We start from the raw sequence: 55,240 nt of genomic DNA, 5'->3' as shown, positions 1-55,240 counted from the left end.
CGAGCGTCATCGCTTCGATCTGGTCATGGGTGACATAGATCGAGGTCGTCTTCACCTTCTGGTGCAGCGTCTTGATCTCCGAGCGCATTTGCACGCGCAGCTTCGCATCGAGGTTGGAGAGCGGCTCATCGAACAGGAAAACGGCCGGGTTGCGGACGACGGCGCGGCCCATGGCGACGCGCTGGCGCTGGCCGCCGGAAAGCTGGGCCGGCTTGCGGTCGAGCAGCGCGGCAAGATCGAGCATGCGGGCGGCCTCGGCAACGCGGGCCTCGATCTGGGGTTTGGCGACGCCGGCGAGCTTCAGGTTGAAGCCCATGTTTTCAGCGACCGTCATATGCGGATAGAGCGCGTAGGACTGGAAGACCATCGCGATGTTGCGCTCGCGCGGTGTCATGGCGTTGACGATATTGCCGCCGATGGCGATCTCGCCATCGGTGATCTCCTCGAGGCCGGCGATCATCCGCAGCAGCGTCGATTTTCCACAGCCGGACGGGCCGACCAGGGCGACGAATTCGCCATCCTCGATATGAAGCGAAATGCCGTGGATGACGTCGACGGCGCCATAGGCCTTGGTTACATCGTGCAGTGAAACGGATGCCATGATTGCAGCTCCAATAGTTCGGCTCAAGACTTGACGGCGCCGGCGGTCAGGCCGGCGATGATGTGCCGCTGGGCGACGAAGAAGACGATGATTGTCGGCAGGATGGTCAGGGTGATGAAGGCCAGCACCAATTGCCATTCCGTGCCGTATTCGCCGCGATAGACCATGATGCCGAGCGGCCAGGGATATTTCGATTCCGAGTTCAGCATGATCAGCGGCAGGATGTAGCTGTTCCAGCTGCCGACGAAGGAGATGATGCTGACGGTGGCGACGATCGGCCGGGAGAGCGGCAGCGAGATATGCCAGAAGAACCGGAGATAGCCGCAGCCATCGACGAAGGCCGCCTGAAACAATTCTTCCGGAAGGTTGCGGAAATAGTTCCGGAACAACAGGATGCTCATGCCGAGGCCGAAAGCCACCTGCGGCAGCACCACGCCCCAATAGGTGTTCAACAAGCCGAGATCGCGGATGCGGATGAACAGCGGCAGGATCGCGGTCGCTGCCGGAAACATCAGCCCGAGCAGGAAATAATTGAGCAGGAAGGACGAACCGAAGAAGCGCACATGGGCGAAGGCGAAGGCCGCCATCGACGAGACGATCAGCGTCAGCAGCACGGTGAGCGCTGCAATGATCAGCGAATTGCCGATCTGCAGCCAGTAACGCTCGCCGAACAGGATGTCGGTATAATTCGCCCACTGCCATTCCGTCGGCAGGCCGAAGGGATTGGTGCGCAGGTCGCCCAGCGTCTTGAAGCCGCCGAGCGCCGTCGTCAGCAGCGGGATCAGCACGATGGCGGCAATCAGGGTCAGCGACACGTAGAGGTAGATGCGGGTCGAGGCGCGCATGCGGATGGAAGAGCTCATATCAGTCATGGCGCATGAAGATCCTTTTGTAACCGAAGGCGAGCGTTACGCAGATGATGAAGAGCACGACGCCGACGGCGCTGCCGAGACCCACCTGCATGCGCATGACGCCATAGGTGTAGAGAAAGGTGACCATTGTCTGGGTGGAGTTGGACGGGCCGCCGCCGGTGAGCGGCATGATCATGTCGAAGAGCTGCAGCGAACCGACGACGGCGAAGAAGATGGACAGACGCAAGGTCGAACCGAGCAGCGGCAGCGTGACGTAACGGAATTTCTGCCAGCCAGTGGCGCCGTCGATTTCGGCCGCCTCAAGCACGCTCTTGTCGACCGATTGCAGGCCGGCGATGAACAGCATCATGTGAAAGCCGAAATATTTCCAGACGATGACGCCGAGCACGGCATAGATCGCCACGTCCTTGTCGGCGAGCACATAAGGATTGGCGAAGCCGAAGAAGTTGGAAACGGCGGCAAACAGGCCGTAATCGCCGTCATAGACGAAACGCCAGATCAGGCCGGCGGCAACATCGGCCAGCACATAGGGCAGGAAGAAGATCAGCCGGTAGCCGACGACGCCCGGGATGCGGTGGGCGAGCATGGTGGCAAGCCAGATCGCAAGCGGCACCTGGATGCAGATCGAGATGACGATAATCAGGCCATTATTGACCAGTGCCTGGGTGAAGGCGGCGTTGCGGAACAGCACCTGGAAATTGCGGAGCGCGATGAACTCGGTCGGCGTACCGTAACCGTTCCACTTGTAGAGGCTGTACCAGGCCGCCTCGCCCATCGGCATGATGACGAAAAGCGTGAACAGCAGCAGCGCCGGCGGCAGAAAGAGCAAGAGCACTGCCAGCCGGTCGTGGGCGACCGAACTCCTGCTGTTTGCGGCTCTGCGTGCCGGCCTTGCGGCAGTCGTTATCGAGGGGACTGAAATATTGGCCATGATCCTGCTTTCGTTCGTCGGCAGCAATGCCGGCGCTCCGCTTGATCAGAGCGCCGGGAAGGCTCTGCGGGCGCTGGTTATTGTTCCAGTTCGAAAGCGTCCTGGATCATCTGGGCGCCATCCTTGGAGTTCATCTGGCCCGAGACGATTTCCACCGAAACGTCGTTGACGACACGGCCGACGGCCGCACCGAGATCCTGGTCGAAGAAGTTCTGATGCCAGGTCGAACCGGCAAGCTGTTTGGCCGATTCGGCCAGCAGCGGATTGACGACGCCATCATCGGCGCCGACGGCCACGGGCAGAAGCATGCCTGATTTGGCCATCGCCCGCTCGTTCTCGGCATTGGTGAGGAAGGCTAGGAAATCCAGCGCCTCCTTGGAGGCCTTCTTGGTGACCGCCCAGCCGTTCAGGCCGCCGAGCGTATCGGTCGGCTTGCCGGCGCCGCCCTCGACCGTCGGGAAGACGAAACGGCCGATATTGTCTGAGGAAAGCCCCTTGCCGTCGCCGGCATTCTTGCGCTGGTTGGCCTCAGTGGCTTCAAAGCCGAGGATCATCGCCGCCTTGCCGTCACCGAAGACGCCGAGCGTCTGCGGCCAGGTGGCGCCGAGATAGCCGGGCTGGAAAGGCTCGAGCTTGCCGAGTTCGGCGAGATCGTCGCCGGCCTTGATGATGGCGGGATCGAGGAAGCCTTCGCCCTCGCCGTTCTTGGCGGCGTCGAAGACCTTCTGGCCGCCTTCACGCATGACGAGATAGCTCCAGTAGAAATGGATCGGCCATTTCTCGCCGCCGCCGCCGGCAATCGGCACGATGCCGGCCGCCTTGATCTTCTTCACCGCAGCGAGGAAATCAGTCCAGGTCTTGATGTCTTCGGCCTTGACGCCAGCCTTGGCAAACAGCGCCTTGTTGTAGAAAAAGCTGACCAGACCGACCTTGTAGGGGATAGCCCAGGTCTTGCCCTCGAAGGTCAGGCCGTCGACCGAGGCCGGGGTGTAGGCCTTGCGCAGCTTGCCGCCATCGGCATCAAGCGCTGCCGTCACATCCTGCAGCGCGCCGGTCTCGGACTGCTGCTTCAACACGCCGCCGCCCCAGCTGAAAAAGAAATCCGGCACATCGTCGGATTGCAGCAGAGTGGGAAGCTTGGCCTTGAAGGCCTCGTTTTCGAGGAACTGCATCTGAATGTCGACGTCGGGATGCTGGGCTTCGTATTTCTTGACGATGTCTTCCCAGGCCGCGACGTTTTTCGGGTCGAGCTCGAGATGCAGCCATTTGACCACCGTCGTCGCGGAGGCGGCACCCGCTCCCGCCAGCAACATGCCGGCTGCCGCGGCCATGGATACGATGCGCCTGCCGCCGAAAGCGGCGTTCTTCAGCATAAAATTCATGATTTTCCTCCCGGGGACCTATCCTCACAATTTTTCCCCAATGCGGATTAATTCAACGGAGCTTTTGCCGGATGTCAACCCAATTACCGCTATTTTTACCAAATGCGCTTGACAGCCTCACGGGACTGCCTGCTATTTATTTCGTAACCCGTTAAAAATATTGAGTTCCGCCCAACGAACGATGCCGGCTAGTTTTTCATGAAGACCGCAGATCCAGAATTGATGCGCGCGATCAATCGCTTGAACGTGCTCGATACCATCCGGCGCCATGGTCCGATCTCGCGCATCGAGATCAGCGAACGCACCGAACTCTCCACCACCACGGTTTCCGCCATCACCGCCTCGCTGCTCGACGACGGGCTGATCCTGCCGCGCCACGAAGGCGATATCCGCAACGAGGCGGTGCGCGGCAGGCCGCGCGTGGCGCTGGAGCTCAATCCTGACGCCGCCCGCGTCGTCGGGGGCAAGGTCGCCGCCAACCGGATGGTCTTCGTCGTCACCAATTTCCGCGGCGACGTGCTGTCGAAACTCGCTTTGCCGATCCGCCTCGACCGGCAGCCGATCGGCGTCATCGCCGATCTGGTCGAGGATGGCGTGCGGCGCTGCGTCGTCGATGCCGGGCTGTCGCTCGAGGATGTCGACAGCGTCTGCCTCGGCTTTCCCGGCGTTATCGAGCACCGCACCGGCTACATCAGAAGCAGCCCGATCTTCCGCGACACCAATGTCAATTTCGCCGCCGAGATGTCGACGCGGCTGTCGACGCCGACCATCGTCGAAAGCGATGCGCATGCCATCACCCTTGGTCATCACTGGTTCGGCAAAGCCCGAGATTTCGAGGATATGGTGTTGATTTCATTGGAACAGACGCTGGGGCTCGGGGTGCTGCACGGCAACCGCCTGTTTCGCGGCGCCGGCGGTCTCAGCCACAATCTCGGCGACCTCGTGCTCGGCATGGGGCCGAACGGCGTGGTGCGGCTGTTCAGCCAGGCCGGCGAAAGCGCCATTCTCGGCGAACAGCAGACCGATGGGCGTTTTGCCGAAGCGATCCGGCTCGGGCGCGGCATGACGCACGCCCAGGCCCTGATCAAGGCCGATGACGACCGGCTGATCGGTGCCGCCATCCGCGCCGGCGAAGCGGTGGGATTGACCATCGCCAATATCGTTACGCTGTTTGCGCCGCCGCGCGTCATTCTTGTCGGGTCGAGCCTGGCGCTCGGCGAGCCATTCCTGAACAGCCTGCGCGACGCCTATGCGCTCGCCATTCCGCCCTCACTGAAGGGGGTGAGCGAACTCGTCTTCGACGATTCGAGCGATGATTTCTGGGCGCAGGGTGCCGCCGCGGTGGCGCTCTACGAACTCTACGAATCGCCCTGGAGCACCACCGGGCCGGCACTCTGACGGGTGTCACAATCACGATCAGATGGAGGAATTCATGGAAAGAGTCGGTATCGGCATCATCGGATGCGGCAACATTTCGGGCGCCTATCTCAAAGCGATGGCCTCCTTTCCCATTCTCGACATCCGCGGCGTCGCCGATCTCAACCGGGAACTGGCGGAAGCCAAGGCGCGTGAATTCAACGTTCCCGCCAGAACGGTCGAGGAGCTTTTCGCCGACCCCAAGGTCGAAATCATCGTCAATCTCACGATCCCGAAAGCCCATGTCACGGTCGCGCTGCAGGCGCTCGAAGCCGGCAAGCACACCTATTCGGAAAAGCCGCTCGGGATTAATTTCGCGGAAGGGAAAAAATTGGCGGAAGCCGCCAGGGCCAGGAATTTGCGCATCGGCGCAGCCCCCGACACCTTCCTCGGCGGCGGCCATCAGACGGCCCGTGCCTTGATCGACCAGGGCGTCATCGGCCAGCCGGTCGGCGGCTCGGCGAGCTTCATGTGCCCAGGCCATGAGCGCTGGCATCCGAATCCCGCCTTCTATTACGAAGTCGGCGGCGGGCCGATGCTCGACATGGGTCCCTATTACATCACCGATCTCGTCAATCTTCTTGGGCCGGTCGCTCAAGTGGCCGGCTTTGCGACGACGCCGCGGGCCGAACGGCTGATATCAAGCGAACCACGCAACGGCGAGCGTATTCCCGTGCATGTGCCGACCCACGTCGCCGGCCTGATGGCTTTTGCGGGCGGCGCCGTCGTCCAGATCGCCATGAGCTTCGACGTCGCCGGCCACAAGCATGTGCCGCTCGAGGTCTACGGCACCGAGGGCACCCTGATCGTGCCCGATCCCAACAAATTCGAAGGCCCTGTCGAATATCTCAGGAAGGGCGGCCAATTCGAGGATCAGCCCCTCACATCTCCCTATGCCGATGGCAATTATCGCTCGCTCGGCGTCGCCGACATGGCGCATGCGATCCGCTCCAACCGGCCGCATCGCGCCAACGGCGATCTGGCGCTGCATGTGCTGGAGGTCATGGAAGCCTTCCACACCGCATCTGCGACCGGACGGACGGTGGCGATCTCAACGGCGGTGGAGCGCCCTGCCCCCTTATCGCAATCCATCGTCGACGGACGGCTGGCGAAATAATTTCAGGAGGAATGACTATGCGTGAAGCACTGATCGTCTGGGGCGGCTGGAGCGGCCATGAGCCGCAGGAATGCGCCGAAATCATCAAGACCATGCTCGAGGAGGACGGCTTCAAAGTCTATCTCGAACATGGCACCGAGGCGCTTGCCGATCCTTCCGTTCATGATCTCAGCCTCGTCGTGCCGATCATGACGATGTCGAAGATCGAGAAGGAAGAGGTCAAGAACCTCGCCGCCGCCATCGAGAGCGGCGTCGGCATCGCCGGCTATCACGGCGGCGCGGGCGATGCCTTCCGCGACTCCGTCGACTATCAGTTCATCATCGGCGGCCAGTGGGTGGCCCACCCCGGCAACATCATCGAATATACCGTCAACATCACCCGGCCGGACGATCCGCTGGTGGAGGGGATTGCCGATTTCCCCTATACGTCGGAGCAATATTACATGCATGTCGACCCCTCGAACGAGGTGCTGGCAACAACCAGATTCACCGGCGACCACGCCTACTGGATCGACGGCGTCGTCATGCCCGTCGTCTGGAAGCGCAAATACGGCAAGGGCCGCGTCTTCTATTCCTCGCTCGGCCATCAGGCCAAGGAGTTCGACGTGCCTGAGATGAAGACGATCTTCCGCCGCGGCGCCAATTGGGCGGCGCGATGAGATAGGGCTTCGGGGAACCAAAAAGCCCCCTCCCCAACCCCTCCCCACAAGGGGGAGGGACTAAGATGCGGCACCGCTTCACATAAACTCTATCGTATCAATCCGTCGAACGGCAACCAGCCAATACGACTCTGCTTTCGGTCGCCGCCGGACACCACAGCTTAGTCCCTCCCCCTTGTGGGGAGGGGTTGGGGAGGGGTTTTTGGCAATCTCAGCGCAGAATCAACGCCGTCCCATAAAGCCCTAATGCAAACACCGTATGCGCCAGCAGATTGAAGCACCGCACCTTGTTCGGGGTCGGATGTTTCGAAGCGGCCCAGCCGATGCCGAGGCCCGGCTGCAGCAGGAACCATCCTGCCCCGACGGTGAGAATGCCGAAGATCCAGGCGGGGAGGAATGTCGGGGCGGCAAGCCAGCCCTGCCCCATGATGAGCGCAAAGATCACGCCATAGACAATGCCGACGGCATAGTGACTGATCCAGCCGAGCGCCAGTTCATTGGCATAGGGCTCGGCATCGGCGATGCTGTCGTGAAAGACCTTGCCGCGGCGGAGATGCCAGAACCAGCGGCCGACCGGCGCCCAGTTGGGCGGCGTCTGGCCGAAGACCTTGGTGAGCACGATCGCCCAAAGGTCCATAAGGATGGTTGCGCCGGCGCCGATCGCCAGGCCGCGCCACAGAATTTCGAACATTGGGAATCACCGGAGAGCGTTGAATTGCAGAGGTGCCAAGAAAAGCACTGCAGACAGGCCGGTGCAATGGCTTCGCACGCTCCACTTTCATTCGCTGTCGTCATGCGGGATCGACGCGCTGCCGACGGTATCGCCGCTGATATCCTCTGCAAACTTGCGCATCAACCGCACCAGCTCGTTGAAGTCGTGCTCGTCCCAGCGCTCGAAGATGGCGCGGCCGATCCTTTCGCGTGCCACGTCGATGCGGTCGGTCATCGCCTTGCCTTTCGGGCTGATGACCGCCTCGCGCACGCGGCGATCGGCGGCACTTCCCCGGCGCTCCACCAGATCGAGGCTTTCGAGCTTGGCGACCTGACGGCTGACGGTGGTGTAGTCGCGCCCGGCGCGGTCGGCGAGCTCGACCACGCCGATCGGGCCGAGGCGTTCCACCGTGACCAGCAGCGGAAACAGCGCACGATCGAGCGAAATTCCCGCCTCGCGGACCATCTGCTCGTCGCGCTGCGGCCGGTTCATGACGCTGACGATCTCGATCAAAGCCCCATGCAGTTCACGCAGCCTCTCCGACATATGTGTATTATGCACACTTTTTCTTGACGACATATCGATTCTCCTATTATGTGCATAATACACACATGGAGATGGCGATGACACAGAATTCTACAGTCGACGTGCTGATATCAGGCGCCGGTGCTGCCGGCCTGACGCTGGCGATCGAGCTGGCCCGGCGCGGCGTCAGCTTTCGCCTGATCGAGAAATTGAACGACCCGTTCCGCGGCTCGCGCGGCAAGGGTATCCAACCAAGAACGCAGGAGGTCTTTGAGGATCTCGGCATCCTCGACCGCATTGTCGCACTCGGCGGCCTCTATCCCCGGCAGCGGGAATACAGTGACGACGGAAGCTTCACAGAGTCCGACGCCGTGCTGCGCGAGGATCCGACGCCGGCCGAGCCCTATCATCTTCCGCTGATGGTGCCGCAATTCCTCACTGAAGCCGCGATGCGGGAACGCCTCATCGAGCTGGGGCACCGTCCAGAATTTGGATGCGAACTCATCGGCTTCGAACAGGACAAGGCAGCCGTGACGGCACGGCTCAAGAGCCAATCCGGCGAGGAAGCCATCCGCGTGCGCTGGCTGGTCGGCGCCGATGGCGGGCGCAGCTTCGTGCGCCACGCGCTTGATATCGGCTTTCCCGGCAGGACGCTCGGCGTGCGCGCCATCGTCGCCGACGTCATGCTGACGGGTCTCGATCGCGACGCCTGGCATCGGTTCGGCGAAGGCGACATGCAGCGGCAGATCGGGCTTTGCCCGCTCGCCGGAACGGAGCTGTTTCAGATCCAGGCACCGATCCCGCCCGAAGGCGAGATCGATCTTTCCGCGGCGGGTCTGACCGCGCTGGTGGCGGAGCGCACCGGCCGCGACGATATTCACGTCCACTCGGTTTCATGGGCGTCGGCCTTCCACATGAATGCCCGGCTTGCCGACCGCTACCGGCTTGGCCGCGTCTTCCTTGCCGGCGATGCCGCCCATACGCATCCGCCGACCGGCGGCCAGGGTCTCAATACCAGCGTGCAGGACGCCTATAATCTCGGATGGAAGCTGGCGGCGGTCGCCGGCGGCGCGCCGGATGCGCTGCTCGACAGCTATGAGGAAGAGCGCCGCCCGATCGCGGCGGCGATGCTCGGTCTTGCCACCAGCCTTCTCGATGCGCTGAAGCGCGGTGACATCAGGCGCGGCCGCGAGGTCCATCAGCTCGATATCGGCTATCCCGAATCTTCCCTCGCGCTGGAAAAGCCGGCGCGGCGCGGCGGTCTGCTGGCCGGCGACCGGGCGCCCGACGCGCCGCTGGCGGGTGCGGCCGGCCAGCCGAGGCGTCTGTTCGACCTGTTCAAGGGCACCCACTGGACGCTGCTCGGCTATGAGGTCGGGCAACTCACCGTGCCGCCGCGCCCGGGGCTGGACATCCACGGGATCGGCCGGCGCGGCGATCTCCTGGACAATGGCGGGCATTTCCGCGAGACCTATGCTCTCGCCCCAGGAGACTGGGTGCTGGTGCGCCCGGATGGTTATATCGGCGCCATCGTCGCCTCGGCCGATGCCTGGGCGCTGGAAGCCTATCTCGCAAACGCCGGTTTCGAGCATGATGCCTGAGCGCCAGGCCGCGGGAACTCCATGAAGTCTGCAGTTCGAACGCCGGGCCGTCACCCGTCTGCGCGGATTGCTGGGGTCGGCGCGCGCGTCGGCCGGTCTTTACCGTCAATGAGAGACAAATCCGATGAGCGACGAACTGTGTTCGACCGACACGGCCGTAGAGGTGGCGCCGCAGCGGCTTGACTGGCGGCTGATGCTGCCGGCTTTCATCATCGTCAGCCTCGATGCCGCCAGCAGCGGCGCCATCCTGCCGATCCTGCCCTTCTTTCTCAGGGAGCTGGGGGCATCACCTCTGCTTCTCGGGTTCGTTCTCGGTGCGGAAGCGCTCAGCCAGTTCGTTGCCGCGCCATGGCTCGGGCAGCTTTCCGACCGTTTCGGGCGCAAGAGGATCCTGCTCGCCAGCCGGGCCGGCGCACTCGTCAGCCTGTTGCTGCTGGCGCTCGCCGGCAGCGTCGTCTTCGTGCTGCTGGCGCGGATCCTGCTCGGGCTTACCGCCGCCAATTTTTCTGCGGCGGCAGCCTATGCCGCCGACAACAGCAGCCCCGCCACCCGGCGCCAGGCCATCGGCCTACTGAGCGCCGGCCTCGGCCTTGGCGGAATGATCGGATCGAGCCTTTCCGGCTATCTCGCCGACATCTCATTGACCACGCCGATTTGGGCGGCGTTGGGCCTGTCGGCGACAAGCCTCTGCGTCACCGGTCTCTGGCTGAGGGGCGCTCATCCGCCCGGTCGGCTCGGCGACGACGGCGAAGAGGCCGGGGCGATCGGCGAGAAGACTTCCTTTCGAACCCTCCTCGCCTCGCCGGTCATTCGCGTGCTGATCGTCGTTCTTCTCTGCCACTATTTCTCATACGGCATGTTCAGCTCCCAGCTCGCCGTCTTTCTCCAGGACACGTTCAGCTGGAACGAGCATGCCTTCGGCCCGAAGGAACTGGGCTACCTGCTCACCGCCGACGGCGCGATCAACATCTTCGTTCAGCTTTTCCTTTTGAAATGGCTCGGCGCGTCTTTCTCCGAACGCGGCCTGATCGTCCTGGTCTTCGCCATTCTGGCGATCGGCTATGTCGCCGCCGGTCTCGCTGCCGATATCCCCACCCTCGCCTTCTCAGTGCTGCTCATCAGCACCGGCGCGGCCCTGGCGCGGCCGACGTTCGCCGCAGCCCTCTCCGTGCATGTTCCCGGGCGACGTCAGGGCGTGGTCATGGGCGCAACGCAGTCGCTTGTCGCCGTCACCGACATCGTTACCCCGGTCCTTGCCGGCGTCATTCTCGGGCAGAGCCTGTATGGCGCCTGGATCGGCGCCGTGGTGGCGATCACGCTCACCGGCGCCGTCATCGCCGGCAGCCGGTTGCCCCGGATCGATCCGGAGACCACAGGCGGCTGACGCGCGCTGCGGGCTCCGATGCTGCCGGCACGTTTCAGAGGATGTCGCGCTCGTATCGCGGCGTCCAGCCGCGGGTCATCCCGCGGCTCATTGCCCGCTCCGCCAGTGCCAGTTGCTGGCGGAGATGTTTGCAGTCATCGAGCAGCGAGCGGATCGCCGCCTTGGCATTGTCGTCATGCCAGGCCAGCACGGCTTCGACTTCCCAGGCACGATCAGGCCAAGCCGGATCCGGCCAAACGGGATCTGGCTCCTGGATCTTTGCCGGCTGCATCAGTTCAGCGCCAATGGCAATTGGACCGGCCGCGGCAAGGGCGGTAGCAGCCGGCTGAGTTCGACCTTTTTCTGCCAGGCAGCGCGGCGCAACTGATCGCGCTCGCGCGCCGCACGGGATGCTTCGACAAGGGCTAGGGCGTTGGCGATCACCTGTTCCGTATGCGTCATGACCATCTCCAATGTTCCTGTTTTGTTCTAATTTAGACTTGCTCCCGAAAAAGTCAAGTCGAAGGGATCTGGTGTTGAGAACAGTGGATCAGACGGGCGTTCAGTCGGCAGCTTCGATGACGGCGATGCCGGCTTCCTGCGCAGCCCTGATAAAGGATGCCCGCACCTCATCCGGCGGCAGATCGCCGATAATCGCATCCAGGCATGACTTCACGGCTTCGAAATAGTCTTCGCCGTCGTCGACCGGCCAATCGTGCAGCAGCGTGCGCGCGGCATCCCACACAGAGTTAATAACGGCATAATGGCCTAGCCCTATCGAGGCCAAGCCGACCGGTCGAAAATTTGCCGTCTGTCTCACTTTGCTACAGCTTTTCCAATTTCGGTGGGCTTACGAGTTAACGATGCAATTTGCGTGCCGTGGAGCGGCCGGGAACCGGCATGCTCTTCGCCCCCTCCAGCCAGGCGCTTTCAAAACATGCAATGCTCGCGGCGTCCCGATCGGCGCCGAGAAACTCGCACTCAGTTACCAATCGACAGATTATGGTAAATATCAGGCTTGCTTTCCCGATCCACTCATTAAAATCTGTCTTTTGCCGAGTATTCTATAGAATTTATAGCAACGCATTCGACTTTTCTCGAAGCAACCGCCGGAATATTCATTTCAACGATTGTGCCAAAGGTGGACGCGGAAGCATCCAGACCGTACAATGCCGTCTCTTGCACGCGGCGGATCTGGGAGGACGCGCGATGCCCATCTTCATGGACCGGCACTTTCTCGAAGGCACCTCGCCCGCCGAGGTTGCCCAGGCACATCGCATGGATATCGACATTCAGGATCGATACGGCGTCAAATTTCTCACCTATTGGTTCGACGAGCGGCGCGGCACGGCCTTCTGCCTGGTGGATGCGCCCGATATGGCAGCCGTCCAATGCGTCCATCGCGAGGCGCACGGTTTTGTCGCCAACGAGATCGTCGAGGTGGCCCTGTCGGCGGTGGAGGCCTTTCTCGGCCGCATCAATGACCCTGATCTGGCGCCCGGCCAGTCGTCGCCGCAAATGGATCCGGGCCACCGGGCGATCCTGTTTACCGATATCGTCGGCTCGACCGAGATGACGGCGCGCCTCGGCGACCGCATGGGGACGGAACTGGTCAGGGCCCATGACGCGATCGTGCGCCGATGCCTCGGCAAAAATTCGGGCCGCGAAGTCAAGCATACCGGCGACGGCATCATGGCGGCCTTCGCGGCGACAACGGCAGCCGTCGAATGCGCCATGGCGATCCAGCAGGAATTTCAACATTACAACAGCGGCAACAATGCCCAGCCGATCCATATCCGCATCGGGCTCGATTGCGGTGAGCCGGTCGAGGACAGCAACGACCTCTTCGGCTCGACTGTGCAGCTTGCGGCCCGCCTCTGCGCGGCCGCTTCCAGCGACCAAATCCTCGTCTCGGAGAATATTTTCCGGGAGTATGGCGCCGCCGATCTCTTCGGCCACGCCTCCCGCCGACGGCTCAAGGGTTTTTCGAAGCCGATGATGGTCTTCCGGTGCGACTGGGCGAATGGCGGACTTGCTTGAGATTCCTTCAAGCCTGCAGCCACCGGAGAACATCTGCCTCCCGCACATGCGTGTCGTGACGCATTCTGATAAAGAAATAGGCGGCCGCCGGACAGCCGACCTGAACGCAAGACGCGCCGCACATAATGTGACGGCGCGCCCCTGCCTACTCAGTATCATCAGGCATTCCCGATATTTCGATCGCCCATCAGCTGCTCGAATTTGGGGGCGCCCTCGACCTTGGCAAGCACGCCCGACATCTTCAGAAAACGCCGGAAATTCTCGCGCGCGGCGCTCAGCGGGAAACGCCCGCTGGCGGTATCCCTGCACGCCTTCAACAGCGTGTCATATGCAAGACCTCGTTTGTCCTCCGGCCATTCATCCAGAAAATCGAAGATTTCATCGAGACATGTGATCTCGGCGATGAAATGTTGACGACGAAGCAAAACCGGATCGAACCGAGTTTCCGCCATAGTATCCTCCCATTTATATTACTTTTTTATGGCTTAATATTACTGAAAAACCTTTATTCTTTCAAGACAAAATCGGCCACCTTTAACCAAAAGCATCCGCAACTACTTCCATAACCGCAGAATAGCTCCATAAGATTATCTTGAGTAAATTAATCAGTGATCGCACAAACTGACCGGTTTCGGATCAGCTAAGCGTGATCAAGCGCGCCGGAAGTTTTCGTATAGGCTCGTGACGGCATGGTAGATTGTGACCACGATCAACTCCGCAAGGGAGAACCCGGATGAACCGATTTCTGACATTTGTAGCCGCCGGGGCGCTGCTCGGCGCATCCGCGATTACGGCTTCCTGTACCTCGCCCGGCAAGCCCGATCCCGAAGATTTTCAATATCAACGGGATACATCGATCAATCCGGCCTGCGCGGGTGGCTTCAGGCCCGGCAACGCGCGCTCGTGCAGTTATTGAATACCCAGGCGGGCGACATTTGTCCGGCGTCTCGCCCGATTGCCGGGCCGCCGAAGCAAGCTGCTGCCGAAGCCCGCTTGCAGAAGAGCAGCCGCGGTAAGACGGCGTCGAGAGGAAGCGCGCTGCGGCAATAGGGATGGGTTTGGGAACCGCCAGCCCGCCGCGCAGTTAATCCAACGGGTCACGGTTGGCTCAATTCAAACAGGAGAACGGTTCCCAATGAACAATTTGATCTGGCTTGTCGGCGCTGTCGTCATCGTGCTCGCAATTTTGAGCTTCTTTGGCTTTCGCTGATTTAAAGACCGTGCTGATGTAAATTGTGGCGACAGGCCGTCTCTCCACTCAGATGGAGATGGGACCCGCTGGCGCCAACGGATCGATAAACTTCAGAGCGACTTGTCTCTCTTGGCGTGGCTCGACGTGGCCGGACGCTATTGGCGCGCCTTGCCCGCGAGGTCGATCTGATATCCGTCGCCGGTTCATCGATAATCCACCGAATGTCGGCCGGAGAGGCTACATCACCCCCCTCGACTTCCTATACAGTCACGCGTTCGGCCTTCCCCGGGGCCGGTCGCGAGGGAATTCGATGGAACGTCTTGGTGTGGATAAAGCGGTTCAATCCAGGAAGCGGGCTTCAGAAGCCGATCACTCCGGGTTCGCCCGGGATGTTTCCGCCGTCAAAGTCGGCGAGTACCTGTTGGGGTATAAGGCGGTGCAGCGGCGCGCGCGGGGCGGCCGCTGGAACCATTTCCACGGCCGGATGCGCGAGATCGAGAAATTGATCCGGCATCGCCATGGCGACATCGTGCCCGAGGCGGATGACGCCTTGATCTATGTCGAGGTCATCGCCAGCCTCGCCCTTGTCGAATTCGGGCAGGACTTCGTCGACGTGGTTCTCGGCTGGGCGGCGCGATGGCTTCCCTGGGCGGGGAAAGCCGACCTGGAGGAAATCATCTACGAGCGGACGAAGGTGCGTTTTTCCGCCTTGTCGGCCGACGCGCTCGGTCACGCGCTGAATGTGAGTTACGCCGAACGCTGCGCCCTCGATATCCGCACGATCGGCGCCTTCGATGTGCCGAAGGGAAAAAGAGCAAAACTTCAAAAGGAAAAGCGGCGCCAGCGCGACCGAAGCCGGAAAGAGGAGCAACGCCGCGCCGCCGGGGCGCTTCCCAGAGCCGACTATCTCGCCCATTCCTTCAGCCAGGCGCGCCCCTGGGAGGCTTTCGGCATCAGCCGCCGGACATGGGAGCGCCGCGGCAAACCCGTGCCGGAGGCCGAGGCGATATCGGATTGCGCTTCGATGCCGCTTGCTGCTTAGGTCGAAGTCTTTTCAGCTTCAGCCGGTTCGCCGAACCAGGTCGTCATCGCCTCGTGGAGACCACTCGGCTTGCCCTCGCCCACCCACGCCACATAGCCGTCGGGCCGGATCAGCACTGCGGCTGGGGCAGAGACCGCGCCCAACGCCGGCAGTTCCCATGCGCCGTCGTATCTGGTGTTGATCGACTGGACGCGGGCCGACCACGGAGTGATGTCAAGGCTGCCGGGTGTGCCGAAATTCAGAAGCGCTGCCCGCGCATTTCGGAGCAGCGCATAAACGCGCAACGGGCCATCGGGCGTGGTGAGGTCGAGATCGGGCATGCGGCGGCCGAGCAGCGGGTGGCCCTTGCCGAGATCGTAATGGATGGCCAGTCCGGACATTTCGGCGGCGATCTTTTTGCGCGGCTCGTCCATGGCGAGGAGCTCCAGGACGATGTCCCGCAAGGCTTCGGTGCGGTCATCGGTCCGTTGCAATGCGACCTGCGCCATCGTCGTGCGCAGCACGCGGGCAGCCACCGGATGGCGCTCGGCGTGATAGCTGTCAAGCAAGCTTTCCGGCGATATTCCCTTCACCACCTGCGCCAGCTTCCAGCCGAGATTGACAGCGTCCTGCACGCCGGTATTGAGGCCCTGGCCGCCCACTGGAGAATGCACATGCGCGGCGTCGCCGGCCAGGAAGATGCGGCCCTTGCGATAAGCCTCCGCCTGCCGCGACATGTCGGTGAACCTGGAAATCCACCTCAGGCTATGGATTCCATAATCCGTTCCGCATGTTTCGATCAGGGCTTGGGCGAGATCGCCGAGCGTCGGCTCGGCCGTGGCGACGGTATTCCTTTCCGTCACCATGACGTTGATCGGACCTTCACTGGCAAAGACGACCTTGCCGTCGCGGATTTCATATTCCTCGCGGCCGAAGGCATGCAGGCCGAGCGCCGTGCGATGAACGCCGAGCGGCGGCTCCTCCTCCATCTCGGCCTCGGCGAGAATATTGCTGGTCGTCGCCTCCCATCCCGGAAAGTCAATGCCGGCGATCTTGCGAACCAGACTGCGGCCGCCATCGCAGCCGACGAGGTAGCCTGCCCTGAGCTTGAAACCATCGGAGAGTTCGATGGCGACGCCGGTGTCGTCCTGTACGAATCCGGTCAACTCGCGGCCACGATAGATCGTCACCGGCAGTTCGCCGATCCATCCGGCCAGAATGCGCTCGATATGTTTCTGCCGCAGCGCCAGCCCGTAATTGTGCCGGGTCGGAAAATCGCTGATATCGAGCCGCGTGACGGCAAATCCGGTAACCTGGGCGATCTGTCCTTCCGCGAGGAATCGGTCGACCACGCCGCGCTGATCGAGCACCTCGAGCGTGCGCGCGCTCAGCCCGCCGGCACGCGAACCGACGACCTCCTGGTTCGGCCGGCGCTCGACGATGGCGACATCGACGCCCGCCAGGGCCAATTCGCCCGCCTGCATCAGCCCCGTCGGCCCGCCTCCGGCAATCACGACGGCATGTTCTCTCATCTGCAAACTCCTCAGTTCCGATTCCAGGCCGAGATATCGGAGCTCCGGGAAAGGCCCAACCACTTCCGGAACGCCAAATTGACGGGCTTGCCAGGTGACGACTTTGCCTGTCGCAGGTTGTTCTCCCTATAAATAGAGATCCCTACTGGTTGGAAGGACTTGCGACAGGCGTTCCGGCCTTGCTTTCCAAAGCCATGTTGCCTGCCGCTTGCTGCTTTCCTGCCTGAGAATCCAGGCTTTTCAATACGACCCGACCGGGCCGGCGCGGATGTGGCAAGCGCTTTCCGCATTCATCTTTCGTTCTTAAAGGCGATCATTCGAATATTTGGCACAGCCTCACCGCGGCGCCGGCGCCTTTTGCGGAATCGTCTCGGCTGCCGGCCGCTCGGACGGATCGGCGGGATGGCCATAGAGGGTGTAGGCGGCGCCCGCCAGAATGCCCAGGACGAGAAGAGCGAGTACGTACAACATCATTCCACGGATTGCCGTTTTCGGTGTCTTGTCCATTACGACCTCCAAGATTGCTCAGTGTTCAAATTCACCGCGAGCGCTTCTGGTTCCGAGAATGGAAGTCGGTCGCCGGTCGCTTGTCCCATATGCCGGGTTGCAGTTCGTCGAAGTGGCGACCGGCACAAATAAGCCGCCGACCACATGCCGACGGCTTGAGATAGGCGATGTCCGTTCAGTTACCAGGGCTGGCGGCCGTACCAGTCGTCGATGTCCCTCTTCGCACGGTCTTTTTCGTAGCCGTAGCGCTCCTGGATCTTGCCTTCGAGCTGATCGCGCTTGCCGTCGATAACGTCAAGGTCGTCGTCCGTGAGCTTGCCCCACTGCTCCTTTACCTTGCCCTTCATCTGCTTCCAGTTGCCTTCAACGCGGTTCCAATCCATGGGTATTTCCTCCTATCGTTGGAATAGAGGAACGGAGACGACGGTTAAGTGTTCCCATCGATAACGGCGGCCCGAAAGATGCAGCATTCGGGAACAATCAGATCCGGATCCGGTTTAACTTACACCCTTGTCCCTAGCGGAGGCGACGATGTGGGCAATCCTGATCGGTGCGGCTCTCATAATTGGAGGACTTCTTTTTCTCTTTCGGTCAACGCTCAGCCGAAAGCCGAGTGATCCGCACCAGATGCCGCAAGGCGGCAGCACGCTGGAACCGCGGCATCAAGGCCTCAGATTCCTCGGCGTGTTGCAAAATTGGCCGGCCCTGGCTGTGATTGCGGTTGGCGCACTTCTATTGGCTTTTGGCGGATATTCATGACAGCCGGCTGCGCTTGACCGGCGACCTGCGCGTGGTGAAAGAGATTCTGCAGCGGATCGAGGTGACGCAGAAGCGGTCGACCAACTAAAAACGGCCGTGCGACTTTTTGGTGGTCGCAAAAGTCGCACGAAATACCGCTATCTATTTGATTTTATGGTGAGAGCGTCGGGGTTCGAACCCGAGACCTACTGATTAAAAGTCAGTTGCTCTACCGGCTGAGCTACGCTCTCCCTCTCCGCGGGTGAAGCACCCCGGCTGGAAGTGGGCGGAACATAGGCAGGCGACCCATTGCGGTCAACCGAAAAATTCGGCTTTTTCCGGCAGTCGGCACATTTCTTGCGGACGCACGGCCTATCGCTTGCGGGCAAGGCCTATCCGTTGCGTGGCAAGGCACATACATTGCGAGCACAAGGCAAACGACGAGAAAATCGTCGGAGAGCTTGTCAGCGTTTCCCTGGCGATGGTCTGCGACCAGTGAGAAAACCGCAAGATCGGTCGAGCGCGTCATGCCGGCCTGCGTTTAGCTCATGCTGCCACGGAGGACAGAAGGAATGAAGGCGGCGCTTCAAAACTACCATGCCCGGATGCAGCGGGTGCTTGACTACATAGACCGGCACCTGGGCGATGATCTGGACCTGGACACGCTGAGCGGCGTTGCGGCCTTCTCGAAGTTCCATTTCCACCGGCAGTTCACGGCGACCTTCGGGCTATCCGTGCATCGCTATATCCAGCTTGCTCGGATGAAGCGCGCTTCGCACCGGCTGGCTTACAGGGATGCTCAAGGCGTCACCCAGATAGCGATGGATGCCGGTTACGACGCGCCGGATGCCTTCGCCCGCGCCTTTCGGCAACGGTTCGGGCAATCGCCATCGTCGTTCCGGAAATCTCCCGATTGGGAGCCATGGCTTGCGGCCTTTGGGCCTCTCGACAACGCCAGGAGCAAGTTGATGCAGAATAGTTTTACCACTGACGACATGACGATTCGCAATGTGCCCACCATGCCGGTGGCGATCATCGAGCATCGGGGCGACCCGGCGATGCTCGGCGCCACCATCCAGCGGTTCATCGCCTGGCGCATGGCCGCCGGCCTGCACCCTAAGACACATCCGACCTTCAATGTCTGGCGCTCCGAACGGCGTCCCGCCTCGCCTGCTGATTATAGCGTCGACCTTTGTGTCGGCACCGATCAACCGATCGCGGCTGATGGGGAGCAGATCAAGGCCGGCGAGATTCCCGGCGGGCGCTGCGCGGTGTTGCGCGTCACCGGCAACACCGACAATCTGGAGCCTGCCGCGCTCTATCTTTATCGCGACTGGCTGCCGCTGAGCGGCGAAGAGGCACGCGATTTCCCGATCTATTGCCAGCGGCTGAGCTTCTTTCCCGAAGTGCCAGAGCATGAGGCGGTCGCGGAATTGTTTCTGCCGCTGAAATAGCGCCCTACGGCGGCCTGTCGCGTCCTATGGCCGGGAGATGAACAGGCCGCTGTCCACTCATTCCTGGTCTTGACCGGTTCGAAGCCGAGCCAAGCGCAAAAAGGTGATTGGCAATACTGGCGTTGCAAAGCTAGGAACATCACGCAGATTGCAGCCGGAGAGAATGTGTGTCGATTGCCGATATTTCCCTGTGGAGCGCGTTGATTGCCGGGGCGCTTTCCTTTCTTTCGCCCTGCGTGCTTCCCCTCGTTCCACCCTATCTCTGCTATATGGCCGGCATTTCAGTCGAGCAGTTCCGCGGCGGCGGTGCCGTTGCGGTCGCGCCCGATATCAGGCGTGGCGTGCTGTTCTCAGCCCTGCTCTTCACGCTCGGCTTTGCCACCGTCTTCGTGGCGCTCGGCGCCGGCGCCTCCAGTATCGGCATGGCGCTTCGCCAGCATCTCGACCTGTTGTCGAAGCTCGGCGGTCTGATCATCATCGTCATGGGGCTGAATTTCCTCGGCCTTTTCCGAATCGGCATTCTTGCCCGCGAGGCGCGCTTCCAGGGTGGCGGCAAGCCGGCGACGTTGACGGGGGCCTATATCATGGGCCTTGCCTTCGCTTTCGGCTGGACACCCTGCATCGGCCCCGTGCTCGGCGCGATCCTCGGCGTCGCCGCCTCGCGCGAGACGGTCGGCTCCGGCGCCGGGCTGCTCGCCGTCTATTCGCTCGGCCTTGCCATTCCCTTCTGGATCGCCGCCGGCTTTTCCGGCGCCTTCATGCGCTTCCTGTCGCGCTTCCGCCGCCATCTCGGCACGGTGGAAAAGGTGATGGGCGTCTTCCTGATCCTGACCGGCCTCGCCTTCCTGTTCGGATGGGTCAGCGATGTGGCGATCTGGTTTCAGCAGACTTTCCCGATCCTGATGCAGATCGGCTGAAGCACGTCCAGGTCGATCGATCCGCTGCGGTTGTCCGACGCCGGCACCCTGCATGACAGGACCTATGCCGTGGTATAGCTCGCCCTGTCCCTCGACCCATTCGCCCTGACCGTCGGCCCAATCGATCGAAAACACGCCTCGATGTAGCGTTCCCCGGTGCCGTGTTTAAGCGGCGGTCAGAAGGAGACAAACATGAGCCTCGCGACAAATATGAGCCTGGAAGACACGTCACATCCCGGTGGAACAGGGCCCGGCGAACTGGTTCCCTCGCGCTACGCAGTGCAGATCGGCGACATCGAGGTGCTGGTGATCAGCGATGGAGTGCTGCCGCTCCCGACCACGATGTTGGCCCACAATGCAGAGCCCGCGGTCCGTGAAGCCTGGCTGAACCACATGTTCCTGCCGCAAGACTCGCTGGATTGGCCACTGAACGTGGTGGTGGCGCGCAGCGGCGGGCAGACCATACTTCTCGATGCCGGGCTCGGCCTCGATCCGGACCTGCACTTGCCGCGGGCCGGGCAGTTGATCAAGCGACTGGAGGATGCCGGCGTCGATCTTGCATCGGTGACCGACGTGGTGCTGACCCACTTGCACATGGACCATATCGGCGGGCTTCTCGTCGACGGGGTGAAGGAGCGGCTGCGCCCCGACCTCAGGATCCACCTGGCGGCCGCCGAGGTGAAGTTCTGGGAAGCGCCCGATTTCTCCCGGACCCGCATGCCGCCGGGCTTCCCGGATGCGCTTCGGGCGACCGCCAAGCGGTTCGTGAACGAGTACCGCAGCCACCTGCGGCTGTTCGATGACGAGTGCGAAGTGGCGCCAGGCGTCGTCGCCCGCCGCACCGGCGGCCACACCCCCGGGCACAGCGTGATCCGCCTGGCCTCCGGCGGCGACCGGCTGACCTTCGCCGGGGATGCGGTATTTGCCGTCGGCTTCGACCAGCCTGACTGGCATAACGGCTTCGAGCATGACCCCGAGGAAGCGGCGCGCGTCCGGGTCGCTCTCCTGCGGGAACTGGCGGCGACCGGCGAACTGCTGGTGGCCACCCACCTGCCCTTCCCCTCCGTCTGCCATGTCGCAGTTGAGGGCGAAACCTTCCGCTGGGTGCCGGTCTTCTGGGATTATTGACCGCTCTCTGGTCAAGTCTGCACCAAAAGGCGTCCCGCCTGTAGAGCGTTTCCGTCTTTCCCTCGAATGACGAAAACGCTCTATCGGTTTGTTTTGCACAACTCCCGAGGCCAAACCGCTACACAGTTTCGCTGGAATTGCTTAAGTCAGATCCTGACCCGCCGATCCCCGCGCACTGGAAGACCTCTTGGCCGATATCGTCAGCCTGCTCCTGCCGTTCTTCGGCTTGATCCTCATCGGCTATGCCGCCGCCAAGGCGACGAAGCAGCCGGCCGAGGCGCTCGGCTGGCTGAACACCTTCATCATCTATGCCGCCCTGCCCGCCCTGTTTTTCAAGCTCGTCTCGCGCACGCCGATCGAAGAGCTGACGCGCATCGATTTCATCGTCACCGATATCGCCGCGACCTATGCGGTGTTCACGCTGCTCTTCGTCATCGGCCGCCTCGTGCGCGGCAATTCGCTTGCCGACTGCACTATCCAGTCCTTTGCCGGCGCCTATGGCAATATCGGTTATATGGGGCCTGGCCTGGCGCTGCTGGCGCTCGGCGAAGGTGCGGCCGTGCCGGTGGCGCTGATCATCTGTTTCGAGAATGCGCTGCATTTCATCGTGGCGCCAGCGCTGATGGCGGCGGCCGGCGACGACAGGCGTTCCACCGGACGGCTCGCCGGCGATATCGCCCGGAAGGTGGCGCTGCATCCCTTCATCCTGTCGACGGCGGCAGGTTTTGCGGTCGCCGCCCTGCATCTCGACCAGCCGCTGGCGTTTCAGCGCCTCGTCGATTATCTCGCCCAGGCGGCGGCGCCCTGCGCACTCTTTGCCATGGGCGTGACGCTGGCGCTGCGGCCGCTGAAGCGCATCCCGGCCGAAATCTCCTACATCGTGCCGGCCAAGCTGATCCTACATCCGATCGCGGTTTTCCTGGCGCTGACTGCCGTCGGCGGTTTCGAGCCGGTCTGGATCCAGGCCGCGGTGCTGCTCGCCTCGCTGCCGACGGCGACCAATGTCTTCGTCATCGGCCAGCAATATGGCATCTGGCAGGAGCGCGCCTCGGCGACGATCCTGATCACGACGGTGCTTTCGGTGGCGACGGTTTCGCTGTGGCTGATCGCGATCCGCTCAGGCCTTCTTCCGCTTCAGCCTTTCCCTTAGCGCGTCCGGAATATCGCGGAAGCCGCGGCCGGGCTCGATGCCTTCACGCATCACGATGCTGCGCAGCGGCGGAATGGCCGAGAGGATATGCAGGCCGGCGGCCCGCAGCATCTGCACCGGCAGGAAATCCGAGAGCAGCGAGCGGTTGAGAAGATCGACGCTGGCCGTGCGCGTCATGATATCGGCGCGGCGCTTGCGGTCGAAACTCTCGCCGGCATCGGCCGGCACCGGCAATTCCGCCCTGTCGCAGAGGATGTCGGTCAGCGCCATGATGTCGCGCAGGCTGAGGTTCAGCCCCTGCGCCCCGATCGGCGGGAAGACATGGGCGGCCTCGCCGATCAGCGCGATGCGTCCCTTGCCGAAACGATGGGCCATCATGCCCGACAGCGGCCAGAGCTGGACGCCCTCTTCCACGCTTACTTTGCCGAGCATGGACTGCATGCGCGCCTCGACAAGGAGGCCGAGTTCGGCAAGCGGCAATTCCATGCGGCTTGCTGCCTCGGCGGGATCCTGCACCCAGACGAGGCTGGAGCGGCTCCCCGGCAGCGGCACCTGGGTGAAGGGGCCGTGTTTGGTGTGGAATTCGCTCGAAATGTTCTGGTGCGGCAGGGAATGAGCGAAATTCAGCACCATGGCCGATTGCGGATAAGACCAGTTGCGCACGCCGATCTCAGCCGTCTCGCGCAGCTTCGAACCGCGACCATCGGCGCCGACGGCAAAATCGGCGAAAAGCGTCTCGCCGCCGGCAAGCGCGATCGACACTTTCTCGGCCGCGATCTCGAACGATTCGGCCATATCGGTGAAGCGGGTGATATTGCCCTCGCCGGCCGTGGCCACTTCGAGGACCTCGATCAGCGCCTTGTTGGGGAAATTATAGCCGAAGGCATCGAGGCCGACTTCGGCGGCGCGGAAGGTGGTGGTCGGCGCGCGCAACAGCCGGTCGGTGCCGTCGATGATGCGCATGCTGGCAAGGGGTGCCGTCGCCGGGCGGAGCTTGTCCCAGAGCGCCAGGCGATCGAGAAAGCGGATCGACTGGTCCATCAGCGCCGTGGTGCGCCTGTCCTCCTTTGCGGCAACGGGCGCCACCAGCGCCACGCTGCGGCCGCCGCGGGCGAGCGCGATTGCCGCGATCATACCGGCAAGACCGCCGCCGATCACCGCCACTTCGAATGTCTTCATGCTACCGTTCCGTCATCGTGAAAAGACGGAGCAGCCGCTTATGCGGCCGGCTTCGCCTGACGGCGCCAACTATAGCCCTTGCCGGCCTCGGCGTCACGCACCGCCGGCTGATAATGATGGGGAATGGCGGGAAGACGGTTTTCGGAAAGCCGCTTCAGCGCCGTGGTGTTGCTGACGGCAAAACTGTCGATGCCGACGCGCTGCATCAGCGGCACCTGATCGATCAGCACGTCGCCGACGGCGCGCAGCTCGTTGGTATAACCGAGACGCTGGCGCAACAGCGAGGCATGGCTGAAGGCGCGGCCGTCGTTGAACGCCGGAAAGGCGACGGCAACGATGTCGAGGCGGGATAGATAGGGCTCCAGCCTGCGCACGTCGTCGGCCGGCTTGATCAGCACGCCGAGGCCGACATCATTGCTTTCGTCGGCCTTGGCGATCAGTTCGTCGAGGCCGAGCAACGGCCTCTGCTCCCCTGAAGCCTTCACCTCGTCGGTCTCGATCACCCAGGGATCGTTGTCGACAAAACCGGTTTCTCTCCAAATCTTCGTCATCATCGCCTCCTTATGCCGCTTCCGCAGCCGAGCCGTAGAGCGCAGCCTTGAAAGGCTGCGGCCCGACGCGGCGATAGGCGGCAAGGAAAATCTCCGACGGATCAAGGCGCAGGCCGAGATAGGTGTCGACGATCGTCTCGATCGCGTCCGTCACCCGGTCCGGCTCGAAGCCGCGGCCGATGATCTCGCCGATCGAGGTATGTTCGTCGCCGGAACCGCCAAGGGTAATTTGGTAGAGTTCGGCACCCTTCTTCTCCACACCGAGCAGGCCGATATGGCCGACATGGTGATGGCCGCAGGCATTGATGCAGCCGGAGATCTTGATCTTCAGCTCGCCGATCTCGGCCTGGCGTTCGGCGCTGCCGAAGCGGCGGGAGATTTCCTGCGCCAGCGGAATGGAGCGCGCATTGGCGAGCGCACAGTAGTCCAGCCCGGGACAGGCAATGATATCGGTAATCAGGCCGGCATTGGCTTCGGCCAGATCGATAGCGACGAGACCACGATAGACGGATTCGAGATCGGCCAGCGCCACATGCGGCAGGATCAGGTTCTGCTCGTGGCTGACGCGGATTTCGTCGAAGGCGTATTCCTCGGCGAGATCGGCGATCGCATCCATCTGCGTGTCGGTGGCGTCACCCGGAATGCCGCCGATCGGCTTCAGCGAGATCGTCACCATGCCGTAATCGGGGTTCTTGTGCGGCTGCACATTCTGCTGGACCCAGCGGGCGAAAGCCGGATCGGCCTTCTTCCAGCGGGCGAGGTTTTCCCAGCCCTCGGCGCGCTGAGGCAGGTCAGGCAGCGCGAAATAGCTGGTGATCGCCTCGACATCCTGTTCCGGCAGCTTGAGTTCGCTATCCCTGAGCGAGGTGAATTCGGCCTCCACCTGGCGTGTCAATTCCTCGGCGCCGGTTTCGTGCACCAGGATCTTGATGCGGGCCTTGTACTTGTTGTCGCGGCGGCCATGCAGATTGTACACGCGCACGATTGCCGTGGTGTAGGAGAGCAGATCCTCCTCAGGCAGGAAGTCGCGGATCAGCTTGGCGATCATCGGCGTGCGGCCCTGGCCCCCGCCGACATAGACGGCAAAGCCGATCTCGCCCTTGTCGTTCTTCTTCAGGTGCAGGCCGATATCGTGGACCTGGATGGCGGCGCGGTCGCGCTCGGCGCCGGTGACGGCGATCTTGAACTTGCGCGGCAGGAAGGAGAATTCCGGGTGGACCGACGACCACTGGCGCAGGATTTCGGCATAAGGCCTGGGATCGGCGATCTCGTCGGCGGCGGCACCGGCGAAGTGATCGGCCGTTACGTTTCTGATGCAGTTGCCCGAGGTCTGCAGGGCATGCATCTCGACGCTTGCGAGATCGGCGAGCGCATCGGGGATTTCCGACAGCTTCGGCCAGTTGAACTGCAGGTTCTGGCGCGTGGTGAAATGGCCATAGCCACGGTCATAGGTGCGGGCGATATGGGCGAGCATGCGCATCTGGCGCGCGCTCAGCGTGCCATAGGGAATGGCGATGCGCAGCATATAGGCATGCAGCTGCAGGTAGACGCCGTTCATCAGGCGCAGCGGCTTGAACGCATCCTCGGCAAGCTCGCCGGCAAGGCGGCGCTGGACCTGGTCGCGGAACTGCTCGACGCGCTCGCTGACAAAGGCATGGTCAAATTCGTCGTAACGGTACATCGTCTTCCTCAGACTGCAATGAATTCGGGATCGGCCGGAGCGTAGCCCGGTGCATATTCCATGGTCGGACCTTGCGCGCGGATGCGCTCGCGAAGGCGAAGCGGCCAGAGAATACCGTCGGTTTCCTGAACGTCGACGACGGCGACGTCAACCACCTCGTTGTCGGCATAGGATTTCTTGCCGATCGCCTCCAGCGCTTCGACGGCTTCGTTATGACGGGCGACCAGCGCCTCCTGCAGCGAGGTGGACCATTTCCCGTTCGCATCCAGCCAGACGGCAATGCCATCCGTCAGCCGGTTGGCCGTCAGAACCTTGTCTACCATATTCAGCTCCTTGCAAGTTCCTCGAGCCGGGCGTTCGCACGCACCAGCGGCTCGGACAGTTCGAAATTGGCGCCAGCAACCGCATCGCCGATAATGACCATGACCGGCCCGGTCAACTCGTCACGGTGCTGCAGATCGGGAAGATCGGCAAGCGTGCCATGCAGCAGGCGGCGCTCGGGACGGCTGGCATTTTCGATGACGGCGACCGTGGTCTCGGAGGGAATGCCGGCCTGCATCAGCCGTTCGGCGACGGAGGCGGCAACCGTGCGGCCCATATAGACGGCGATCGTCGCGCCTGAGACGGCAAGGCTTGCCCAATCGGGCAGCACATCGCCGGTGAGATCATGGCCCGTGGTGAAGACCAGCGAAGAGGCAACGCCGCGCAGCGTCAGCGGCAGCTCGAAATCGGCAGCAGCGGCGAAAGCCGAGGTGATGCCGGGCACGACCTCATAGGTGATGCCGGCAGCCCGCAATGCGGCCATCTCTTCCCCTGCCCGGCCATAGACCAGCGGATCGCCCGACTTGAGGCGGACGACGCGCTTGCCCTGGCGGCCGAGCTCGACCAAGAGCTCGTTGATCTCTTCCTGCGATTTCGAATGGCAGCCCTTGCGCTTGCCGACCGAAAGCCGCTCGGCGTCGCGACGGCCCATATCGACGATCGCCTGCGGCACGAGTGCGTCAAAAACGATGACATCGGCTTCCATCATCACCCGCTGGGCGCGCAGCGTCAGCAGATCCTCAGCCCCCGGACCGGCGCCGACCAGCCAGACGTGGCCAGCGACCTTGTCCATCGTGCCCAGCAGCCGGTCGGCAGCCTGGCGGGCCTGCGGCAGGTTGCCGTTGGCGACCGCATCGGCAACGGCGCCGGAGAAGAATCGGCGCCAGAAGACGCGGCGGGAAACGCCGCGGGGCACCAACTGCTCGACCGCCCTGCGGTAGCTCGTCGCCAATCCGGCCAGGCGCCCGAGCGAGGGAGAGAGAAGCTGGTCGATCTGCGCGCGGATCATCTGCGCCAGCACCGGTCCCGCCCCTTCGGTGCCGATCGCAACGGCGACCGGGGCGCGATTGACCAGCGCCGGGGTGAAGAAATCGCAGTAATCGGGCTGATCGACGGCATTGGCCGGAATGCTTGCGGCGCGGGCGGCATCGACGATCTCGCGGTCGCCGGCTTCATTGCCGGTGGCGGCGAAGACGAGCGCCGAACCCTCGACCTGGCCGGCGGAAAAGCCGGCGCGCACGGTCTCGATGCGGTTGGCGATCAGGAAAGCATGATAATCGGCTTCCGGCCTGTCGGCATAGGCGACGATCCGCGCCCGCGTATTGAGCAGCAGCCGCACCTTGGCGAAGGCTTCGTCGCCATTGCCGAAGACAGCCGTCTTCTGGCCTTCCACGCGAAAGAAGGCTGGAAATACCGAAAGCTGCTCAGTCTTGGGAGACATCATCAATCCACTTCGAAGTTGCCAGACTATGCCCTTGATCGACAAGGGATTGAAGGAACAGAAATTCGAAAGGCCAAGCATGCGCGTATTCTTTTGCTCGCGTCATCAATGATTTGAGAAAAGTCACCCATGCTGACCAAAACAGCACATGTCAGCACATTTGCTGCAGCGCACTATAAAGCCTGTGACAAACGGCGTCCACCGGCGTTTGGCGCATTCCACTTGCGCCGCCGAGGCGATAGACTGAGGAAAACCGGAGACGCCAATGCCTGACACGACCATCGCCTCCCGCATGCTTTCGGTTATCGAGGACGATATCCTGCCGCTCACCGAGCGCGGCGTTTCGCTTGGGAATAAGGTGTTCGGCGCGGCGATCCTGCGCAAATCCGATCTGTCGCTCGTCGTCGCCGAGACCAACAACGAGTTGGAGAACCCGCTCTGGCACGGCGAGGTGCATACGCTGAAGCGCTTCTACGAACTTGGCGACAAACCGGCGACCAAGGATCTGATCTTCCTTTCGACCCATGAACCCTGCACCATGTGCATGTCGGCGATCACCTGGGCGGGCTTCGACAATTTCTATTATTTCTTCAGCCACGAGGATTCCCGCGACGCGTTTGCCATTCCGCACGACCTGAAGATCCTGAAGGAGGTCTTCGGGCTTGAACCCGGCGGCTATCGCCGGCAGAACGCCTTCTGGAACAGCTTTGCCATCGCCGATCTCGTCGAGACCGAAGAGGCTCAACTGAGAGAGGCGCTGAAAGCGCAGACCTGCCGCATCAAGGCGCGCTACGACGCGCTTTCCACTACCTACCAGTCGACGAAAAGCGCCAACGATATTCCCCTTAACTGAGGCACCATGGAACCTTCCAAAGACATTTCCCGGCTGATCGAGATCATGGCAGCGCTGCGCCATCCCGAAACCGGCTGCCCCTGGGACATCCAGCAAAATTTCGAGACGATCAAACCCTATACGATCGAGGAGGCCTACGAGGTTTCCGACGCGATCGAACGCGGCGATATGGATGATCTCTGCGACGAGTTGGGCGACCTGCTACTGCAGGTGGTCTTCCATGCCCGCATGGCCGAGGAGGCCGGCGAATTCTCCTTCGGCGACGTGGTCAACGCCATCACCACCAAGATGATCCGCCGCCATCCGCACGTCTTCGCCCGCTCGGAAGCCGATACGCCCGACGCGGTGAAGATCCAGTGGGACGAGATCAAGCAGACGGAAAAACGCGAACGCGCCGAGCGCCGGGCAAGGCGTGGGATTACCGAGGATTTCAAGGGCGGCTTCCTCGGCTCGGTGCAGCGCAGCTTCCCGGCTTTGACGGAAGCGCTGAAGCTGCAGGAGCGCGCCGCCAAGGTGGGATTCGACTGGTCGGCGCCCGAGCCGATCCTCGACAAGATCGAGGAAGAGATCGACGAATTGCGCGTGGCGCTCCAAGACGGCGACCGAGCGAAGGTCAGCGACGAACTTGGCGACTTGATCTTTGCGGTGGTCAATATCGGCCGGCATGTGAAGGCCGATCCGGAGCAGGCACTGCGGGGAACGAATACAAAATTCCGGCGTCGCTTCAGTCACATCGAGCATGTTCTTGATAAAGAAGGCGAGACGCTGGAGGCGGCCAGTCTGGAGCGGATGGAAGAGATCTGGCAAGCTGCGAAGGCGATCGAGCGGGCTGTAACGGCTGGGGCTTAGGGAGCTTTCTCCCATTCTCCCCAGCGGGGAGAAGGTGGCCCGAAGGGTCGGATGAGGGGGCCACACGGCCCACCATTCATTGCCCTTCGCTTGCGCTCAGCGCATTCGCGGCTTTGCCGCTCACCCCCTCATCTGCCTGCCGGCATCTTCTCCCCGCTGGGGAGAAGGGAGATGTGGCAACGTCCCTGCTTCCTCTCACTCAATCGAGCCATTCGGCCCTTGCTGAGCTGTCCGATCCGCCGCTTAAGAGGATGGAGGAAAGCGCGCGCCCGAAGGCCCGCTCACCGCTCCCAATCTTCCTTGGAAGGCTTCGGTCCATTGCCGATGCGGCGTTCGAGTTCGGCGGCTTCGGTTTCGGAGAGGCGCAGATCAAGGGTGATCGAGCCGTCTTCGTTGTCCTCGCGGCCATCGACGATCGCGTGGTCGTAGAGCCAGGGCAGCAGCGCCAGCTTGTCGACGGGAAGGCGGACGGTGGTTTCGGTCATCACGCCGGAAAGCCGGCGGCTGATCTCGTCCATCAGCGTGTCGACGCCCTCGCCGCTGACGGCCGAGACGGCGACGACGTTGCTGGCGCCTGTTGATTTCTGCACCATGGCGTCGTGGACTTCGGGCTCCAGCCGGTCGATCTTGTTCCAGACCTCGATCAGCCGCTTGCCGGCTTCGGCCTCGTCGATGCCGAGGTCGCCGAGAATGCGCATCACGTCGGAGCTCTGCGCCTGGTTGTCGGGATCCGACATGTCACGGACATGCAGGATGAGATCGGCTTCCAGCACCTCTTCCAGCGTCGCCCGGAAGGCGGCGACCAGATGGGTCGGCAGGTCGGAGATGAAGCCGACGGTGTCGGACAGGATGACGGCGCGGCCGTGCGGCAGCTTCATGCGGCGCAGCGTCGGGTCGAGCGTGGCAAAGAGCATATCTTCGGCCAGCACACCGGCGCCGGTGATGCGGTTGAAAAGCGTCGATTTGCCGGCATTGGTATAGCCGACGAGCGCCACGATCGGGTGCGGCACCTTGCGGCGCTTGGCGCGGTGGAGCTGGCGGGTGCGCACGACCTGCTCCAGCTCGCGTTCGAGCTTGATGATGCGGTCCTGAAGCAACCGCCGGTCGGCTTCGATCTGGGTTTCGCCGGGGCCGCCCATGAAGCCGCCGCCGCCGCGCTGGCGTTCAAGGTGGGTCCAGCTTCTGACCAGCCGGCCCTTCTGGTAATTCAGATGGGCGAGATCGACCTGCAGCGTGCCTTCCTTGGTGGAGGCGCGGCGGCCGAAGATTTCGAGGATGAGGCCCGTCCGGTCGATGACCTTGGCGTTCCATTCCTTTTCGAGATTGCGCTGCTGCACCGGCGTCAGCGGATGATCGACGATGACGAGACCGGAATCGCGCTCGTCGAGCAGCGCCTTAATCTCCTCGATCTTGCCGGTGCCGAGCAACGTTGCCGGTCTGGGATCATTGACCGGGACGATCGAGCCGTTGACGACGTCGAGATCGATCGCCTGTGCAAGGCCGGTCGCCTCTTCGAGCCGGCTTTCCGGCGTGCGGGTCGAGGCCGATTCGCTCTGGCCGCCGCGGCTGCGTGACTTCAGAACCGGCACGACGACAGTCGCGCGCATGTCGTCCCTGTGCTTGGCGGCCTCAGGGATGATCGAATCGTTCTTGGTATCGCGTGTCGAAATGACGGCTGATCCTGTTAGGACGCTGCTTCTTCGCTCTCGAACATCTGCATGGGCTGGCCCGGCATGATCGTCGAGATCGCATGCTTATACACGAGCTGCGAATGGCCGTCACGGCGAAGAAGAACACAGAAATTGTCGAAAGAGGTAACAACGCCCGTGAGTTTCACGCCGTTGATCAAAAAGATTGTCAGGGAAATCTTTTGCTTGCGAACAGTATTGAGAAATAGATCCTGAAGATTCTGAGAACGTTCCGCCATCGCGCCGCTTCTTTCTTTATTGCCGACCTGAGTTGGCCGGTGGAGTATCAATCAACCTCACCATGCAGGACCGGAGGCACCCTCATTCCACCCGTCCAGCAAATCTTGGTATCAAATCGCAATCTTTTCCGCAACGTCGAAAAAGGCTTCGCGGACTTTCTGCGAGACACTGCCGGGATGACCGTTGGCGATCGTCTGGCCATCGACGGAAACGACCGGAAAACAAATACTTGTGGCTGCGGTGAGGAAGACCTCGCGGGCCGCGAGCATCTCGGAAACCGAGAAGTTCCGCTCGTTGATTTCAAGGCCGAGCTTGGCTGCCACATCCATCAAGGTGGTGCGGGTAATGCCGCGCAGAATGCCGTGCTCGGCCGGCCGCGTCACCAGCATTCCCTCGGAATCGACGATCCAGACATTGGTCGCCGCCCCTTCCTTCACCATGCCGTCGGCGTCGACATAGATCGCTTCCTGGGCGCCGGCCTCCTTGGCCTGCTGGCGGGCCATGGCATTGGGCAGCAGGCCGACGGATTTGATGTCGACGCGGTCCCAGCGATTGTCGGCAAGGGTGATCGCCCTGATGCCATTGGCGTTCTTGGCGGCGATGATCTTGGGATCGGTGCTCTTGGCGGTGATGACAAGCGACGGCGGCGTGCCCTCGGCCGGGAAGACATGATCGCGGCGCGCCACGCCGCGCGTCACCTGCATATAGAAAAGCCCGTTGCGGACATGGTTGCGGCGCAGCGTCTCGCGGATGATCTGCGTCAGCGCCGCCCGACCCATCGGCCAGGCGATGCTGAGTTCACCGAGCGAACGGTCGAGGCGGTTCAGATGGCGGGTGAGATCGACTATATAGCCGTGACGGACCTCGCAGACCTCGTAGACGCCGTCGGCAAACTGGTAGCCGCGGTCCTCGATATGCACGCTGGCATCGGAATGCTTGACGTAGCGGCCATTCACATAGGCAATTCTCGGCATGGGAAACCTGGTCTTGCAGAAAGCGATAGAGGGAATGCGGCGCGGCAACGGCCGCGCCGGAAAGATCAGACGCCGAGCGACTTCAGCTTGCGATGCAGCGCCGAACGCTCCATGCCGACAAACTCGGCGGTGCGCGAGATATTGCCGCCGAAGCGGTTGATCTGGGCGATCAGGTAATCCTTCTCGAACATCTCGCGGGCTTCGCGCAGCGGCAGCGTCATGATGTGGTAATCGTTTTTGGCCGAAACCTTCGGCAGCATGTCGCCGAGATCGGTCGGCAGCATATCGGCGGTGATCGGCGCATCCGGCCCGTCTGTGCGGGCAAGGATCATCAGCCGCTCGATATTGTTGCGCAGCTGGCGGATATTGCCGGGCCAGTCATGCGCCTGCAGCACCGCCATGGCGTCGTCGCCGATGCGGCGCGGACGGATGCCGGCCTGCTCGGAAATCTGGCGCATCAACTGGTCGACGAGGAAGGGAATGTCCTCACGCCGCTCGGCCAGCGCCGGTACCCGCACCGGCACGACGGCGAGGCGATGGTAGAGATCTTCGCGGAACCAGCCTTCGGCGATGCGGCTTTCGAGATTATAGGCTGTGGAAGAGATGATGCGGACATCGACCTTGACGCGCTTGGAGCCGCCGACGCGCTCGAACTGCTGATCCACCAGCACGCGCAGGATCTTGTTCTGCGTTTCGCGCGGCATCTCACCGACTTCGTCGAGATAGAGGATGCCGCGATGGGCCTCCTCGAGCGCGCCGATCTTGCGCGCCTGGCCGGGCGTGCCCTCGGTGCCGAACAGCGCCACCTCCATGCGATCCGGCGTGATGTTGGCGGCGTTGATCGCCACGAAGGGACCGTTGGCGCGTGTCGACTTCTTGTGGATCATCCGCGCCACCAGCTCCTTGCCGGAGCCGGACGCGCCAAGGATCATGATGCGGCTGTTGGTCGGCGAGACCTTCTCGATGGTCTGGCGCAGTTGCGACACGGCGACCGAGGTGCCGATCAGTTCCAGGGCGTCGCCGGTGCGGCGCTTCAACTCGGAGACCTCGCGCTTCAGCTTGGAATTTTCAAGCGCCCGTTCGGCGATCAGGATCAGCCGGTCGGCCTTGAACGGCTTTTCGATGAAATCGAAGGCGCCGCGCTTGATCGCCGAGACGGCGGTCTCGATGTTGCCATGGCCCGAGATCATCACCACCGGCAGATCCGGATGGCGGGTCCTGATCTCGTCGAGCAGCGACAGCCCGTCGAGCTTGCTGCCCTGCATCCAGATATCGAGGAAGATCAGCCGCGGCACGCGGTCGGAGATTGCCGCCAACGCGCTGTCGCTGTCATGGGCCGTGCGCGTTTCGTGTCCCTCGTCGGAGAGAATGCCGGAAACGATCTCGCGAATATCGTGCTCGTCGTCGACGACGAGAATATCAGAGGCCATAAACGCTTTCCTTGTCATTGGCTGCGGGAGAGTCGGGCGTCGGATCCCGGCGTGGCAGATGCACGCGGATCATGGCTCCTCTTCCCCGGTCAAAATCGGCGGGCGCATCGTGCAGTTCGAGCTGCCCGCCATGTTCTTCGATGATCTTCTTGACGATGGCGAGACCGAGGCCGGTGCCCTTTTCCCGCATCGTCATATAGGGTTCGAGAATGCTGTGGCGGTTCTCCACCGGCAGGCCGCGGCCATTGTCGATCACGTCGACGGTGAAGCGGTCGCGGCCGGCATCAAAGGCGGCGCGCACCAAAATCTTGCGCTCGTCCCGTTCGTCGCTCGGCACCGCCTCGATCGCCTCAACGGCATTCTTGATCAGATTTCCGAAAGCCTGGCCGAGCATGCGGCTGTCGAACAGGCCCTCCAGCGGCTGGTCGCCGAAATCCTGTCCGAAGGCGACATGGTTGTTGCCCATCTCGCGCAGAAAGATCGCATCGCGCAGGATATCGCGCAAGTCGCTCGGCTCCTTGGTCGGCTTCGGCATGCGGGCGAATGCAGAGAATTCGTCGACCATGCGGCCGATATCGCCGACCTGGCGGATGATCGTATCGGTGCACTGATCGAAGACGGTTCGGTCGTTCGGGTCGATCTGCTTGCCGTAACGGCGCTGGATGCGCTCGGCGGACAGCTGAATCGGGGTCAGCGGGTTCTTGATCTCATGGGCGATGCGTCTTGCCACGTCGCCCCAGGCGGTCGAGCGCTGGGCAATGACGAGATCGGTGATGTCGTCGAGCGTGATCACATAGGATTCGCTCATGTCGCGCACTTCTTCGCGGGTGACCTGCACGCTCAGTGTGCGCACCGTGCCGCCGCGCACCAGCGCGATCTGCTTGCGGAAATCGCCGCGATGACGCGATGCCGCCTCGGTCAGCACGTGATCGACCTCCGGCGCGATCTCGGCCAACTGCTTGCCGAGCATCTCGTCGGCCGACAGCGACATCAGCGTCTCGGCCGAACTGTTGACGATGGCGATACGGCGGTCGTGCTCGACGCCGATGACGGCGGCGGTCACACCAGACAGCACCGCCTCGATGAAGCGGCGGCGATCGTCGACTTCGTCCTTGGCCTCGAGGATTTCGTCGCGCTGGGTGCGGATTTCCGAGATCATCTTGTTGAAGGTGCGCGACAGATTGGCGACGTCGCCATCAACGGCGTGCACCGGCACGACGATGTCCATATTGCCCGACGCCACGCTGTCGGCCGCGGTGATCAACAGCCGGATCGGCCGGACGATGCGGTCGGCTACGGCAATCGCGGTCCAGATCGCCGCGAGCAGCACGATCAGCGCGAAGCCGATATAGAGCACGGCGAAGGCGATCTGCAGCGAGAATCGGTTGGCCTCCATCGACCGGTATTCGGTGGCGTTCTCCTCCATCATGCGCATTGCGCCCATGACCTTGGGATCGACGGCGCGCACCGTATAGAGGAAGGTGCCCGGGATGGCATCGAGCTTGATGATGGCGCCGACGAGGTTGGTAACACCAGGCGGAATCAGTGTCGGCTGGCCGGCAGCAGCCTTCTCAAGCGCGTCCTGCGGAATGGCCGGCAACGGCTTTTCAGTGGCGATGTCGGCTTGGACGATCACCGAGCCGTCCCGCTCGACAAGGAAGGAACCGAGCAGGCCGCGGCCCCTCGCCTGGCGCGTCATCAGGTCGGCAAAGCCGGTCCGGTCGAGGCTGTAGAGCGCGCGGTTGCGCTCCAGGTCGTTGGCCATGGAAACCGTCTGCCCCTGCAGGTAGCTGGCGTTCTCCATCATATAGGCCTGGCCGATGTTGCGCGACGAACTGACGATCGACTGGGTGCGCAGCGCAAACCAGCGGTCGAGGCCGGCATTCAGCGTGATGCTGGCAAAGATGGCGACGAGAATCGCCGGCGTGATCGCGACGATCGAGAAGAGCACGACAATGCGGATATGCAGGCGTGCCGCCGCCCTGCCCCGGGTGCGCGCCTTGAGCAGCCTTGCCACCTCGCGGGCGATCAGCGCCAGCAGCGTCAGGACGAAGAAGGAGTTGACGATGACCGAGGTGATGACGACATGCGAACTCGGCGCGATCGGGGTGAGACCAAGCAGCACGAAAAGCGTGGCCGTGGCGCAGAGGAGCGCGCCGCCGGCAAGCACCAGGCCGGGCACGGCAAAAAGGGCGCGGCGATCGGTCACCGTCGTCACCGCCTCGCCCGCCGCCGCCGGCGATACCCCATCCTGCGTCATTCGGCCTCTCTTCAGACGGCACCCACCGCCCTCGCCAGCCGATCGAAACCAAACAACGCCGGCTTAAGAAAGCCAGCGTCCGGAACGACTCGATCGGGAGCGAAATGTCCAAAACCCTTGCGTGACCTTTAAGCAACGCATTGTGGCGAAAATGCAACGCACCCCGCCACATTGTCAAGCCGCGCAGGGATCTCGATTTGTCACTAAAGAGAGTTGCCCACGAGTAACGGCAATCCCGTAGCGCAGACTTGAGGGTGGGCTAGGCAGCAATCAGCCCATACGCTCCGACGCGTAAGAGCCGGGTGACGCCGGGAAGACGACGGTCTTGTTGCCGTTGATGAACACCCGGCCATGGATGTGGGCGTGGATGGCCCGGGCGAGCACCTGGCTTTCGACGTCGCGGCCGAGGCTGACATAGTCCTCGCCGCTCTGCGCATGGGTGACGCGGACGATGTCCTGCTCGATGATCGGGCCTTCGTCGAGGTCTGCGGTGACGTAGTGCGACGTCGCGCCGATGAGCTTCACGCCCCGTTCGAATGCCTGCTTATACGGATTGGCGCCCTTGAAACTCGGCAGGAAGGAGTGGTGGATGTTGATGATCCTGCCGGACATCTTGCGGCACATGTCGTCGGACAGGACCTGCATGTAGCGGGCCAGCACGATGAGTTCAGCGCCCGACTCCTCGACGATCTGCATCTGCTTCGCCTCGGCCTCCGGCTTGTTTTCCCTAGTCACCTTGATGCAGTGGAATGGGATGTCGTGGTTCACGACGACCCGCTGGTAATCCGTGTGGTTGGAGATCACGCCGACGATGTCGATCGGCAGCGCCCCGATGCGCCAGCGGTAGAGGAGATCGTTGAGGCAGTGGCCGAAGCGGCTTACCATGAGGATCACCTTCTTCTTTTCGCTCTCATCAAAAAATTCGGCGCTTGCCTCGAACCTCTCGGCGATCGGTTCGAAACCCTGACGAAGCTGGTCAAGGGTATGTCCGTCATGCGGCTGGAAGCTGATCCGCATGAAATAGCGCCCGGTATCGGCGTCGTCGAATTGCGCGCTGTCGGAGATGTTGCAGCCGTTCTGGGAGAGATAGCCGGCGATGGCGGCCGTCACGCCGCGGATCGACGGGCATGCGACACGCAGAGCGTAGCGAGGGGCCGTGATGGTCATGTCTATCTCCTTGTTCGTCGTCTCAGGCCGCGGTGATCATCGCGTGATGGCGGCGGAATGCGGTGAGCGTGTTGGACAGCAGGCATGCGATCGTCATCGGGCCGACGCCGCCCGGCACCGGCGTGATGGCGCGCGCGTGGCCGGCTTCGCCATATGCCACGTCGCCGACGATCCGCGATTTTTCGCCGTCCTGGATCCGGTTGATGCCGACGTCGATCACGACGGCGCCGGGCTTGATCCAGTCACCCCGAACCAGGCCCGCCCGACCGGCCGCGACGACAAGAATGTCGGCCGCCCGGCAAAGTTCTGCCGCGTTCCTCGTCTGCGAGTGAACGACCGTGACGGTACAGTGGGCATTCATCAGCATCTGCGCCATCGGCTTTCCGACGATGTTGGACTTGCCGACGATGACGGCATGAAGGCCGGAGAGGCTCTCGCCGAGCGTATCCTTGATGAGCATCATGCAGCCGAGCGGGGTGCAGGGAACCAAAGCCGGGTTGCCCGTTGCAAGGCGGCCCGCATTCGACACATGGAAGCCGTCGACATCCTTATCGGGATTGATGGCCTGGATCACGGCATTCGGATCCAAATGCGCCGGCAGCGGCAACTGCACAAGAATCCCATGCACTTCTGCATCGTTGTTAAGGTGATGCACGAGGTCAAGAAGTTCACCCTGGGTGGTTTCCTGAGCAAGCCGGTATTCGAAGGACTTCATTCCGGCGGCAACCGTCTGACGGTGCTTTGAAGCCACATAAATTGCGCTTGCCGGGTCGTGCCCCACCAGAACGACGGCCAGACCGGGAACAGCTCCAGTCGTTGCCTGCAGCGTTTCGACATCGGCCTTGATGCGCTGCAGGAGCCCTGCTGCGTACTCTTTGCCATCGATGTTTGCGGCGCGTGTGAATCTGTCCATTCCCATGGGGTGCTCCATTGCATCCAAGCTCGAACCAGCAAAATGCCGCGCCCGGAGATGTGGGCGGGGCATTTCCGCTTCCTGGGTACGTTGCCTTAGTGGCCGTAGACCGGGAACTTCTCGGTCAGTTCCGCGATCTTCGCCCTGGCAGTTCCGACGATCTCGTCGGTCCTGCCCTCTGTCTCGGCGTCAATGAGATCCGCGATGACATGGCCGAGAACCCGGAATTCCTCCTCCTTCAAGCCACGTGTCGTCGCAGCGGAGGAGCCAAGGCGCATGCCGACCCACTCCGGAGGACGAGGGCTGTCGCCGGGGATCGGGTTCTTATTGGATGTGATGTTCGCTTTGGCGAGCAGCGTCTCAGCCTGTTTTCCAAGCAGTCCCTTGCTCGACAGATCGAGCAGGATGATGTGGGTATCGGTGCCGCCGGAAACGATGCGAACGCCACGATCCGCCAGCGTTTCGGCGAGGACTTTTGCGTTGGCAACGACCTGGCGGGCATAGAGCTTGAAGTCGTCGCGGAGGGCTTCACCCAGGCAGATCGCCTTGGCGGCCAGGACGTTGCTGTGCAGCGATCCCTGGACGCCGGGAAACACAGCCGCTTGCAGCTTCTTGTACCATTCCTCGTTGTTCGTGAGGATCAGGCCGCCACGCGGACCGCGCAGGGTCTTGGTCGTGGTGCAGGTCACGATGTCGGCATGCGGGAATGGCGAAGGATGGACGCCACCGGCAACGAGGCCGGCGATGTGGGCCATATCCACCAGGAAGTGGGCGCCGACCTTCTTTGCGATCTTCGACATGCGCTCGAAGTCGAGTTCGCGCGGATATGCCGAACCACCGGTGATCAGCAGCTTCGGGCGGATTTCTTCGGCGATGCGTTCCATCTCATCAAGGTCGATGACCTCGTTCTGCGGGTTGACGCTGTAATTGTTGGCGTCGAACCAGCGGCCCGACAGGTTCGCCTTCATGCCGTGCGACAGGTGTCCGCCGGCTGCAAGGTCGAGCGAAAGCACCTTTTCGCCTGGCTTCAGGAGCAGGAAGAAGACGGCCAGGTTGGCCTGGGTCCCCGAGTGCGGCTGGACGTTGGCGTAGCCGCAATTGAACAGCTGCTTGGCGCGGTCGATCGCGGCCTGCTCGGCAATGTCGACGAACTGTCCGCCACCGTGAAAACGATTGCCCGGATAGCCTTCGAGTGTCTTGTTGGTGATCTCGTGCCCCAAGGCGTCGAGAACCGCACGGCTGACGATATTCTCCGAAGCGATGAGCTCAATCTGGTTCTGCTGGCGGGCCCGCTCGGACGCGAGGGCATCGGCGACGAGTGGATCGGCCTCCTGGACGGTGGTGTTGAAATGCACCCTTGCAGCGTTGGTCATCTGAGTTCTCCAGTTCCTCGAATTCGTGAGGCGGAACCTAGATCGATCGAAACACCAGAAAAAGTTAATAATATTTGCTTATACGTTCAGACATGCTAATGATTTCGGAGCTGCGAGGAGGTCGTTATGGATGTCGGACGTCTGCGGGCACTGCGCGAACTGTCGATCCGCAAGACCATGGCGGCGGTGGCAGAAGCCTTACACGTCTCGCCGTCGGCCGTGTCGCAGCAAATTGCGCTTCTTGAAGAAGAGGTGGGCATACGGCTCGTCGAGCGACGCGGCCGGGGCGTTGTCATGACGCCCGCCGGCCAGCAGCTGGTGATGCGGGCAGAGAAGATCCTCATCGAAATCGAATCGGCGAAAGCAGACATCGCCGAATTGAAAAGCGTCGTTTCCGGCGAACTTCGGGTGGCGGCGTTTCCTTCCGTGGCGGCCGCCGTCATTCCGAAGGTCGTCTACGATCTTGCCGAACGGCACCCTCACCTCACCGTCCAGTTCGAAGAAATGGAGCCGGGCGAAAGCCTTGCCGCGCTGCGAAGCTGGCAGACGGATGTCGCGATTATCGATGACTTGAATATACCGACCGGCGCGCTCGATCCCAATATCGAGACGATCTTCCTGATGGAGGACGTCTTCAACGTCATGGTCTCCAAAGATCACAGGCTGTCGGAGCGGCCAACCGTCGGCCTGCATGAGCTTCGGGAGGACCGGTGGGCGATCGACACCGCGTCCGACACCTATACGAGGATGCTGGTGGAGGCCTGTCAGGAAGAGGGCTTCAAGCCCAACATCGTGGCGAGGTGCAAAGGCTTCGAAGTGACCATTGCGCTGATCCGGCAGAATTACGGCATCTCGATCCTGCCTGGCCTGCGCGCCAGCTACGATCTCGAAGACGTCTGGGTCTGCAGGCTCGTTCCGGAAATCCGCCGGAGAATATTTATCGCCTTCCGCAAAGAGGAAAAGCGCAGTCCGGCCCTTCAGGTATTCCTTGACCGAATGGCCGAGAAGCCGCCGCTGTCTTGACGCTGGGTGTCAGCGCAACCGCGCACCATGCCGACCACCTCAATGCGGCGTCGAGGCAACAAAACAACAGATTTACTAATGTATCACCTCAGGAGAATTAAGTAGATTTGAAGAGACCCCACTCCTACTCTCCATCTGCCAATTGATGGGACTGGGAGCGAGGATCGCACGCAGACCTTGGCCAATAGTGGGAACGACGCAGTCAGAAAGGCGATAACGCCTCCAGCGTCTTACCGGACTTTCGATCGAGCCATCGCTCATTGATTTGGCGTGACCGTCACTATGCGATCCGAAAGGGGAACTTCGATGAAACTACTCAAAATCCTGACTGCCGGCGTTTTCGCAGGCGTTGCGTTCACGGCGGCCAATGCTTCCGCCTCCGTTTTGGACACGGTCAAGCAGCGCGGTGTGCTCAACTGCGGCACTGACAACACCGCTCCCGGCTTCGGCTATCTCAATACCACGACCGGACAGATGGAAGGGCTCGACGTCGACTTCTGCAAAGCGGTTGCCGCCGGCGTTCTCGGCGACGCCTCCAAGGTCAAGTTCATCACGGTGACCGACAAGAGCCGCTTTGACGCAGTCCTTACCGGCCAGGTCGACGTCGTCTTCGCCCACACCACGATCAAACCGGCGCGCGAATCGTCGATCGCGATCGATTTCCTGCCGATCAACTTCTACGACGGTACCGGCCTCATGGTGAAAACCGATGCCGGGATCAAGGAATTCGCAGACCTCGATGGTGCAACGATCTGCACCACCCAGGGATCGGCCACCGAGACCGTTCTGGCTGCTGCCTTCAAGGCGCGTGGCTGGAAGGACTCCAAGGTCCTGACCTATGAAAACCTCGAGAAGCTTTTCTCCGCTCTCAACTCGGGTCGTTGCAATGCGATGAGCACCGACAAATCAGCCCTTGCCGCCTGGGCGGGGAATGCACCGAAGCCAGCCGACTATCTGATCCTCCCGGATACGCTGGACAAGTCCCCGTTCGGCGGCTTCGTGGCTGCCAACGACTCCAAGTGGCGCAACGCGCTGCGCTGGATCGAATACGGCCTCTTCCAGGCCGAGGAGTCCGAGATCACCCAGGCCAATCTGGCCGAAAAGCTGAAGAGCGAAGATCCCTTCGTTCAGAAGTTCCTCGGCGTCGGCGGCGGCTACGGCAAGGACTTCGGCCTCTCCGACGACTTCATTGCTCAGGCGATCAAGGCCGTCGGCAACTACGGCGAGGCCTATGATCGTAACCTCGGTCCGAAGACCAAGATGTATCTCGACCGCAAGGGCACGCCGAACGCCTTGTGGACGCAGGGTGGCGCAATCTACTCGCCGCTCTGGAACTGATGCCTTTCGGGGGTCGGAACCACAACGTTTCGCCCCCCAAGCTCTTGGAGCCTGAACATGACAATCCACGAAACGAGTGCGATCCGCGGCATGGCAGAGGGTGATAGACTGAGGTCGCGGCGCCTGCGCAATCGCATCCGGCACGAAGCGATCCAGCTCGGAATCGTCGTTCTGGTCGTCGTGCTGCTCGGCATGCTGGCATATGCGGTCAAGGCTGGCCTTGCCGAGAAGGGCATACGGTTCAGCTTCTCGTTTCTTGCCAACACCGCCGGCTTCGATATCAGCGAAGGATTAACGCTGACGTCTGGTGAAGGCTTCGTCCCCAACCTCGCCGAGTTCTCTTCGGAGATGTCGATCGCATCGGCTTTCGTCACAGGCATCTTCAACACCGCGAAAATCGCACTGCTGGCAATCATCCTCAGCACGATCCTCGGAACGATGCTCGGCGTCGGCCGTCTTTCCACGAACTGGGTGGTGCGAAACCTCTGTTTCTGGATCGTCGAGTTCGTCCGCAACACGCCGCTGCTGATACAGCTCGTCTTTTGGTATTTCGCGGTCGTCCTGCACTTTCCGCCAATGGCGTCTGCAGCAAAGCTCTACGGTGGCCTTATCGTCAGCCAGCAAGGCATATACGTCCCCACGCTGTCCTGGACCGGAGGCCCATCCACCGTTTCGCTGATCCTGGTCACCGCCACAGGAGTGTCGGCGCTCGGCGCAATATTCGACCCCGTCCGTGGAGCGCGGCGGATATGCGTCGGCGCGGCGGTCGTCTGCCTCGGGCTGCTGGTCGCGACCGGCGGGATGACCGTGAATTTCCCCGTCGCCAACAAGTTCAAGGCGAGCGGCGGAACCAGCATCAGCCCGGAGATGGCAGCCCTTCTGCTTGCCGTCGTCGTGAGCAGCGCTTCCTTCATCGCCGAAACCGTCCGCGGCGCGATCGACGCTCTTCCGAAGGCCCAATGGGAAGCCGCGGGGTCGCTGGGGCTCAGCCGCCGCGACACCGTCAACGACATCATCCTTCCTCAAGTGTTCCGCGTCGTTCTCCCCTCCTTCGGCAATCAGTATATCAGCCTGACCAAGAACACCGCGCTCGGGATCGCGGTCGGATATCCGGATCTGTTCAACATTTACGGGACGATCGCCAATCAGACCGGCCACAGCCTTGAAGGCATCATCATCGTCATGGCGTCCTACCTGATCCTCAGCTGGATCATCAGTTCATCCGTCTACTGGGTGAACCGCCGTCTTAACCCCATGGGAGTGTCGCAATGATCGCCACCTCAATAAAATGGACCCGCCACAACCTGTTTGGAAAGCCTTTCGACGTCGCCCTGTCGCTGCTGGTCATTCCGGGCGCGCTCTGGCTCGCCTATTCGATCCTTGACTGGGCGCTCACCACGGCAAGGTGGGATATCATCGTGCAGAGCCTGCGGGTGCTGATGATCGGCGTTTTTCCCGCCGATCAGGCGTGGCGCGCATGGACGGCGTCGGCGATCATCGGAGCGATCCTCGGCGCCGGTCTCGGCTGCGTGTTTTCGTTCAAGCCTCACCATGGGCTGGTTCTCGTTCTCGTCCCCTTATTGATTTTGATCGTCGATCATGGCGATCCGCAGAACGCCCTGTCCGCGGCGGGCGTCGTTGCCGCAACCTCGCTGGGATGGGTGCTGACGTCCTATGTGCCATTGTCCAGGAAGGCGATGCCGGCTGCGGCGTTTACCGGCTTCATCGTCGTCGTTGCAGTCATGGCCCCTCCGGGCGTGGGGCTCTGGGGCGGACTTCTTCTCAGCGTCCTGCTGACGCTGGTGACGTCGGTCCTGTCTCTGCCGATCGGCATCCTGCTCGCGTTCGGACGGCAGAGCCGGCTCTCAAGTCTCAGGATCATCTGCACCTGGTACATCGAGGTCATGCGCTCGGTGCCGCTCATCCTCGTCGTCTACTGGATCTGGATCCTCATGCCGGTCCTTGCCCCGCAGTGGGGATTGGCCGACGTCGCGCGCGGCATGATCGGCTTCACGATCTTCTACTCCGCCTATGTCGCCGAATATGTCCGAAGCGGGCTTCAGGCAGTTCCGCGCGCCCAGACCGAGGCGGCAAGGTCTCTCGGCATCAGCGAATTCGACATCAACCGCTCGATCGTTCTGCCACAGGCGCTTCGGGTCGTGGTGGCGCCGCTGGTCGGCAACGTGCTCGACATCTTCAATTCCGCGCCGCTCGTCTTCATCATCGGGCTGACGGATTTTCTCCGCGCGGGGCAGATGATCCTGGCGAACCCGCAATATGGCGACCGGACTTTCGAAGTCCTCTCGTTCCTGCTCGTCACCTATTTCCTGGTCGGCTCGATGATCACCTATGCCGCCAGAAAGCTCGAAGACCATATGGCAACGAGTGCCCGCTGAGCTGTTCCAACAGGGAGACATCACGATGAACGCCATCGTCGAAATGAAAAGCATGAACAAGTTCTACGGCGCCCACCATGTGCTCAAGGACATCGATCTCGCCGTCACACGCGGCGAAGTCATGGTCATCCTCGGGGCCAGCGGCTCAGGAAAGTCGACCCTCATCCGCTGCGTCAACGGCCTCGAAATGTACCAGAACGGCAGTCTCGTCGTGGACGGCTATGAAATGCCGGTCGAGGCCGACCGGAAGCTTGGCGGAGAACGCGAACTCGCGGCGATCCGCAAGGGCGTCGGCATGGTATTCCAGCAATTCGGCCTGTTCCCGCACAAAACTGTGCTGGACAATATCACCATCGCGCCGATGCGGGTTCGCAAAAAGTCGCGGGAAGAGGCCGAAGCCACCGCGATGAAGCTCCTCGACCGCGTCGGCCTCAAGGCGCATGCGCACAAATATCCGGGCCAGCTGTCCGGCGGCCAGCAGCAGCGCGTGGCCATCGCCCGCTCGCTCGCCATGGAGCCGCATCTGATGCTGTTCGACGAGCCCACCAGCGCGCTTGATCCGGAAATGGTCGGCGAAGTCCTCGACGTCATGCGGGAACTGGCCACCGAGGGCATGACGATGATGGTGGTGACCCATGAAATGGGGTTCGCAAGAGAGGTCGCCGACCGCGTCGTCTACATCGACCAGGGATCGATCATCGAGATCGGGAAGCCGGACGAGTTCTTCGACAATCCGAAAAACGACCGGGCTCGCTCTTTCCTCGCCCGCGTCCTAAGACACTGACCAACCGCAGCCTGGCTCACGAATGGAAATGTCCATGAACACGATACTGCCCAGTGATCCCGCTCGCGATGATGTTCTCGCGGGCCGATCGACCCTCTGGCTCAATCCGTCCTACCGGAAACAGGCAATCGATAGCTCGGACCTGCCGGTTTCACCGGCCGATGTGCAGAGCGCGCGCCAGAACTGGCAGCGCTTGGCGCCGCTTCTTGCCGAATGCTTTCCGGAACTGAAGGATACGGGCGGCGAAATCCGCTCCGAACTGGTGGAACTCAAGGAACTCCGCGAGGCGCTCGGCTATCGAACGAGAGAGTTCGGCAACGTCTTCATCAAGGCCGACAGCCACCTGCCGGTTGCCGGCTCGATCAAGGCACGCGGCGGCGTCTACGAGGTTTTCCTGTTTGCCGAAAGTCTCGCCCATCAGAAGGGACTGCTCGCTGACGGCGAGGATATCCGGAAGCTGGCAACCGAAGAGGCCCGCTCGTTATTTTCAAGCAATACCGTGGCGGTGGGCAGCACCGGAAATCTCGGCTTGAGCGTCGGCATCGCCGCGCGCGCGCTCGGCTTCAAGGCCACGGTTCACATGTCGTCCGACGCCAAGGCCTGGAAGGTCGAGCGCCTGCGGAAGCTCGGCGTCGATGTCATCCAGCATGAGGCGGACTACACGACAGCCGTCGAAAACGCCCGCGACATCGCCGACGCCGATCCGACGATCTATTTCGTCGACGACGAACAGTCCCGGCACCTGTTCCTCGGTTACAGCGCAGCGGCGTCGGAGCTGGCCGCGCAACTCGACGAGCGTGGGATAACGATCGACGAGGAAAATCCGCTCTTCCTCTACCTGCCCTGCGGCATCGGTGGAGCACCGGGCGGCGTCGCCTTCGGTGCCAAAGCGATCTTCGGCGACAACGTGCACGCCTTCTTCGTGGAGCCGGTTCAGTCGCCCTGCGCCCTCGTCCATATGATGTCGGGTTCGCAGGAACTGGTGTCGGTCTACGACGTCGGCCTGACCAACAAGACGGAAGCCGACGGCATGGCCGTTGCCCGCATGTCGGCCTTCGTGGCCAAGGTGATGCGCGAGATGCTCGCCGGCGTCTACACGGCCGCCGACGACGATCTGTTCAAGCTGCTTCGCATGGCGTGGATCACCCAAAGGCAGAAGCTGGAGCCTTCGGCGGCCGCCGCCCTGCTCGGCCCGGACTTCCTCTTGCGCCATAAGCAGGGCCGGCGTTTCCAAACCCTGAACGGCATCGAGGAGAAGATGTCGCGGGCGACGCACGTGCTCTGGACAACAGGCGGCTCGTTCGTCCCGGAGGAGCAGTTCCAGAACTTCCTCCATCAGGCCGAAGCCCTCACTTAGTCCCGCATGCCGAATGGTGCCACAGGCGCGGGTCGGGAGCGATCCGCGCCTGTCGACCTGATGCCGCAGCCTTCAGGTCTCTGTTTTCATGCAGGTCGTCAGCGCACAGTCTCGCGCGACAGCTTCTAGAATCGACGCGGGCCTTCCGGTTTGTTTCCGACGATCCCGTCGATCCGGTCCAGTACCTCAGGCGTCATCTTCTGCCTGTGGGACAGCGCCGCGAGATTGTCCTGCAACTGGCTGGCGCGCGAGGCGCCCAGAATGACGGTGGAGACGTTGCGATTGGCGAGGCACCACAACAAGGCGAGATGGGTGATCGACAGGCCGATCTCGTCGGCAAGCCTGGCGAGTTCGCCAACCTGTTTGAGCTGGGCGCGGCCGGCGTCGCCGGACCACTTCTCCTTCAGCCATTCGTAGCCCGGCAGGTTCATGCGGCTGTCGGCCGGCACACCGTTATTGTATTTGCCGGTCAGGACGCCGGAGGCGAGAGGCGACCAGATGGTGGTGCCGAGGCCGATGAGGTCGTAGAGCGGCAGATAATCGGATTCGACCTTCTGGCGTTCGAAGATATTGTACTGCGGCTGCTCCATGGTCGGCGGCGTGATGCGCAAGTCGCGGGCCACGGCATAGGCTTCCGTCAGTTGCTGCGCCGACCATTCCGACGTGCCCCAATAGAGCACCTTGCCCTGGGCGACGAGATCGTGCATCGCCCGGACCGTTTCCTCGACCGGCGTGTCGATATCCGGGCGGTGGCAGAAATAGAGATCGAGGTAATCGACCTGAAGCCGCTTCAGCGCGGCATGGCAGGCATCGGTCACATGCTTGCGCGACAGGCCGCGCTGCGTCGGTCTCTGGCCACCCCAGAAGACCTTGCTCGAGACGACGAAGCTGTCGCGGCTCCAGCCAAGCGATTTCAGCGCCTCGCCCATGACGATCTCGGACTTGCCGCTTTCGTATCCTTCGGCATTGTCGAAGAAGTTCACCCCGTTGTCATAAGCAAGCTTCATGAGGTCGACGGCGTCGCCTCCGTGGACCTGCTTGCCGAATGTCACCCATGAGCCGAACGAGAACTCGCTCACTTGCAGACCCGACTTTCCCAGACGACGATATTCCATCATGCAGCTCCCGAAAAATGTGCCGGCCGGTCACCGGCGTTGCGCGATCGATCGACGACCGACTCGCGTAATCTATGGCATGAACCTCGATATGCGAGGAGCGGAAAGAAAAAGGGCGCTCAACGACATCAGCCGGAGCGCCCGTAGCATGCAATCGACGACGTTTGCGGCGGAGGTCGACAGCAGCAACGGCAGATGACGAGATTCGGAACGGATTGGCAACATGCAAATGGAACAGGGACGTTATTGGCCGCCGACCGCCCCCTGTCATCCACCTGTTATCCACAGCCTATCCACAGGCGCCGGAGCTACGACCGCAGCAACTTCAATGACATTCGCCCGGGGGCCAACCGCACCTCGCAAACGCGATGTGACCGTTGAATGACACTGCGCTTTTGTTTGTCCGCCCGGATATAAACCGCGACCCGGCTCGGCTAGATTCACTTCTCTTCCCGACCGTGGCGGCGGACGCCGGGAGGAAGTGGGCGGTGGGCAACATGAGGGCCCGCCGCCCTCTTTTCATTCAGCCAGTTTTCATTCAGGCAGTTTTCATTCAGGCAGTGCGGGAGCTTCTATAGACCGAGACACCGAGTTCCCTGATTTTCTTGCGCAGGGTGTTGCGGTTGAGGCCGAGAAGATCGGCCGCCTTGATCTGGTTGCCGCGCGTTGCCGTGAGTGCCGCAAGGATCAGCGGATATTCCATTTCCGTCAGCACGCGGTCATAGAGGCCGGGCGGCGGCAGGTTGTCGCCGAAGCCGGAGAAATAGGTGCGCATATTCTCCTCGACGGCTTGCGCGATCGTCATCGAGCCGCTGCGGATCGGCCCCTTGTCGATCGGGCTGTCGGGCACGTCGGAGCGCAGTTCCGCGTCGATGATCTCGCGGGTGATGACGTCCTGCGGATAGAGCGCCATCAGCCGGCGGATGAGATTTTCCAGCTCGCGCACATTGCCCGGCCAGGCATAGGCCTTCATCAGTTCCAGCGCCTCCTGATCGAAGCGCTTGGAGCCGAGGCCTTCCTTTTCGGCCTGCTGGATGAAATGGCGCACGAGATCGGGAATATCCTCGGCGCGGTCGCGCAGCGGCGGCAGGCGCAGCGGCACGACATTGAGGCGGTAATAGAGGTCTTCGCGAAACAGGCCCTGATTGATCGCCTGCTTCAGGTCCTTGTTGGTGGCGGCGACGATGCGCACGTCGGTGCGGATCGGCGTGCGGCCGCCGACGGTGGTGTATTCGCCCTGCTGCAGCACACGCAGAAGCCGGGTCTGGGCGTCCATCGGCATGTCGCCGATTTCATCGAGAAAAAGCGTGCCGCCTTCGGCCTGCTCGAAGCGGCCGGTCGAGCGGGTCTGCGCCCCGGTGAAGGCGCCCTTCTCATGGCCGAAGAGTTCCGATTCGATCAGGTCGCGCGGGATCGCCGCCATGTTGATCGCCACGAACGGGCCGTTGCGGCGCTTGCCGTAATCATGCAGCGCCCGGGCGACAAGTTCCTTGCCGGTGCCGGATTCGCCGGTGATCATCAGCGTCAGGTCAGTCTGCATCAGACGGGCGAGCACGCGATAGATTTCCTGCATCGCCGCCGAGCGGCCGACGAGCGGCATGCCGTCCTGCATGTCCTCTTCGAGCTTGGCGGGCTTGCGCTTCGGCTCGGCGAGCGCTCGGCCGATGATGCCGATCAGCTCGGTCAGGTCGAAGGGCTTCGGCAGATAGTCGTAGGCGCCCTTCTCCGAGGCCTTGATGGCGGTCATGAAGGTGTTCTGCGCGCTCATGACGAGAACCGGCAGGTCAGGACGCGCCTTCTTGATGCGCGGCAAGAGGTCGAAGGCGTTCTCGTCGGGCATCACCACGTCGGTGACGACCAGATCGCCCTCACCCGCCGAAATCCAGCGCCAGAGGGTAGCGGCGTTGGAGGTGATGCGAACATCGTAGCCGGCGCGGCTCAAAGCCTGGTTGAGCACGGTCCGGATGGCCGCATCATCATCTGCAACGAGGATCGTGGCTGTCATCGAGAAGGTCCTGTCGAGCTTGCGGAAGAGGCGTCTTCAAGCGAGGCGTCCTTCGACGCCGGCATGAGAACGCGGAATGTCGTGCGGCTGTTCTGGCTGTCGCATTCGATGATGCCACCGTGATCGCCGATGATCTTGGCGACCAGCGCCAGGCCGAGGCCGCTGCCGTTCGTCTTGGTGGTGATAAAGGGATCGAACAGGTGCGGCAGCAGATCGGCGGGAACGCCGGGGCCATTGTCATGGACGCAGAACTCCAGCGGCAGCGAGATTTTTTCACGGGTGCCGGCAACGGAGAGACGGATGCCGGGGCGATAGGCCGTCGTCAGCAGGATCTCGCCGTCCGGCCGATCGCCGACCGCTTCGGCGGCGTTCTTCACCAGATTGAGGAAGACCTGGACGAGCTGGTCGCGATTGGCATAGACGGCCGGCAGCGACGGGTCGTAGCTCTCCGTGACGCGGATGTTGCGGGCAAAACCCGCTTTGGCGACCGCCTTCACATGATCGAGCACGGAATGGATGTTGACCGGCATGCGATCGACAGGGCGTTCGTCGGAAAAGACTTCCATGCGATCGACCAGCGAGACGATGCGGTCGGTTTCGTCACAGATCAGCCGGGTCAACGCCCGGTCGTCGTCAACTGCGGATTGTTCGAGCAGCTGGGCGGCGCCGCGGATGCCGGAGAGCGGGTTCTTGATCTCATGCGCCAGCATCGAGGCGAGACCGGTCACCGAACGGGCGGCGGCGCGATGCGTCAGCTGCCGGTCGATCTTGTCGGCCATCGAGCGTTCCTGAAAGACGATGACGACGGCGCCGGGCTCGCTGAGCACCGGGGCGACGTAGAGATCGACGAGCTTATCCTGGCCGAGGCGGGGCGAACTCAGGTCGACGCGATATTCGTTGACCGGCGCCTTGCGCTCCCGCACCTGGTCGATCAGGGCGAGCAGCGGGCTGCCGAAGGGAATGAAGGTGGAGATGCGATAACGCGCCAGATGCGGGGCGCTGGCGCCGAAGAAGGCCTCCGCCTCCCAATTGGCGAAAACGACGAAGCCGGATTCGTCGACCATCACGACGGGGTTCTGGATGGCGTTGAGCACGGCCATGGCAACGGTTCCGCCGGCGTGATCGGGCGGAGAAGTCGTATCCTTCGTCATGCCGCCTCCCGGCTGTCGACAACACCCGATGCCAATGCCTGATAAAGGCGTGCGGCCACCTCGCGCGGATCGCGGGAGGTCATGATCGCCGCCTTATCGCCGCCGGCGAGATCAGGGGCGAAACGCTCAAGATACCAGCCGAGATGCTTGCGGGCATGGCGGGTCGCCACCGCCTCGCCGTAGAAATCCAGCATCATCGTGTAATGTTCGACGGCGATATCGGCGATCTCGTGTCGCAGAGGCTCGGCCGCACCGGCAAGCACACCGGCATGCCACGGCCTGCCCTGGCAGCCCCTGCCGATCATCACGGCATCGGCGCCGGAACGGCGCAATATTTCCTGCACGTCCTCTGAAGTTTCGACATCGCCATTGGCGATCAGCGGAATGGAGATCTCTTCACGGACGGGACGGATCGCGTCCCAATCGGCACGGCCTTCATAGAACTGCATGCGCGTGCGCCCATGAATGGTCACGAGCTGAATGCCGGCCGACTCGGCGCGGCGCGCAATCTCGGGCGCATTGATCGAATTCTCGTCCCAGCCCAAGCGCATCTTCAGCGTCACGGGAATATCGACGGCCTTGACCGTGGCCTCAATGAGGCCGAGCGCGTGATCGGGATCGCGCATCAGCGCCGAGCCGGAGTAACCGCCGATCACCTTCTTTGCCGGGCAGCCCATGTTGATGTCGATGATATCGGCGCCATGATCGGCAGCGATCTTCGCCGCCTCCGCCATCCAGTGCGCCTCGCGGCCGGCAAGCTGCACCATGTGCGGCCGGAAGCCTGCGGCCTTGAGCCGCGACCAGGATTCGGCCGTGTCGTTGACCAGTTCGCGGCTCGCCACCATTTCGGTGACGACGAGGCCGGCGCCGAAGCGCCAGGCGAGCTCGCGGAAGGGCATGTCCGTGACGCCGGACATCGGCGCCAGCACGACGCGGTTCCGCACGGATACGGATCCGATTCGGAAAGGCGCTGCGAGGTCCTTGGAAATCAAATGATTATCTTTCGGGCACACTATAGAACTGCATGATTTTTAGCCATTGTTCCCCGGCTTGCCAAGGGGGCTCAGATCGAAATCGATATTTTTCGGGCAGATGCTGGAAAAGGCCAAAGCAAGACGTTAGAGCACTCGGGTCAATTCCGCATAATTTAGGGGATTTATGCTGCAAATGCCTTCTAAGCAACCGATATCGGCTGGAATTGTCATCGTCGCCGCCGGCCGCGGCGAGCGCGCAGGCTCCTCCGAGGAAGGCCCTAAGCAGTATCGCCTGATCGGCGGCAAGCCGGTTATCGCCCATACGCTTGAAAACTTCATGACGTGGGGGCCGGCGACCGAGATCGTCGTCGTTATTCATCCTGATGACGAGGCACTGTTTGCAAAGGCGTTGCGCCACATCGTCTCGGCAACCCCGATCGAAACCGTGCATGGCGGGGCGACCCGGCAGCAATCCGTGCTGGCGGGGCTGCGACATCTCAAGGACAAGCAAATCAGCCATGTGCTGATCCATGACGCGGTGCGGCCGTTCTTCGACCATGTGCTTCTCGACCGCATCGCCGAGAACCTTGGCGACGGCGCGGCCGCTGTCCTGCCGGCGACACCCGTGACCGACACGCTGAAACGCGCCGACAGCATTGGCGCCGTGTTGACGACGGTGTCGCGCGAGCACCTCTACGCCGCGCAGACGCCGCAATCCTTCGCCTTCGAAACGATCCTCGACGCGCATGAAAAGGCAGCGGCGAGCGGGCGCAGCGATTTCACCGACGATGCCTCGATCGCGGAATGGGCGGGCATTCCGGTGACGATCGTCGAGGGCACGGCCGATAACGTCAAACTGACGGTGAAGAAGGATATCACCATGGCCGACGACAAACTGTCGACGTCGCGGCTTCCCGATGTACGCACCGGCAATGGCTACGACGTGCACCAGCTCGTAGCGGGCGATGGGGTCACACTCTGTGGCGTGTTCATCGCGCACGACCAGAAGCTGAAAGGCCACTCGGATGCCGACGTGGCGCTGCATGCGCTGACCGATGCGCTGCTCGCCACCTGCGGCGCCGGCGATATCGGTGACCATTTCCCGCCCTCCGACCCGCAATGGAAGGGAGCGGCGTCACGCATCTTCATCGAGCATGCCGCGCGGATCGTGCGCGAACGCGGCGGCACGATCATGAATGCCGATGTCTCGTTGATCGCCGAGGCGCCGAAGGTCGGCCCGCATCGCGAGGCCATGCGGGCGAAACTGGCGGAGTATCTCGGCATCGAGATCGAGCGGTGCTCGGTGAAAGCGACAACCAACGAGACGATCGGCTTCGTCGGCCGGCGCGAAGGCATCGCGGCGATCGCCACGGCGACCGTCGTCTATCGCGGGGGGAAACGATGAGCCTTTTTCCGGAGGACATTCTGTCGGCGGCGCAGACAATCATCCGTGACTTCACGGCCGCGGGGCTGATGATCTCGACCGCCGAATCCTGCACCGGCGGGCTGATATCAGGCGCGCTGACCGAGATATCGGGATCGTCGGCGGTCGTCGACCGCGGCTTCGTCACCTATACCAACACGGCAAAGATCGAACTGCTTGGGGTCCAGGCGGAAACATTGCTGCGTTTCGGGGCGGTGTCCGAGGAAACGGCGCGGCAGATGGTGCATGGCGCCCTTTTCCGCTCGCGCGCCGACATCGCGGTGGCCGTCACCGGCATTGCCGGCCCCGGCGGCGGATCGGCCGAAAAGCCGGTCGGCCTCGTGCATCTCGCCGCCCAATCACGCGCCGGCGCGCTCCTCCATCGGAAAATTCTCTATGGCGATATCGGCCGCAGCGAAGTTCGGCTGGCAACGGTCCGGACGGCGCTGGAGATGGTGCGTTCGCTCCTGACGCCCTGACGGTGTTGCAGTCGCCCCTCAGGCCGTCGTGTAGATCTTGCTCGCGCGCGTCTCGAAGGCTTCGGTGAACATGCGGAAGGCGCGGTCGAACATCGAGCCCATCAGCGCGCCCAAAATGCGGCTCTTGAACTCGTAGTCGATGAAGAAATCGACGGTGCAGCCGCCGGTCGGCGTCTCGGCGAAATGCCAGCGGTTGTCGAGATATCTGAACGGGCCGTCGATATATTTGACCTCGATGATGCGCTCGGCCCGGTTCAGCAGCACCTGCGTCGTAAAGGTCTCGCGGATCGCCTTGTATCCCACAGTCATATCGGCGACGAGCAGGATCTTGCCGTCGCGCTCCTTGCGGCTCCTGATGGCAAGCGCCTCGCAGAGCGGCAGAAATTCGGGATAGCGCTCGACATCGGCGACGAGGTCGAACATCTGATCGGGCGTGTGCGGGACAGGACGATGGGTTTCGAATTGCGGCATAGGCGGCAATTAAGCGGGCCGGCCGAGAAGATCAAGAAGCTCACGCATCTGACGACGGGATTTTAGTTGGAGAATCGGCACTTCGGGGCCGTGCTCGACGATCCCGGCGGCATGATCTCGAAGTGCCGCTTCGATTAAGGGGACGGCATGACGCTCGAAGTTCCAGATATAGGAAAGCGCATCCAGCGAGAGGTTTTCACGGCAGCCGGCAGGCAGTTCGGGGCGATTTCGCCCGAAATAGCGCAATGCTCTTGAGATGGCACCGTACAGGCAGGCATATCTTGGCGGGCGAAGCCAAATGACCACCTGAGCGCGCGGCAGGCGAAGATGGAAAGAACTGAGGCCGGTTCCGTCCATGATCCAGCGCTCTTCTTCCACGGCCTTGGCGATAAGGCGATCGATCTCGTCACGCGGCCTCTTTCTCCAGCCGGGCAGCCAGTAGACGTCACGGTCCATGGAGATGTAGCGTCGTCCGAGCGCTCGCGAAAGCCGCTTTGCCAGCGTGCTCTTGCCGCTGCCGGGACAGCCGATCACCAGGATGCGGTCGGCCGCGGCCAGCATCGATTTCAAACCGGAGGTGCCTTTCATCGGCGGCAGCCCAAAGAAAAACCGCGATGAAAACCACTGCGGTCAGTTTGTTAACGAATCTCGCTCCCTACTCGGCGTCGTCCTCGGCCTTGTGCCGAGGATCTGCTGCGCATCAACCCGTCGCAGATGCTCGGGACAAGCCCGAGCATGACGAGAGCGAGGTTGAAGCAGCCTGACCTGCAGCGAAAGGTTGCGAACCCTTACTCAGCCGCCATCAGCAGCTTCTTTTCCCGCGCCGCCCTCAGCCGGGCAAAGTCGTCGCCGGCGTGGTGGGAGGAGCGGGTCAGCGGGCTGGAGGCGACCATCAGGAAGCCCTTGCTGTAGGCGACCGTCTCGTAGGACTTGAATTCCTCGGGGG

The 55,240-nt window shown here is 62.2% G+C and carries 55 protein-coding genes, 1 tRNA gene and 1 pseudogene (1 of these 57 cut by a window edge); 23 read left to right on the top strand and 34 right to left on the bottom strand.

Annotation, left to right across the window (positions count from 1 at the left end; translation table 11 throughout):
- The 4 genes from ugpC to ATY75_RS08480 form a co-directional block, all read right to left on the bottom strand.
- Positions 1 to 601, bottom strand: partial view of a sn-glycerol-3-phosphate ABC transporter ATP-binding protein UgpC gene (gene ugpC, locus ATY75_RS08495; RefSeq protein ID WP_064838418.1) — the 5' portion only. 473 nt of this gene lie to the left of the window's left edge; only the first 601 of its 1,074 coding nucleotides appear in the window; it begins with the start codon at positions 599 to 601; its stop codon lies off the left edge, out of view.
- Between the two features lie 23 nt (positions 602 to 624).
- Positions 625 to 1,473 carry a carbohydrate ABC transporter permease gene (locus tag ATY75_RS08490; protein WP_037138761.1) on the bottom strand — a complete coding sequence of 283 codons (849 nt, stop codon included), beginning with the start codon at positions 1,471 to 1,473 and terminating at the stop codon, positions 625 to 627.
- Positions 1,466 to 2,404 (bottom strand): sugar ABC transporter permease, encoded by a 939-nt coding sequence (locus tag ATY75_RS08485; RefSeq protein WP_064838417.1) that lies wholly within the window; start codon positions 2,402 to 2,404, stop codon positions 1,466 to 1,468. Before ATY75_RS08485 ends, ATY75_RS08490 begins: the two co-directional genes overlap by 8 nt.
- A 77-nt stretch (positions 2,405 to 2,481) precedes the next feature.
- A complete protein-coding gene (locus ATY75_RS08480) occupies positions 2,482 to 3,786 on the bottom strand; it encodes an extracellular solute-binding protein (protein ID WP_088937190.1) in 1,305 nt (434 codons plus the stop codon).
- 198 nt (positions 3,787 to 3,984) lie between these two features.
- Between ATY75_RS08480 and ATY75_RS08475 the strand changes: the two genes are divergently transcribed.
- The 3 genes from ATY75_RS08475 to ATY75_RS08465 are packed head-to-tail and all read left to right on the top strand — an operon-like array spanning position 3,985 to position 6,978.
- Positions 3,985 to 5,184 (top strand): ROK family transcriptional regulator, encoded by a 1,200-nt coding sequence (locus tag ATY75_RS08475; RefSeq protein WP_088937189.1) that lies wholly within the window; start codon positions 3,985 to 3,987, stop codon positions 5,182 to 5,184.
- Positions 5,185 to 5,218: 34 nt separating this feature from the next.
- A complete protein-coding gene (locus ATY75_RS08470) occupies positions 5,219 to 6,319 on the top strand; it encodes a Gfo/Idh/MocA family oxidoreductase (RefSeq protein ID WP_088937188.1) in 1,101 nt (366 codons plus the stop codon).
- A 17-nt stretch (positions 6,320 to 6,336) separates the two neighbouring features.
- The gene (locus tag ATY75_RS08465) at positions 6,337 to 6,978 is read left to right on the top strand and encodes a ThuA domain-containing protein (RefSeq protein WP_088937187.1); all 642 of its coding nucleotides are present in this window, start codon (positions 6,337 to 6,339) and stop codon (positions 6,976 to 6,978) included.
- A gap of 211 nt (positions 6,979 to 7,189) precedes the next feature.
- Here the strand turns inward: ATY75_RS08465 and ATY75_RS08460 are convergent, their stop codons facing one another.
- Both ATY75_RS08460 and ATY75_RS08455 read right to left on the bottom strand, forming a co-directional pair.
- Entirely contained in the window at positions 7,190 to 7,669 is a 480-nt protein-coding gene (locus tag ATY75_RS08460) for a DUF2938 domain-containing protein (RefSeq protein ID WP_088937186.1), read from the bottom strand.
- 87 nt (positions 7,670 to 7,756) lie between these two features.
- Positions 7,757 to 8,269 (bottom strand): MarR family winged helix-turn-helix transcriptional regulator, encoded by a 513-nt coding sequence (locus ATY75_RS08455; RefSeq protein WP_088937185.1) that lies wholly within the window; start codon positions 8,267 to 8,269, stop codon positions 7,757 to 7,759.
- A gap of 44 nt (positions 8,270 to 8,313) precedes the next feature.
- On the opposite strand from ATY75_RS08455, the gene ATY75_RS08450 reads away from it, so the two are divergent.
- The gene (locus tag ATY75_RS08450; RefSeq protein ID WP_088937184.1) at positions 8,314 to 9,816 is read left to right on the top strand and encodes an FAD-dependent oxidoreductase; all 1,503 of its coding nucleotides are present in this window, start codon (positions 8,314 to 8,316) and stop codon (positions 9,814 to 9,816) included.
- 124 nt (positions 9,817 to 9,940) lie between these two features.
- Positions 9,941 to 11,200 (top strand): MFS transporter, encoded by a 1,260-nt coding sequence (locus ATY75_RS08445; RefSeq protein WP_088937183.1) that lies wholly within the window; start codon positions 9,941 to 9,943, stop codon positions 11,198 to 11,200.
- 34 nt (positions 11,201 to 11,234) lie between these two features.
- Here the strand turns inward: ATY75_RS08445 and ATY75_RS08440 are convergent, their stop codons facing one another.
- The 3 genes from ATY75_RS08440 to ATY75_RS08430 form a co-directional block, all read right to left on the bottom strand.
- Entirely contained in the window at positions 11,235 to 11,471 is a 237-nt protein-coding gene (locus ATY75_RS08440) for a hypothetical protein (RefSeq protein WP_088937182.1), read from the bottom strand.
- Positions 11,471 to 11,641, bottom strand: coding sequence for a hypothetical protein (locus ATY75_RS08435; protein ID WP_190241333.1), 171 nt, complete (start codon positions 11,639 to 11,641; stop codon positions 11,471 to 11,473). The genes ATY75_RS08440 and ATY75_RS08435 overlap by 1 nt, the downstream gene beginning before the upstream one ends.
- Positions 11,642 to 11,741: 100 nt before the next feature.
- Entirely contained in the window at positions 11,742 to 11,999 is a 258-nt protein-coding gene (locus tag ATY75_RS08430; protein ID WP_064838407.1) for a DUF982 domain-containing protein, read from the bottom strand.
- A gap of 389 nt (positions 12,000 to 12,388) precedes the next feature.
- Here ATY75_RS08430 and ATY75_RS08425 point away from each other — a divergent pair, with 389 nt between their 5' ends.
- A complete protein-coding gene (locus tag ATY75_RS08425) occupies positions 12,389 to 13,219 on the top strand; it encodes a nickel-binding protein (protein ID WP_088937180.1) in 831 nt (276 codons plus the stop codon).
- Between the two features lie 158 nt (positions 13,220 to 13,377).
- Here ATY75_RS08425 and ATY75_RS08420 read toward each other — a convergent pair whose 3' ends face one another.
- The gene (locus ATY75_RS08420) at positions 13,378 to 13,671 is read right to left on the bottom strand and encodes a DUF982 domain-containing protein (protein ID WP_088937179.1); all 294 of its coding nucleotides are present in this window, start codon (positions 13,669 to 13,671) and stop codon (positions 13,378 to 13,380) included.
- A 281-nt stretch (positions 13,672 to 13,952) separates the two neighbouring features.
- Here ATY75_RS08420 and ATY75_RS08415 point away from each other — a divergent pair, with 281 nt between their 5' ends.
- Both ATY75_RS08415 and ATY75_RS08410 read left to right on the top strand, forming a co-directional pair.
- Complete coding sequence (locus ATY75_RS08415) at positions 13,953 to 14,135, top strand: hypothetical protein (protein ID WP_064838404.1); 183 nt, start codon at positions 13,953 to 13,955, stop codon at positions 14,133 to 14,135.
- Positions 14,136 to 14,721: 586 nt separating this feature from the next.
- Entirely contained in the window at positions 14,722 to 15,453 is a 732-nt protein-coding gene (locus ATY75_RS08410) for a hypothetical protein (protein ID WP_088937178.1), read from the top strand.
- Here ATY75_RS08410 and ATY75_RS08405 read toward each other — a convergent pair.
- From ATY75_RS08405 to ATY75_RS08400, 3 genes are all read right to left on the bottom strand, one after another.
- Positions 15,450 to 16,964 carry an FAD-dependent monooxygenase gene (locus ATY75_RS08405; protein ID WP_088937177.1) on the bottom strand — a complete coding sequence of 505 codons (1,515 nt, stop codon included), beginning with the start codon at positions 16,962 to 16,964 and terminating at the stop codon, positions 15,450 to 15,452. The two genes, ATY75_RS08410 and ATY75_RS08405, sit on opposite strands and share 4 nt — an antisense overlap.
- Positions 16,965 to 17,300: 336 nt before the next feature.
- Entirely contained in the window at positions 17,301 to 17,471 is a 171-nt protein-coding gene (locus ATY75_RS34545) for a hypothetical protein (protein ID WP_190241332.1), read from the bottom strand.
- 179 nt (positions 17,472 to 17,650) lie between these two features.
- Positions 17,651 to 17,854, bottom strand: coding sequence for a CsbD family protein (locus ATY75_RS08400; protein WP_049735567.1), 204 nt, complete (start codon positions 17,852 to 17,854; stop codon positions 17,651 to 17,653).
- A 148-nt stretch (positions 17,855 to 18,002) separates the two neighbouring features.
- Here ATY75_RS08400 and ATY75_RS08395 point away from each other — a divergent pair, with 148 nt between their 5' ends.
- Positions 18,003 to 18,230: a hypothetical protein gene (locus tag ATY75_RS08395; protein ID WP_088937176.1), complete on the top strand. Its 228-nt coding sequence runs from the start codon at positions 18,003 to 18,005 to the stop codon at positions 18,228 to 18,230.
- A 154-nt stretch (positions 18,231 to 18,384) separates the two neighbouring features.
- Here the strand turns inward: ATY75_RS08395 and ATY75_RS08390 are convergent.
- Positions 18,385 to 18,460 (bottom strand) — tRNA-Lys (locus ATY75_RS08390).
- A 321-nt stretch (positions 18,461 to 18,781) separates the two neighbouring features.
- On the opposite strand from ATY75_RS08390, the gene ATY75_RS08385 reads away from it, so the two are divergent.
- The 4 genes from ATY75_RS08385 (at position 18,782) to ATY75_RS08370 (ending at position 22,858) form a co-directional block, all read left to right on the top strand.
- A complete protein-coding gene (locus ATY75_RS08385) occupies positions 18,782 to 19,663 on the top strand; it encodes an AraC family transcriptional regulator (protein WP_088937175.1) in 882 nt (293 codons plus the stop codon).
- 167 nt (positions 19,664 to 19,830) lie between these two features.
- Positions 19,831 to 20,580, top strand: a complete 750-nt coding sequence (locus ATY75_RS08380) for a cytochrome c biogenesis CcdA family protein (protein ID WP_088937174.1) — start codon at positions 19,831 to 19,833, stop codon at positions 20,578 to 20,580.
- Positions 20,581 to 20,772: 192 nt separating this feature from the next.
- The gene (locus tag ATY75_RS08375; RefSeq protein WP_088937173.1) at positions 20,773 to 21,708 is read left to right on the top strand and encodes an MBL fold metallo-hydrolase; all 936 of its coding nucleotides are present in this window, start codon (positions 20,773 to 20,775) and stop codon (positions 21,706 to 21,708) included.
- 187 nt (positions 21,709 to 21,895) lie between these two features.
- Positions 21,896 to 22,858 (top strand): AEC family transporter, encoded by a 963-nt coding sequence (locus ATY75_RS08370; RefSeq protein WP_088937172.1) that lies wholly within the window; start codon positions 21,896 to 21,898, stop codon positions 22,856 to 22,858.
- On the opposite strand, the gene ATY75_RS08365 is transcribed toward ATY75_RS08370, so the two are convergent.
- From ATY75_RS08365 to cysG, 5 genes are read right to left on the bottom strand one after another with little or no spacing between them, the layout of a single operon-like run.
- The gene (locus ATY75_RS08365; protein ID WP_088937171.1) at positions 22,826 to 24,037 is read right to left on the bottom strand and encodes a UbiH/UbiF family hydroxylase; all 1,212 of its coding nucleotides are present in this window, start codon (positions 24,035 to 24,037) and stop codon (positions 22,826 to 22,828) included. The genes ATY75_RS08370 and ATY75_RS08365 overlap by 33 nt on opposite strands.
- Positions 24,038 to 24,075: 38 nt before the next feature.
- Complete coding sequence (locus ATY75_RS08360; RefSeq protein WP_088937260.1) at positions 24,076 to 24,588, bottom strand: DUF934 domain-containing protein; 513 nt, start codon at positions 24,586 to 24,588, stop codon at positions 24,076 to 24,078.
- Positions 24,589 to 24,598: 10 nt separating this feature from the next.
- The gene (locus tag ATY75_RS08355; RefSeq protein WP_088937170.1) at positions 24,599 to 26,269 is read right to left on the bottom strand and encodes a nitrite/sulfite reductase; all 1,671 of its coding nucleotides are present in this window, start codon (positions 26,267 to 26,269) and stop codon (positions 24,599 to 24,601) included.
- Positions 26,270 to 26,277: 8 nt separating this feature from the next.
- Positions 26,278 to 26,592, bottom strand: a complete 315-nt coding sequence (locus ATY75_RS08350) for a DUF2849 domain-containing protein (protein ID WP_064838392.1) — start codon at positions 26,590 to 26,592, stop codon at positions 26,278 to 26,280.
- Positions 26,593 to 26,594: 2 nt separating this feature from the next.
- A complete protein-coding gene (gene cysG, locus ATY75_RS08345) occupies positions 26,595 to 28,031 on the bottom strand; it encodes a siroheme synthase CysG (protein WP_088937259.1) in 1,437 nt (478 codons plus the stop codon).
- Between the two features lie 265 nt (positions 28,032 to 28,296).
- On the opposite strand from cysG, the gene ATY75_RS08340 reads away from it, so the two are divergent.
- On the top strand, positions 28,297 to 28,884 hold the full coding sequence (locus tag ATY75_RS08340) for a nucleoside deaminase (protein ID WP_088937169.1): 588 nt from the start codon (positions 28,297 to 28,299) through the stop codon (positions 28,882 to 28,884).
- A gap of 6 nt (positions 28,885 to 28,890) precedes the next feature.
- Positions 28,891 to 29,733: a nucleoside triphosphate pyrophosphohydrolase gene (mazG, locus tag ATY75_RS08335; RefSeq protein WP_088937168.1), complete on the top strand. Its 843-nt coding sequence runs from the start codon at positions 28,891 to 28,893 to the stop codon at positions 29,731 to 29,733.
- A gap of 281 nt (positions 29,734 to 30,014) precedes the next feature.
- Here mazG and hflX read toward each other — a convergent pair whose 3' ends face one another.
- The 8 genes from hflX to glyA form a co-directional block, all read right to left on the bottom strand.
- A complete protein-coding gene (gene hflX, locus ATY75_RS08330) occupies positions 30,015 to 31,340 on the bottom strand; it encodes a GTPase HflX (RefSeq protein WP_088937167.1) in 1,326 nt (441 codons plus the stop codon).
- A 77-nt stretch (positions 31,341 to 31,417) separates the two neighbouring features.
- Positions 31,418 to 31,660 carry an RNA chaperone Hfq gene (hfq, locus tag ATY75_RS08325; protein ID WP_003539403.1) on the bottom strand — a complete coding sequence of 81 codons (243 nt, stop codon included), beginning with the start codon at positions 31,658 to 31,660 and terminating at the stop codon, positions 31,418 to 31,420.
- A gap of 111 nt (positions 31,661 to 31,771) precedes the next feature.
- Positions 31,772 to 32,635, bottom strand: a complete 864-nt coding sequence (locus ATY75_RS08320) for a D-amino-acid transaminase (RefSeq protein WP_088937166.1) — start codon at positions 32,633 to 32,635, stop codon at positions 31,772 to 31,774.
- A 65-nt stretch (positions 32,636 to 32,700) separates the two neighbouring features.
- Positions 32,701 to 34,065: a sigma-54 dependent transcriptional regulator gene (locus ATY75_RS08315; RefSeq protein WP_088937165.1), complete on the bottom strand. Its 1,365-nt coding sequence runs from the start codon at positions 34,063 to 34,065 to the stop codon at positions 32,701 to 32,703.
- On the bottom strand, positions 34,055 to 36,325 hold the full coding sequence (locus tag ATY75_RS08310; RefSeq protein WP_088937164.1) for a PAS domain-containing sensor histidine kinase: 2,271 nt from the start codon (positions 36,323 to 36,325) through the stop codon (positions 34,055 to 34,057). The genes ATY75_RS08315 and ATY75_RS08310 overlap by 11 nt, the downstream gene beginning before the upstream one ends.
- A gap of 270 nt (positions 36,326 to 36,595) precedes the next feature.
- Complete coding sequence (gene purU / locus ATY75_RS08305) at positions 36,596 to 37,492, bottom strand: formyltetrahydrofolate deformylase (RefSeq protein ID WP_088937163.1); 897 nt, start codon at positions 37,490 to 37,492, stop codon at positions 36,596 to 36,598.
- Between the two features lie 22 nt (positions 37,493 to 37,514).
- On the bottom strand, positions 37,515 to 38,411 hold the full coding sequence (gene folD / locus ATY75_RS08300) for a bifunctional methylenetetrahydrofolate dehydrogenase/methenyltetrahydrofolate cyclohydrolase FolD (RefSeq protein ID WP_088937162.1): 897 nt from the start codon (positions 38,409 to 38,411) through the stop codon (positions 37,515 to 37,517).
- A gap of 89 nt (positions 38,412 to 38,500) precedes the next feature.
- A complete protein-coding gene (gene glyA / locus ATY75_RS08295; RefSeq protein ID WP_071086610.1) occupies positions 38,501 to 39,778 on the bottom strand; it encodes a serine hydroxymethyltransferase in 1,278 nt (425 codons plus the stop codon).
- 126 nt (positions 39,779 to 39,904) lie between these two features.
- On the opposite strand from glyA, the gene ATY75_RS08290 reads away from it, so the two are divergent.
- The 6 genes from ATY75_RS08290 to ATY75_RS08265 all read left to right on the top strand — a co-directional run bounded on the left by ATY75_RS08290 (position 39,905) and on the right by ATY75_RS08265 (position 46,676).
- Positions 39,905 to 40,801 (top strand): LysR family transcriptional regulator, encoded by an 897-nt coding sequence (locus ATY75_RS08290; protein WP_088937161.1) that lies wholly within the window; start codon positions 39,905 to 39,907, stop codon positions 40,799 to 40,801.
- Between the two features lie 306 nt (positions 40,802 to 41,107).
- Positions 41,108 to 42,139, top strand: a complete 1,032-nt coding sequence (locus ATY75_RS08285; RefSeq protein WP_064821961.1) for a transporter substrate-binding domain-containing protein — start codon at positions 41,108 to 41,110, stop codon at positions 42,137 to 42,139.
- A gap of 57 nt (positions 42,140 to 42,196) precedes the next feature.
- The gene (locus tag ATY75_RS08280) at positions 42,197 to 43,411 is read left to right on the top strand and encodes an ABC transporter permease subunit (protein WP_088937160.1); all 1,215 of its coding nucleotides are present in this window, start codon (positions 42,197 to 42,199) and stop codon (positions 43,409 to 43,411) included.
- Complete coding sequence (locus ATY75_RS08275; protein WP_088937159.1) at positions 43,408 to 44,535, top strand: amino acid ABC transporter permease; 1,128 nt, start codon at positions 43,408 to 43,410, stop codon at positions 44,533 to 44,535. Before ATY75_RS08280 ends, ATY75_RS08275 begins: the two co-directional genes overlap by 4 nt.
- A 25-nt stretch (positions 44,536 to 44,560) precedes the next feature.
- Positions 44,561 to 45,319 (top strand): amino acid ABC transporter ATP-binding protein, encoded by a 759-nt coding sequence (locus ATY75_RS08270; RefSeq protein ID WP_049735604.1) that lies wholly within the window; start codon positions 44,561 to 44,563, stop codon positions 45,317 to 45,319.
- Positions 45,320 to 45,353: 34 nt separating this feature from the next.
- Complete coding sequence (locus ATY75_RS08265; protein WP_088937158.1) at positions 45,354 to 46,676, top strand: D-serine ammonia-lyase; 1,323 nt, start codon at positions 45,354 to 45,356, stop codon at positions 46,674 to 46,676.
- Positions 46,677 to 46,801: 125 nt separating this feature from the next.
- Here the strand turns inward: ATY75_RS08265 and ATY75_RS08260 are convergent, their stop codons facing one another.
- From ATY75_RS08260 to dusB, 4 genes are all read right to left on the bottom strand, one after another.
- Positions 46,802 to 47,791 (bottom strand): aldo/keto reductase, encoded by a 990-nt coding sequence (locus tag ATY75_RS08260; RefSeq protein ID WP_088937157.1) that lies wholly within the window; start codon positions 47,789 to 47,791, stop codon positions 46,802 to 46,804.
- A 553-nt stretch (positions 47,792 to 48,344) separates the two neighbouring features.
- Positions 48,345 to 49,796: a nitrogen regulation protein NR(I) gene (ntrC, locus tag ATY75_RS08250; RefSeq protein ID WP_064838374.1), complete on the bottom strand. Its 1,452-nt coding sequence runs from the start codon at positions 49,794 to 49,796 to the stop codon at positions 48,345 to 48,347.
- Complete coding sequence (locus ATY75_RS08245; RefSeq protein ID WP_064838373.1) at positions 49,793 to 50,947, bottom strand: nitrogen regulation protein NR(II); 1,155 nt, start codon at positions 50,945 to 50,947, stop codon at positions 49,793 to 49,795. Before ATY75_RS08245 ends, ntrC begins: the two co-directional genes overlap by 4 nt.
- A complete protein-coding gene (gene dusB / locus ATY75_RS08240) occupies positions 50,944 to 51,960 on the bottom strand; it encodes a tRNA dihydrouridine synthase DusB (RefSeq protein WP_190241331.1) in 1,017 nt (338 codons plus the stop codon). The genes ATY75_RS08245 and dusB overlap by 4 nt, the downstream gene beginning before the upstream one ends.
- Before the next feature lie 145 nt (positions 51,961 to 52,105).
- On the opposite strand from dusB, the gene ATY75_RS08235 reads away from it, so the two are divergent.
- Both ATY75_RS08235 and ATY75_RS08230 read left to right on the top strand, forming a co-directional pair.
- Positions 52,106 to 53,326, top strand: a complete 1,221-nt coding sequence (locus ATY75_RS08235) for a bifunctional 2-C-methyl-D-erythritol 4-phosphate cytidylyltransferase/2-C-methyl-D-erythritol 2,4-cyclodiphosphate synthase (RefSeq protein WP_088937155.1) — start codon at positions 52,106 to 52,108, stop codon at positions 53,324 to 53,326.
- The gene (locus tag ATY75_RS08230) at positions 53,323 to 53,823 is read left to right on the top strand and encodes a CinA family protein (protein ID WP_088937154.1); all 501 of its coding nucleotides are present in this window, start codon (positions 53,323 to 53,325) and stop codon (positions 53,821 to 53,823) included. Before ATY75_RS08235 ends, ATY75_RS08230 begins: the two co-directional genes overlap by 4 nt.
- 18 nt (positions 53,824 to 53,841) lie before the next feature.
- Here the strand turns inward: ATY75_RS08230 and ATY75_RS08225 are convergent, their stop codons facing one another.
- The 3 genes and pseudogenes from ATY75_RS08225 to ATY75_RS33810 all read right to left on the bottom strand — a co-directional run.
- Positions 53,842 to 54,294, bottom strand: coding sequence for a type II toxin-antitoxin system RatA family toxin (locus tag ATY75_RS08225; RefSeq protein WP_088937153.1), 453 nt, complete (start codon positions 54,292 to 54,294; stop codon positions 53,842 to 53,844).
- 9 nt (positions 54,295 to 54,303) lie between these two features.
- Positions 54,304 to 54,882: an AAA family ATPase gene (locus ATY75_RS08220; RefSeq protein ID WP_088937152.1), complete on the bottom strand. Its 579-nt coding sequence runs from the start codon at positions 54,880 to 54,882 to the stop codon at positions 54,304 to 54,306.
- A 200-nt stretch (positions 54,883 to 55,082) separates the two neighbouring features.
- A pseudogene (locus tag ATY75_RS33810) lies at positions 55,083 to 55,240 on the bottom strand (lipoyl synthase); the annotation flags it as partial.

Source organism: Rhizobium sp. N122 (assembly GCF_002211295.1).
In the GTDB taxonomy this organism is placed as follows: Bacteria; Pseudomonadota; Alphaproteobacteria; order Rhizobiales; family Rhizobiaceae; genus Rhizobium.
The sequence above is the reverse complement of the archived record's forward strand: the minus strand, read 5'-3'. Positions and strand labels throughout refer to the sequence as shown.

Coding starts and splice junctions, on each gene's coding strand:
- ATY75_RS08480 (WP_088937190.1), bottom strand. CDS start 3,786: ATGAATTTTATGCTGAAGAACGCCGCTTTCGGCGGCAGGCGCATCGTA.
- ATY75_RS08270 (WP_049735604.1), top strand. CDS start 44,561: ATGAACGCCATCGTCGAAATGAAAAGCATGAACAAGTTCTACGGCGCC.
- ATY75_RS08470 (WP_088937188.1), top strand. CDS start 5,219: ATGGAAAGAGTCGGTATCGGCATCATCGGATGCGGCAACATTTCGGGC.
- ATY75_RS08455 (WP_088937185.1), bottom strand. CDS start 8,269: ATGTCGTCAAGAAAAAGTGTGCATAATACACATATGTCGGAGAGGCTG.
- ATY75_RS08355 (WP_088937170.1), bottom strand. CDS start 26,269: ATGTACCGTTACGACGAATTTGACCATGCCTTTGTCAGCGAGCGCGTC.
- ATY75_RS08245 (WP_064838373.1), bottom strand. CDS start 50,947: ATGACGAAGGATACGACTTCTCCGCCCGATCACGCCGGCGGAACCGTT.
- ATY75_RS08235 (WP_088937155.1), top strand. CDS start 52,106: ATGCTGCAAATGCCTTCTAAGCAACCGATATCGGCTGGAATTGTCATC.
- ATY75_RS08385 (WP_088937175.1), top strand. CDS start 18,782: ATGAAGGCGGCGCTTCAAAACTACCATGCCCGGATGCAGCGGGTGCTT.
- ATY75_RS08310 (WP_088937164.1), bottom strand. CDS start 36,325: ATGACGCAGGATGGGGTATCGCCGGCGGCGGCGGGCGAGGCGGTGACG.
- ATY75_RS08465 (WP_088937187.1), top strand. CDS start 6,337: ATGCGTGAAGCACTGATCGTCTGGGGCGGCTGGAGCGGCCATGAGCCG.
- ATY75_RS08435 (WP_190241333.1), bottom strand. CDS start 11,641: ATGACGCATACGGAACAGGTGATCGCCAACGCCCTAGCCCTTGTCGAA.
- ATY75_RS08280 (WP_088937160.1), top strand. CDS start 42,197: ATGACAATCCACGAAACGAGTGCGATCCGCGGCATGGCAGAGGGTGAT.
- ATY75_RS08445 (WP_088937183.1), top strand. CDS start 9,941: ATGAGCGACGAACTGTGTTCGACCGACACGGCCGTAGAGGTGGCGCCG.
- purU (WP_088937163.1), bottom strand. CDS start 37,492: ATGACCATCACGGCCCCTCGCTACGCTCTGCGTGTCGCATGCCCGTCG.
- ATY75_RS08320 (WP_088937166.1), bottom strand. CDS start 32,635: ATGCCGAGAATTGCCTATGTGAATGGCCGCTACGTCAAGCATTCCGAT.
- ATY75_RS08410 (WP_088937178.1), top strand. CDS start 14,722: ATGGAACGTCTTGGTGTGGATAAAGCGGTTCAATCCAGGAAGCGGGCT.
- ATY75_RS08285 (WP_064821961.1), top strand. CDS start 41,108: ATGAAACTACTCAAAATCCTGACTGCCGGCGTTTTCGCAGGCGTTGCG.
- ATY75_RS08450 (WP_088937184.1), top strand. CDS start 8,314: ATGACACAGAATTCTACAGTCGACGTGCTGATATCAGGCGCCGGTGCT.
- glyA (WP_071086610.1), bottom strand. CDS start 39,778: ATGACCAACGCTGCAAGGGTGCATTTCAACACCACCGTCCAGGAGGCC.
- ATY75_RS08415 (WP_064838404.1), top strand. CDS start 13,953: ATGAACCGATTTCTGACATTTGTAGCCGCCGGGGCGCTGCTCGGCGCA.
- ATY75_RS08290 (WP_088937161.1), top strand. CDS start 39,905: ATGGATGTCGGACGTCTGCGGGCACTGCGCGAACTGTCGATCCGCAAG.
- ATY75_RS34545 (WP_190241332.1), bottom strand. CDS start 17,471: ATGGACAAGACACCGAAAACGGCAATCCGTGGAATGATGTTGTACGTA.
- ATY75_RS08420 (WP_088937179.1), bottom strand. CDS start 13,671: ATGGCGGAAACTCGGTTCGATCCGGTTTTGCTTCGTCGTCAACATTTC.
- ATY75_RS08365 (WP_088937171.1), bottom strand. CDS start 24,037: ATGAAGACATTCGAAGTGGCGGTGATCGGCGGCGGTCTTGCCGGTATG.
- ATY75_RS08400 (WP_049735567.1), bottom strand. CDS start 17,854: ATGGATTGGAACCGCGTTGAAGGCAACTGGAAGCAGATGAAGGGCAAG.
- ATY75_RS08375 (WP_088937173.1), top strand. CDS start 20,773: ATGAGCCTCGCGACAAATATGAGCCTGGAAGACACGTCACATCCCGGT.
- ntrC (WP_064838374.1), bottom strand. CDS start 49,796: ATGACAGCCACGATCCTCGTTGCAGATGATGATGCGGCCATCCGGACC.
- hfq (WP_003539403.1), bottom strand. CDS start 31,660: ATGGCGGAACGTTCTCAGAATCTTCAGGATCTATTTCTCAATACTGTT.
- ATY75_RS08360 (WP_088937260.1), bottom strand. CDS start 24,588: ATGACGAAGATTTGGAGAGAAACCGGTTTTGTCGACAACGATCCCTGG.
- mazG (WP_088937168.1), top strand. CDS start 28,891: ATGGAACCTTCCAAAGACATTTCCCGGCTGATCGAGATCATGGCAGCG.
- ATY75_RS08405 (WP_088937177.1), bottom strand. CDS start 16,964: ATGAGAGAACATGCCGTCGTGATTGCCGGAGGCGGGCCGACGGGGCTG.
- cysG (WP_088937259.1), bottom strand. CDS start 28,031: ATGTCTCCCAAGACTGAGCAGCTTTCGGTATTTCCAGCCTTCTTTCGC.
- ATY75_RS08260 (WP_088937157.1), bottom strand. CDS start 47,791: ATGGAATATCGTCGTCTGGGAAAGTCGGGTCTGCAAGTGAGCGAGTTC.
- ATY75_RS08460 (WP_088937186.1), bottom strand. CDS start 7,669: ATGTTCGAAATTCTGTGGCGCGGCCTGGCGATCGGCGCCGGCGCAACC.
- ATY75_RS08425 (WP_088937180.1), top strand. CDS start 12,389: ATGCCCATCTTCATGGACCGGCACTTTCTCGAAGGCACCTCGCCCGCC.
- ATY75_RS08350 (WP_064838392.1), bottom strand. CDS start 26,592: ATGGTAGACAAGGTTCTGACGGCCAACCGGCTGACGGATGGCATTGCC.
- ATY75_RS08275 (WP_088937159.1), top strand. CDS start 43,408: ATGATCGCCACCTCAATAAAATGGACCCGCCACAACCTGTTTGGAAAG.
- ATY75_RS08485 (WP_064838417.1), bottom strand. CDS start 2,404: ATGGCCAATATTTCAGTCCCCTCGATAACGACTGCCGCAAGGCCGGCA.
- ATY75_RS08230 (WP_088937154.1), top strand. CDS start 53,323: ATGAGCCTTTTTCCGGAGGACATTCTGTCGGCGGCGCAGACAATCATC.
- ATY75_RS08440 (WP_088937182.1), bottom strand. CDS start 11,471: ATGCAGCCGGCAAAGATCCAGGAGCCAGATCCCGTTTGGCCGGATCCG.
- folD (WP_088937162.1), bottom strand. CDS start 38,411: ATGGGAATGGACAGATTCACACGCGCCGCAAACATCGATGGCAAAGAG.
- ATY75_RS08490 (WP_037138761.1), bottom strand. CDS start 1,473: ATGACTGATATGAGCTCTTCCATCCGCATGCGCGCCTCGACCCGCATC.
- ATY75_RS08340 (WP_088937169.1), top strand. CDS start 28,297: ATGCCTGACACGACCATCGCCTCCCGCATGCTTTCGGTTATCGAGGAC.
- ATY75_RS08475 (WP_088937189.1), top strand. CDS start 3,985: ATGAAGACCGCAGATCCAGAATTGATGCGCGCGATCAATCGCTTGAAC.
- ATY75_RS08315 (WP_088937165.1), bottom strand. CDS start 34,065: ATGGCCTCTGATATTCTCGTCGTCGACGACGAGCACGATATTCGCGAG.
- hflX (WP_088937167.1), bottom strand. CDS start 31,340: ATGCGCGCGACTGTCGTCGTGCCGGTTCTGAAGTCACGCAGCCGCGGC.
- ATY75_RS08220 (WP_088937152.1), bottom strand. CDS start 54,882: ATGAAAGGCACCTCCGGTTTGAAATCGATGCTGGCCGCGGCCGACCGC.
- ATY75_RS08265 (WP_088937158.1), top strand. CDS start 45,354: ATGAACACGATACTGCCCAGTGATCCCGCTCGCGATGATGTTCTCGCG.
- ATY75_RS08395 (WP_088937176.1), top strand. CDS start 18,003: ATGTGGGCAATCCTGATCGGTGCGGCTCTCATAATTGGAGGACTTCTT.
- ATY75_RS08225 (WP_088937153.1), bottom strand. CDS start 54,294: ATGCCGCAATTCGAAACCCATCGTCCTGTCCCGCACACGCCCGATCAG.